The 41,276-nt window shown below is 52.6% G+C and carries 41 protein-coding genes, 2 tRNA genes, 1 pseudogene and 1 CRISPR repeat array; of the genes and pseudogenes, 14 read left to right on the top strand and 30 right to left on the bottom strand.

The annotated features are described in order from the left end of the window. Positions 1-97: 97 nt before the first annotated feature. The 11 genes from truD to MVO87_RS02910 form a co-directional block, all read right to left on the bottom strand. A complete protein-coding gene (truD, locus tag MVO87_RS02960) occupies positions 98-1,345 on the bottom strand; it encodes a tRNA pseudouridine(13) synthase TruD (RefSeq protein ID WP_297552111.1) in 1,248 nt (415 codons plus the stop codon). Between the two features lies 1 nt (position 1,346). Then, positions 1,347-1,862, bottom strand: coding sequence for a hypothetical protein (locus tag MVO87_RS02955; RefSeq protein ID WP_297552103.1), 516 nt, complete (start codon positions 1,860-1,862; stop codon positions 1,347-1,349). After that, on the bottom strand, positions 1,862-3,241 hold the full coding sequence (locus MVO87_RS02950) for an AAA family ATPase (RefSeq protein ID WP_297552101.1): 1,380 nt from the start codon (positions 3,239-3,241) through the stop codon (positions 1,862-1,864). The genes MVO87_RS02955 and MVO87_RS02950 overlap by 1 nt, the downstream gene beginning before the upstream one ends. 47 nt (positions 3,242-3,288) lie before the next feature. Then, the gene (pth2, locus tag MVO87_RS02945; RefSeq protein WP_297512027.1) at positions 3,289-3,651 is read right to left on the bottom strand and encodes a peptidyl-tRNA hydrolase Pth2; all 363 of its coding nucleotides are present in this window, start codon (positions 3,649-3,651) and stop codon (positions 3,289-3,291) included. Positions 3,652-3,692: 41 nt separating this feature from the next. Next, positions 3,693-5,744 (bottom strand): BatD family protein, encoded by a 2,052-nt coding sequence (locus MVO87_RS02940; RefSeq protein WP_297512023.1) that lies wholly within the window; start codon positions 5,742-5,744, stop codon positions 3,693-3,695. Between the two features lie 70 nt (positions 5,745-5,814). Further along, positions 5,815-7,131: an aspartate--tRNA(Asn) ligase gene (gene aspS / locus MVO87_RS02935; RefSeq protein WP_297552109.1), complete on the bottom strand. Its 1,317-nt coding sequence runs from the start codon at positions 7,129-7,131 to the stop codon at positions 5,815-5,817. Positions 7,132-7,210: 79 nt separating this feature from the next. Continuing rightward, positions 7,211-7,723, bottom strand: a complete 513-nt coding sequence (locus MVO87_RS02930) for a KH domain-containing protein (RefSeq protein WP_042689068.1) — start codon at positions 7,721-7,723, stop codon at positions 7,211-7,213. 92 nt (positions 7,724-7,815) lie between these two features. After that, entirely contained in the window at positions 7,816-8,436 is a 621-nt protein-coding gene (locus MVO87_RS02925) for an HD domain-containing protein (protein ID WP_297512653.1), read from the bottom strand. Between the two features lie 30 nt (positions 8,437-8,466). Continuing rightward, positions 8,467-9,135, bottom strand: coding sequence for a DUF2226 domain-containing protein (locus tag MVO87_RS02920; RefSeq protein ID WP_297552107.1), 669 nt, complete (start codon positions 9,133-9,135; stop codon positions 8,467-8,469). A 35-nt stretch (positions 9,136-9,170) separates the two neighbouring features. After that, positions 9,171-9,524, bottom strand: coding sequence for a roadblock/LC7 domain-containing protein (locus MVO87_RS02915; RefSeq protein ID WP_297513740.1), 354 nt, complete (start codon positions 9,522-9,524; stop codon positions 9,171-9,173). A gap of 5 nt (positions 9,525-9,529) precedes the next feature. Beyond that, a complete protein-coding gene (locus MVO87_RS02910) occupies positions 9,530-10,012 on the bottom strand; it encodes a hypothetical protein (protein WP_297513743.1) in 483 nt (160 codons plus the stop codon). A 155-nt stretch (positions 10,013-10,167) separates the two neighbouring features. On the opposite strand from MVO87_RS02910, the gene MVO87_RS02905 reads away from it, so the two are divergent. Beyond that, positions 10,168-10,971, top strand: coding sequence for a hypothetical protein (locus tag MVO87_RS02905; protein WP_297513746.1), 804 nt, complete (start codon positions 10,168-10,170; stop codon positions 10,969-10,971). Positions 10,972-11,026: 55 nt separating this feature from the next. After that, positions 11,027-11,320, top strand: a complete 294-nt coding sequence (locus MVO87_RS02900; protein WP_297513749.1) for a hypothetical protein — start codon at positions 11,027-11,029, stop codon at positions 11,318-11,320. Here MVO87_RS02900 and MVO87_RS02895 read toward each other — a convergent pair. The 5 genes from MVO87_RS02895 to hxlAB are packed head-to-tail and all read right to left on the bottom strand — an operon-like array spanning position 11,317 to position 14,923. Next, the gene (locus MVO87_RS02895; protein ID WP_297513752.1) at positions 11,317-12,135 is read right to left on the bottom strand and encodes a DUF4392 domain-containing protein; all 819 of its coding nucleotides are present in this window, start codon (positions 12,133-12,135) and stop codon (positions 11,317-11,319) included. The two genes, MVO87_RS02900 and MVO87_RS02895, sit on opposite strands and share 4 nt — an antisense overlap. Further along, positions 12,132-12,314 (bottom strand): hypothetical protein, encoded by a 183-nt coding sequence (locus tag MVO87_RS02890; RefSeq protein ID WP_297513755.1) that lies wholly within the window; start codon positions 12,312-12,314, stop codon positions 12,132-12,134. Before MVO87_RS02890 ends, MVO87_RS02895 begins: the two co-directional genes overlap by 4 nt. Further along, on the bottom strand, positions 12,314-12,949 hold the full coding sequence (locus MVO87_RS02885; RefSeq protein WP_297513758.1) for an HAD family hydrolase: 636 nt from the start codon (positions 12,947-12,949) through the stop codon (positions 12,314-12,316). Before MVO87_RS02885 ends, MVO87_RS02890 begins: the two co-directional genes overlap by 1 nt. Continuing rightward, positions 12,930-13,694: a hypothetical protein gene (locus MVO87_RS02880; RefSeq protein ID WP_297513780.1), complete on the bottom strand. Its 765-nt coding sequence runs from the start codon at positions 13,692-13,694 to the stop codon at positions 12,930-12,932. The genes MVO87_RS02885 and MVO87_RS02880 overlap by 20 nt, the downstream gene beginning before the upstream one ends. Positions 13,695-13,702: 8 nt before the next feature. After that, entirely contained in the window at positions 13,703-14,923 is a 1,221-nt protein-coding gene (hxlAB, locus tag MVO87_RS02875; protein ID WP_297513761.1) for a bifunctional 3-hexulose-6-phosphate synthase/6-phospho-3-hexuloisomerase, read from the bottom strand. A gap of 138 nt (positions 14,924-15,061) precedes the next feature. Here hxlAB and MVO87_RS02870 point away from each other — a divergent pair, with 138 nt between their 5' ends. The 5 genes from MVO87_RS02870 to MVO87_RS02850 all read left to right on the top strand — a co-directional run bounded on the left by MVO87_RS02870 (position 15,062) and on the right by MVO87_RS02850 (position 18,158). Further along, a complete protein-coding gene (locus tag MVO87_RS02870) occupies positions 15,062-15,787 on the top strand; it encodes an arginase family protein (RefSeq protein ID WP_297513763.1) in 726 nt (241 codons plus the stop codon). A 4-nt stretch (positions 15,788-15,791) separates the two neighbouring features. Continuing rightward, positions 15,792-16,112, top strand: a complete 321-nt coding sequence (locus MVO87_RS02865) for an Sjogren's syndrome/scleroderma autoantigen 1 family protein (RefSeq protein WP_297513766.1) — start codon at positions 15,792-15,794, stop codon at positions 16,110-16,112. Further along, positions 16,109-16,321 carry an ArsR family transcriptional regulator gene (locus MVO87_RS02860; protein ID WP_297513768.1) on the top strand — a complete coding sequence of 71 codons (213 nt, stop codon included), beginning with the start codon at positions 16,109-16,111 and terminating at the stop codon, positions 16,319-16,321. Before MVO87_RS02865 ends, MVO87_RS02860 begins: the two co-directional genes overlap by 4 nt. 130 nt (positions 16,322-16,451) lie before the next feature. After that, positions 16,452-17,396: a DUF4855 domain-containing protein gene (locus tag MVO87_RS02855; protein WP_297513771.1), complete on the top strand. Its 945-nt coding sequence runs from the start codon at positions 16,452-16,454 to the stop codon at positions 17,394-17,396. Beyond that, positions 17,397-18,158, top strand: coding sequence for a CGP-CTERM sorting domain-containing protein (locus MVO87_RS02850; protein ID WP_297552099.1), 762 nt, complete (start codon positions 17,397-17,399; stop codon positions 18,156-18,158). A 46-nt stretch (positions 18,159-18,204) separates the two neighbouring features. Here the strand turns inward: MVO87_RS02850 and trmBL2 are convergent, their stop codons facing one another. The 3 genes from trmBL2 to MVO87_RS02835 form a co-directional block, all read right to left on the bottom strand. Continuing rightward, positions 18,205-18,999: an HTH-type transcriptional regulator TrmBL2 gene (gene trmBL2 / locus MVO87_RS02845; RefSeq protein WP_297552105.1), complete on the bottom strand. Its 795-nt coding sequence runs from the start codon at positions 18,997-18,999 to the stop codon at positions 18,205-18,207. A gap of 294 nt (positions 19,000-19,293) precedes the next feature. After that, positions 19,294-24,432, bottom strand: a complete 5,139-nt coding sequence (gene rgy / locus MVO87_RS02840; protein WP_297552097.1) for a reverse gyrase — start codon at positions 24,430-24,432, stop codon at positions 19,294-19,296. 39 nt (positions 24,433-24,471) lie between these two features. Beyond that, entirely contained in the window at positions 24,472-24,972 is a 501-nt protein-coding gene (locus MVO87_RS02835; protein ID WP_297516670.1) for an SWIM zinc finger family protein, read from the bottom strand. A gap of 91 nt (positions 24,973-25,063) precedes the next feature. Here MVO87_RS02835 and MVO87_RS02830 point away from each other — a divergent pair, with 91 nt between their 5' ends. Continuing rightward, a complete protein-coding gene (locus tag MVO87_RS02830; RefSeq protein ID WP_297516669.1) occupies positions 25,064-25,300 on the top strand; it encodes a hypothetical protein in 237 nt (78 codons plus the stop codon). Here MVO87_RS02830 and MVO87_RS02825 read toward each other — a convergent pair. Further along, positions 25,297-26,565 carry a DUF4139 domain-containing protein gene (locus MVO87_RS02825; RefSeq protein WP_297516668.1) on the bottom strand — a complete coding sequence of 423 codons (1,269 nt, stop codon included), beginning with the start codon at positions 26,563-26,565 and terminating at the stop codon, positions 25,297-25,299. The two genes, MVO87_RS02830 and MVO87_RS02825, sit on opposite strands and share 4 nt — an antisense overlap. A 143-nt stretch (positions 26,566-26,708) precedes the next feature. Between MVO87_RS02825 and MVO87_RS02820 the strand changes: the two genes are divergently transcribed. Both MVO87_RS02820 and cas2 read left to right on the top strand, forming a co-directional pair. After that, positions 26,709-27,407 (top strand): acetate--CoA ligase family protein, encoded by a 699-nt coding sequence (locus MVO87_RS02820; protein WP_297516666.1) that lies wholly within the window; start codon positions 26,709-26,711, stop codon positions 27,405-27,407. Between the two features lie 57 nt (positions 27,408-27,464). Next, positions 27,465-29,234: direct repeats of the CRISPR family, unit length 30 nt; unit sequence CTTTCAATTCTCCTAGAGTCTTATTGCAAC. A gap of 513 nt (positions 29,235-29,747) precedes the next feature. Then, on the top strand, positions 29,748-30,005 hold the full coding sequence (cas2, locus tag MVO87_RS02815) for a CRISPR-associated endonuclease Cas2 (RefSeq protein ID WP_297512418.1): 258 nt from the start codon (positions 29,748-29,750) through the stop codon (positions 30,003-30,005). Here cas2 and cas1b read toward each other — a convergent pair. The 9 genes from cas1b to MVO87_RS02770 form a co-directional block, all read right to left on the bottom strand. Then, on the bottom strand, positions 30,002-30,982 hold the full coding sequence (cas1b, locus tag MVO87_RS02810; RefSeq protein WP_297512415.1) for a type I-B CRISPR-associated endonuclease Cas1b: 981 nt from the start codon (positions 30,980-30,982) through the stop codon (positions 30,002-30,004). The two genes, cas2 and cas1b, sit on opposite strands and share 4 nt — an antisense overlap. A gap of 9 nt (positions 30,983-30,991) precedes the next feature. Continuing rightward, positions 30,992-31,507, bottom strand: coding sequence for a CRISPR-associated protein Cas4 (cas4, locus tag MVO87_RS02805; protein ID WP_297512413.1), 516 nt, complete (start codon positions 31,505-31,507; stop codon positions 30,992-30,994). Next, positions 31,504-33,681, bottom strand: a complete 2,178-nt coding sequence (gene cas3 / locus MVO87_RS02800) for a CRISPR-associated helicase Cas3' (RefSeq protein ID WP_297552094.1) — start codon at positions 33,679-33,681, stop codon at positions 31,504-31,506. Before cas3 ends, cas4 begins: the two co-directional genes overlap by 4 nt. Further along, positions 33,678-34,295 (bottom strand): type I-B CRISPR-associated protein Cas5b, encoded by a 618-nt coding sequence (cas5b, locus tag MVO87_RS02795; RefSeq protein ID WP_297512407.1) that lies wholly within the window; start codon positions 34,293-34,295, stop codon positions 33,678-33,680. Before cas5b ends, cas3 begins: the two co-directional genes overlap by 4 nt. Positions 34,296-34,299: 4 nt before the next feature. Continuing rightward, a complete protein-coding gene (gene cas7i / locus MVO87_RS02790; protein WP_297512404.1) occupies positions 34,300-35,388 on the bottom strand; it encodes a type I-B CRISPR-associated protein Cas7/Cst2/DevR in 1,089 nt (362 codons plus the stop codon). Then, complete coding sequence (cas8a1, locus tag MVO87_RS02785) at positions 35,385-36,743, bottom strand: type I-B CRISPR-associated protein Cas8b1/Cst1 (protein WP_297512401.1); 1,359 nt, start codon at positions 36,741-36,743, stop codon at positions 35,385-35,387. Before cas8a1 ends, cas7i begins: the two co-directional genes overlap by 4 nt. A gap of 55 nt (positions 36,744-36,798) precedes the next feature. Further along, the gene (gene cas6, locus MVO87_RS02780; RefSeq protein WP_297512398.1) at positions 36,799-37,632 is read right to left on the bottom strand and encodes a CRISPR-associated endoribonuclease Cas6; all 834 of its coding nucleotides are present in this window, start codon (positions 37,630-37,632) and stop codon (positions 36,799-36,801) included. Positions 37,633-37,739: 107 nt separating this feature from the next. Then, a tRNA-Cys gene (locus MVO87_RS02775) sits at positions 37,740-37,814 on the bottom strand. Positions 37,815-37,833: 19 nt separating this feature from the next. Then, positions 37,834-37,919 (bottom strand) — tRNA-Ser (locus MVO87_RS02770). Between the two features lie 87 nt (positions 37,920-38,006). Here MVO87_RS02770 and MVO87_RS02765 point away from each other — a divergent pair. The 4 genes from MVO87_RS02765 to MVO87_RS02750 all read left to right on the top strand — a co-directional run bounded on the left by MVO87_RS02765 (position 38,007) and on the right by MVO87_RS02750 (position 40,982). Beyond that, positions 38,007-39,257 carry an Nre family DNA repair protein gene (locus MVO87_RS02765; RefSeq protein ID WP_297512395.1) on the top strand — a complete coding sequence of 417 codons (1,251 nt, stop codon included), beginning with the start codon at positions 38,007-38,009 and terminating at the stop codon, positions 39,255-39,257. Positions 39,258-39,337: 80 nt separating this feature from the next. Continuing rightward, on the top strand, positions 39,338-39,535 hold the full coding sequence (locus tag MVO87_RS02760) for a hypothetical protein (RefSeq protein WP_297512392.1): 198 nt from the start codon (positions 39,338-39,340) through the stop codon (positions 39,533-39,535). After that, positions 39,532-39,867 carry a type II toxin-antitoxin system PemK/MazF family toxin gene (locus MVO87_RS02755; RefSeq protein WP_297512389.1) on the top strand — a complete coding sequence of 112 codons (336 nt, stop codon included), beginning with the start codon at positions 39,532-39,534 and terminating at the stop codon, positions 39,865-39,867. The genes MVO87_RS02760 and MVO87_RS02755 overlap by 4 nt, the downstream gene beginning before the upstream one ends. After that, a complete protein-coding gene (locus MVO87_RS02750) occupies positions 39,864-40,982 on the top strand; it encodes an alkaline phosphatase family protein (RefSeq protein ID WP_297512386.1) in 1,119 nt (372 codons plus the stop codon). Before MVO87_RS02755 ends, MVO87_RS02750 begins: the two co-directional genes overlap by 4 nt. Before the next feature lie 118 nt (positions 40,983-41,100). Here MVO87_RS02750 and MVO87_RS02745 read toward each other — a convergent pair. After that, a pseudogene (locus tag MVO87_RS02745) lies at positions 41,101-41,276 on the bottom strand (30S ribosomal protein S7); the annotation flags it as partial.

Below are 41,276 nucleotides of genomic sequence, written 5' to 3'. Positions count from 1 at the left end.
ACGTTATCGTGCCGTCTATGTCAAGGGATATAGCCTTAATCCTCATTCTCTCACCCGAAGACGGGAAAGATGGGACCGATATAAGCCTTTCTACCCATCAATGGTCCTTCATAATCTCCCTCAAAACGCTGGTCGCGTAGATCCCTTTCGGGAGGAAGAAGCGGAAGCACATTCCAGTCCCGGGAACGTAGCCGTAGGTCATGCCTATTGGGCGGATTAAGAGCTCTCTCCTGCCCCCGGGCTCGGCCATCGGCTTCGGGAGCTTTTTGAAGGCGTCGAGGGCTATTCCCTCTCCCTCAAGGATTTCCTCTTCAAGTTCGCCTGGAAGTCCCCTGGCTCTCCTCATCGCAAAGCCGAAGAGCGGGCCCGAAACCATAGCCTCGCCCCTTTTCACCTTCTCGCGGACGAAGCTGATGTTCGTCTCGGTGACGCGGTATGTTCTGTCGCGGTACGGGATTCCCCCCTTCAGCTGGACGACGATATCGCCGACGAGCGGTTCGCCGAGCGGCAGCTCCTCGATTCTCCTCGACAGGTAGAGGTTGAAGAGGTAGCTCTGATAGGCGTGGATAAAGATGCGCATTATCGGGAGCGGAAGCGAGAGGAAGGCCTTTTTCCAGCTTCCGGTCTTCTTGTATGTGTAGAGCAGGGTTCTCTCGTAGCGGAGAAAGCGCGGGAACTCCTCCAAAGCCCTATCCACGTCTTCAGTCTCCCAGAAGTTCTTCCTTGCCTCATCGCCCTCCATGCTCCCGTCGGCGTAGCCGAGGAAGAGCCTCGCCGCCTCATCAAACTCCCCCTGGAGGAGGAGCTTTCCAATCAGGTGGTTCACGACCCTCCTCTCGCCGAAGCGCTGGTAACCGAAGTAGTTGGGAAAGCCACCCTTCTCGCGGAGCTCCCGAATTATTTCTTTAGTCCTATCAAAGGCACACCCATCAACGTCCCGAATGATTATCCTAAAGCGGTTGCCAAGCAGATGGCCGAGCTTTATGAACCGGCCGTAGGAGACGAACCTCAGCTCGACGTCCCGGATTTGAAGGGATTCGACCTTCTCCTTAGCCCCGGCCGGCACGCTTATGTACTGGTAAGTTACGGCGTGCCTGTCCTTTGTCCCCGCGAAGCCTATATCACGGTGGCTTATCCCGGCGCGCTTGGCAATCTCCTTTATCACTGCCATAGTGTCCCAGTTGCGCTTTTTGAGGAGAAAAATCGCGTGCTTCCTCCCCTCGAAGATTTGAGGAATGGGATCCTCAATCACCACGAAGTCCTCGGGAAAGGCCTTGATTTTACCCCCTATCCCGGGCTTCTCGCTCAGGTGCCGAAACTGGGAGAAGAACTCGCGGTAGTCCATCTCACTCACCTATAAACCTCAAGAGCTCTTGGAAGGATTTACAGTTTCTCTTGAGCCTTTCAAAGTTGAGCCTGTGTACATAGTCGGGCAGTTTGTGCTTGGCATACCCTTCCCGCTTTTTTAGCTCATCAGAGGGTTTAATGCTCCAATTGTAGCCCAAACTCCTGCAAATCCACTCCTCGATTTCATACTCAAAGAGGAGGATTTTGACGGGTGTTTTTACTCCTTTTGGAATGTGTTTTTTCACATCGTTTTTTCGGGTGGCGTAATTAGCAGGCCCGTCTCCATCGTAAACCACGAGAATAAAATCGGGTCTGGCGAGTTCTGCAACTTTAATAATCTTGGTGAGCTTGGGATTGCAGAGAAACGGGGCATGAATAGGATTTTTTCTTCCCGTTATTCTCTTGAGTTTAATATTGGCAAGTCCTTCCTGGTTCAATCTGTTTAAAAGACGCTTAAAGAACTCCCCACCGTAGGCATCCTCTGTTATTATCACTATTTCTCTCGCCATGGGCATCACTGCTCATCGTTTTCAAACAGTGAGCCGTAGAGCCAGCCTTCGCTCAAAGTAATACCCTTCTCGTTGAGGAACTTCTTGATTTTCTCAGGATTTCTTATCCTTTTGAAAACTGTCTCACCTTCCTCTTTATCAACGAGCACAAGGTTAGAGGGCTCTACTATATCCACTACAACTGGCGAGTGGGTCGTAATGATAACTTGGCTCTCGCTCTCTCTGAGGGTGTCTATTATCAGCTCAAGGGTCTCAGGATGGAGCGAGTTCTCAATTTCGTCGATTATCAAAAGTGGAGGCTTTAGGTAGACGGCCGTTAGCAGTGCGAGAACTTTATAAAAGCCGTCCGAGATGCATGGGGGGGCGAGTTCGAGGTCGTTTTCAAAGACCTTCATCATAACCCTGCCGTCTTCCGTCAGCTGGAAGAATACCCTCATGTTTGGAAACGCCATTGATAGGGGCTTGGCTATCTCATCTGGAAGCCTTCCTTCGCGGAGCCAGATGTTGTAGAGGAGGGGAACAAGGTTGGAGGCATCTTCTTTGAGGGTTGTCTCTTTGCGTGGATAGGGAGGAACCCGTAAGTGTGCCATATAAACTTGACGTAAGGAAGAGTTCCTCCTAAAAAACTGGAGTATTAATGAGCTTAATCTCCTTCCTTCTAGTTGATAATCTTTTGTGTCGGGAAAAATTATGGGGAGGGGATTGTTTCTTTGGCCTAGCCCTAAATAATATATTTTGTGGAATGAAGTAAATTTCACTGTCGTTACACTCGATTCTGATTCTATAATGATCAGTAACGGAGCTTCAGTAAGGAATTTCCACAAATCTAAAAGAGTCCTATTAGGGGAAAAATTAAATTCAAATTTTTTCTCTTTTAAAACATATCGTATTCTAGAAAGTAGCTTTTTTGACGTCTGACTTAAATCTTCAGTGGGTTTGAGGCGTATTAGACTTTCAAGTTTAGACAACTCTTTGAAGATACTTTCTGACCAATTCTCGCTATACTCAACCTGCACAATATCTCCGCTCTTTGTTATTTTTATGTAACCAACTACCTCAAGAGTCTCCTTCAGAATTCTGAAACTTCCCCCTGTCCCCGTAAAGGTCGTCTCAAAGTAGACGTCGTAACCCTCAACGTCAAAGAGCATCCCTATGGTTATTGGAAGCTCCTCTTTTCCAGCCCAGACGACGTTATTGTAGCCCCACCACTCCAGAAAGGGGTTTTCGTCCCTCTCAACGTAGATTTTTCTGAGAAGCTTGAAGACCTCAACGAGGTTCGTTTTACCCGAGGCATTGGGACCGATTAGAACGTTGAACTTATCAAGCTCTATCTCACAATCCTTGAGGCTTTTGAAGTTCTTAACAACGAGCTTCTTTAACTTCACGCTCTCACCGAAGACTAAAAACGATTAAATGATTAAAAGGGTTCCGCTCACACCAGCTTTAAATGGCCAGTAACCTTGTCCACCAGCTCCTCGGGGCCGGGCCCGATGGCGAGAACGGTAATCGTCCCGGGAGGGATTTCCGTTAGTCCGGCGTCCCTTATCAGTGCCGTAGGGAGACCGAGCTTCTCAGCCTGGGCTTTCAGCTGGAACAGCTCCTCAAGGTTTTCCGCTTTAACAACTACCTTCTTCTGTCCTTCGTTGAACCAGGCTTTGAACCACTCGGGCTTCTCCTTCTGGGCCTTTAGGGTGGCGGTTACTGCGCCGTGAGCCACCTGAACCGCGAACTTGCCCTTGCTGAGCTTTAAGTCCTTCCGCGAGACGATAACCTGCTTGTACTTGAACGCGCTCATGGAAGAAAAGGGATGGAAGGGATTTAAAAAATTGACTAAGGTCAAAGCAGCTCTATCTCATCCTCTTCCTCATCCTTCTTTGGCAGTCCTCCTGGGCGCCTCTGCTTCTTCCTCAAGACCTTCTCTTTGAGGGCCTCAAGCTCGCGCCAGTAGTTGTAGGTGACTCCCGCAAGGACGAGGGTCACCAGAATGAAGATTATCGCCAAGGGCTTCCAGGGGTTGCTCTCCTTCTTTGGTGGAACGTAAGCTGAGGCGACGCTGAGTATCTGCTCGGCGAGCGGGGTGGCGTTGTCCATCTTCGCGAGGGTCTGATTGATGTACGCTGGAAGCTCCTCGGGCTTGGGCCAGACCTTGACTTCCTTGACAATGACCTCCGGCGGAATGCTGTTCACGGTGACAACGGTTCCGAAGTTAACCTCGTGGGTGTTTCCAAGGGGGTCGAGGTACTTGAGTGTGGCCTTTACAAGGGAAAGGTTCTCCCTAAGAACCTGCAGGGGAACCTTGACGGTCTTAACGTCGCCGGCCTTTATCGTGCCGAGGTTCAGCACGGTCTGGCCCTTCAGCGACTTCGGATAGGTAAGCACCAGTGTCGCGTTCTTGATGAACTCGTAGGTCGGGTTGCCCTTCGAGGCCTGAACGGTCAGGGAAAGCGTTACCGTGTTGTTCACCTTGGCGGTGACGTAGTTGCTCCAGGTGCCGTTGTAGGCGAGGGCGTTAAGGGAAAGCTTGGGTATGGCGTAGACTTCGATGTCGGTGAGCGGGGCCGAGTAGATGGTCTTCATCTTGCCGGTCTCAAGGCTCTGGTCGTCGTAGTACGTCACGAGAACCTTGCCGATGTCGAACTTGCCGACCTTCGTGGGCCTGAGGACGTAGACGAGCATTGGGAGCTTGGTAAATGCGGGAAGGTTCTTTATCTGCCAGCTCTTGGTCATGCTGACGAGCTGGAAGCCGTTTGGAATCGGAGCCGCGACGTTGAGCTGATATGCATCGCCCCTGCCAAGGTTCTCAACGCCTATCGAGAGCACTATGTCCTGCCCGAGGAGAACTTTCTTCGGGACGGCGGTTATGTTGGCAACGACCTGAGCCGAGCGGAGTATTGGATTAACTTCGGCTTCAATCGGGCCATAGACCTTGAGTATAGCCCTCTTGTAGTCGGGCTGGGTCTTGGAGATGGCCACGAGGAATGGGGTTCCCGGTATGGCCTTGGGAACGTCGCCTGCTTCTAGGGTGTAGGTTGCGTAGGTTTTATTGGCAGTGTAAACTTCTACCCTCGCCAAATCGGGAATCACTGAGAGGAGCTTGAAGTAGTAGGTGGTGCCGTTGTACTTAACCGGAAGCCTCTCTCCAACGTAAACGATGTCATTATAGAGGATTGTTGTCTCAACAACGGGAGTCGTTGGAGTTTCTTGGCCTTCCTGTCCGGGGACAGTCACTTTGAGTGTTGTGGACGCAACCCTCGGAACGTATAGATTTATGACAGCACCGCTGTTCTTAGTGGTGTTAACCACCTCTATCGAGAGGTAGCTAACGTACGTATGTATGTCATCCAGCTTGTATGAAACGGACCTTGACTGACCCTTTGGGATTTCAAGGGTGTACGAGGCTCCGTAGGGCATTCTAACCGTGAAAGTGGCCTCGGTATCGGAAACGGAGAGGAGCTTTATTTGTATCTGGGGGAATCCGGAGGGAAGGCTGAACTCAGTACCAACGGGTATGGCCTTGCCCGAGTAGAGCTTGGTGAGCGGGGAGCTTATCGTCAGGAGCACGGATTTGGAGTCGCTCTTAATCCAGAGCACCGAGACGTTGAGGAGCATCTTATCGGGGTCACTGGAGGGATACGCCAAAGACTTGCCCACCTTAAGAACGGCGCTCATCCTGCCATCGGGGCCTTCAACAGTTAGATAAACGCTGTCCCAGCCAAGGCTCGCATCGGTAAACTTAACAGTGTACGGGCCCAGCTGGGCACTGCCTCCGAGGGGCAGACTGATACCTGTGACACTGGCGTACTTAATTTCTGACGCACCGACACTCCCGATGTGAAGTGCGGATAAAGAGACGAGTACCGCCAAGATTAAAGCCACGAGTTTTCTCATTATGCATACCTCCGTACACCAATATGTACACAATTGCCTACACAATGAAAGGGAGGAAGGTATAAAGGCCTTACGGTGTGAGCCTCTTCCTGTCCCTCGGGAACAGGATAACCTCCCTGATGTTCGGCAAATCGAGCATCTGCTTTATCAGCCTCTCAGCTCCAAGGCCGAAGCCACCGTGCGGGGGCATTCCGTAGCGGAAGGCCTTGAGGTAGAACTCGAAGCTCTCTGGGTTGAGTCCCTTCTCCTTAATCTGTTCGACGAGAACATCAACGCGGTGTTCCCTCTGCCCACCGGAGGTTATCTCGACGCCCCTGTATTCCAAATCAAAGGCCCTGCAGATTTCTGGCTTTTCATCGTACTTCATTATGTAGAAGGGCTTGGCCTCGCTCGGGTACTTGTAGAGGAAGTAGAGCGGAGCGTTTTCGTTCTCCATCATGTACTTCCCGAGGAGTCTCTCGCCCTCGGTGTCTATGTCCTCGCCCCAAGGGATTTCCTTGCCGAGGTCGGCGAGAATCTCAAGGGCCTTATCGTAGCTCAGCCTCGGGAACGGAAGCTTCGGCTCCTCCAGCTCGAAGTTGAGGGTCTCAAGCTCCCTCGCGTTGTGCTCGCGGACGTAGTTGATGGTGTGAGCGACGAGCCTTTCAAGGAGCTCCATTACCTCCTCCTCGCTCTCGATGAAGGCCATCTCCGCGTCAATGCTCCACGCCTCGTTGAGGTGCCTCGTTGTGTTGTGCTCCTCCGCCCTGAAAATCGGTGCTATCTCGTAAACCCTGTCAAGGCCCGAAGCCATCATAATCTGCTTGTAGAGCTGTGGGCTCTGGGCGAGGAAGGCGTCCTTCTCGAAGTACTTCATCGGGAAGAGCTCTGTTCCGCCTTCGGTTGCAGTCGCTATAATCTTGGGCGTGTGAATCTCGATGAAGCCGTTCTCGTGGAAGAAATCCCTGACCGCCTTGAAGACACTCGAGCGTATCTTGAAAATCGCCATTACTTCGGGCCTTCTGACGTCCATGAATCGGTTGTCTAAGCGAGTGTCGAGCTCGGCCTTAACTTTACCGGTCGGGTCGAGGGGCAGAGGTGTCTCCGCCCTGCTGAGGACCTCAAGCTTCTCCGGGAGAATCTCAAAGCCGAGCTTCGCCTTGGGCGTGAAGTTTACAATTCCCTCGACGGCTATGACGTCCTCGGCGTTGAGCTTCGGAATGAGCTTGAATATCTCGGGGTCAACCTTCTTCTTTGGAGCCGTAATCTGTACTATCCCCTCCCTGTCCCTGAGCCAGAGGAACTTGATTCCGCCTAAATCCTTGACTTCCCACACCCAGCCGGCCACCTTAACGCGCTGGCCGTTGAGTTCCTCGGTTATCTCGCTAGAGTAGTGCGTCCTGTACATGGCCATCCCCAGAAGGAGTAGGGGCGAGCTTTTAAAGGTATTCGATACACGGGGAAGAAACGAAGAAGCCGGAGGAGGGTCAGACAAACGAAATCTTGACTTCCTTCCCGACTATCTGGCTCAGGACGCTCTCGAGTATCTCAGGCTTCTCCGGGAGCTTCTTCCTGTCCCTGCCGAAGACGAGAACCTTGTAGTAGGTCTCTCCGCCGGGCCTGTAAACGACGTTGACGCCGAAGACGCCGGCAGGGTAGAGCAGGTCGGAGGCGAGCTTCTTGAGCTCATCGGTTGATTCCGCCTTCATGCCCTCGATAACCCTAACGCGCTTTCCGAGCTCCCTTATGAGGGTCTTTATGTTCTTCCCGCCCTTGCCAATGGTTATCGGGACGTCTCCCTCCCCGACAACGATAACGATAAGGTCTCCAGCCTCGACGGCCTTCTTGAACTCAATGTCAACGTCGCCGAGGAGCTTGTAGAGTAAGCGTGCAACCTTAACGTCCAGCTCGGAGATTATACCCTCCTGGAGCTTTTTCTCGTCAGCGGGGCAGAGAATGTCGTCGGTCTTGAGACAAACCTCACAGATTGGCGCCTTCACGTTCTCACCTCCTTAGAATGACCTTGATGGGCTAACCCTTAATTCAGGAAGCCCTTTAAAAAGGTTATTATGTGGCCCAAAAGGGGAAGAACTCAAAGCTCGCCCTCGATTTCCCGCCGAATTCTCTCGATGAACTGGACCGTGAAGCGGTGCCTGTCCTCGGCGATGCGCTTTGCCGTTTCGGTGTACATTAAGTCTTTGAGCTTGAGTATTTTCTCCTCGAAGTGCCTCAGGGAAGCCTCAACGTCCCTTCCGTGTTCGCCAGAGTACATGAAGACTCTCGCTATACCTATCGCGCCTATTGCGTCGAGCTTGTCCGCGTCGCTGAGTATCTTGGCTTCAAGCGTTCTTGGTTCAGGGCTCCTTGAAAAGCGGTGGGCCTCGATTGCATGGGCAACCGCTTCGGCCTTTTCCTCGGGATAACCAAGGCTCAGAAGGAAGCGCTTAGCTATCTTCGCGCCCTCTACCGCGTGGTCTTCAACTTTGCCAGCGTCCTCAAGAGGCCTCGCTATGTCGTGAAGGAGCGCGGCCAGAGCGAGAATTTCGAGGTCCGCCCCTTCCTCCCTCCCGATATGCATACAGAGGTTGAAGACCCTCTCCACGTGGCTGAATCCGTGCGTTCCCTCCCTCTCAAAGAAGCCCCTCGCGAACTCACGCGTCCTCTCTATGAGCGCCCGCGTCCTGGCGTCGGGTATGAACTCCTCAAGCTTCATGGCACATCGGTTGGAGAAAAAGGAAGGGGTTTAAAAGCCTTTGGCGTTGTCAACGCGCCGTTTCTCCCTCAAAAGTTCAACTCCTTCTTTGAAGACGCCCCCATTATTGACTTCATCTTCAGCAGTGAATTCCCAGAAACCACCTGTTTCAAACCTACCATCTTTCATGACCTTCCCAATTTCCCAGAGAAGGTTTTTCAGAGCTTTATTGCCCTTCAAACTCGGGCCACGAATCGTCTGTGCTGCCTTTACGACACCCCTGTCAAGATAAAGGCGCCAGGAGGTGCCTCCGTTGTGAACCCTGAGTTCCCCTTTGTAGGTGGTGAGCAAGAGGAGGAGTGAATCAAGGTCCCATCCGGGAATTTCCTCACTTATGACACCGTTCTCCACCCTGATTGAGGGGTTCTCGCGGAGGATTTCGGTGACGTCAGCTTCATAGAGCTCAACGGCACGTACCCTCTTGGAACGGGCTATTTCTGATATCTTCTGAAGGGCAGTGTTACCTTCGATTCTCTCACCGCTGAGGACATCCTCTACGAGAGCCCCCAGAATAGCCCCATCGGAAACGAGAACGTAGCCCGTTTTTAGGCTATCACCATCTCGCCAAGAGGCCTTTAAATAGCCCCTCTTAATCTTAGTGAGGAGTTCTCTTGTGCTCTCAAAATCAACCACAACCCCAAGAAACTTCCCAGGCAACATCTCAACCACCCTGCAAAATTAAGTAAAAGAAATGCTCACAGCATCGAGGCAACCTTCTGGGCGTTCCTCTTGAGGTAAATCCTGACGAGGCCGAGGTTGACCTTTGGGTCCGTGAGGACAGTCAGGACTGCGTTTTCACCCGCCTCGACGGTGATGATCTTGCCCTTCGGCGATTCGAGCGTGACTATGTCAACGGCTTCCTCGTGGAAGACCTCATTGGACACGTTGAGTGCAGTACCGTAGATGGTCGCGACCATCGCGGCGACGCTCTCAACGTCTATCGTCCTGTCGCTTGCCTGACCCTCGATGAGGAGACCGTCCTTGCTCACTATAGCAACTCCCTTGACGCCATCAACCCTGAGAAGGTCTGCAATAACGTTCTCAAACATTCACATCACCCCAGAATCAGCATATCAACTTCAACATGCTTGTCCGAAACGCGGATTTCCTTAATCAGGACGTTCTTTCCGCTGAATTTCTTGATGGCAACGGCTATGGCGTTGGCCATCGGGTAGAGCATGGGCTTCATGCCCTTCTTCTCAAGCAACTGGAGCGCATAGAGGTCCATGGGATTGTCGAGCTTCAAGGTGACGCTGTTTCCGTTCACGATGATTTCACCCTTCTCGGCAAACCCGAGGGTGTTTATCATAACCTCCGTGAAGCGGTTGAGGAGCTCCTGGGGGTCATCGCTTCCCTCAAAGTTCAGTCCGTACTCCTCTATCATTGTATTGAGGAGTTCTTCACCTATAGAGTTCCCGAGACCCCTAGCCCCGGCTCCTAACACTTTATAAATCCCGTAAAGGATTAGGTTGTTTATTTTAGTTGCCATTTCCTCAGACCTCTCATTAACCCTCTCCACGACCTTCGCCTCCGTCATGGGTGACACCCCACAAGGGGGAAGAGTGGGGTTAAATGAAATATTATCGAGGAATTTTATCATGAAATACTAGATATAATATTTGCCATCTACTATTCGGAAAAGATTTCGCGTTAGATATATAAACCTGCCAAATTAGTAGCACACAACGACCTATGAAGCTCAAACCAGAGGACGTTGAAAAGATACTGAAGCTCCGAGAGAGTGGAATGAAGCTCGATGAAATCGCGGCGGTGCTGGGTGTGTCGCGAAGGCGCGTACTCCAGGTTCTTAAAACGAAACAGATTAAAACTCCAGGCAGGAAAAAGAAAAAACTTTCATTGGAAACTATAAACACTATTGTTAGCCTGAACAAGATGGGGCATACTATAGATGAAATCCACAACCACCTCTTGAAGATGGGAGTTAAAATATCCCGGTACAAGGTTTGGAGCGTCATCAGGGAGCACAGAACAAAACAAATCTCAGGGGAAATCCTTCAAACGCTTCTTGACTGGGATGCAGTCGTTGGGGTTCTAGTTCTTCACATCACGCTGAAGGAACAGCGCAACAAACTCCTCCTCATAGTGGATGTCAAAAACTGCAAAATACTTCTATGGAAGCTTGCAGAGTCACTTAGGCTTAAATCCATCATAGACACAATCGATGACATTTTAGAATACTTGAAGGGAAAGCGAACCCTAATTCTTCTCTCAAGAACGCCTCCTCTCGTTCCCACCAGAGGCAAAGACAACAAATTGACGAGGCACCTGAAGAACCTTGGAGTCGAATACCAGTGGATAACCTCAGAGGAGCTAATTCGAATTCAAAAACGACTTTCGAGGAGGGTTTCGAAAGAAATCTCTCACGAGAATCCACATGAATGGTTCAAAACAAGGGGAGTTAAGCTTGTTGAGGCGTTTTATTTATCCTGTTTACGACAAATGATAAAGGGAGTTGATAAAAATGAGTCTGTTTGATAGACTTAGGAAACTCCTGAGACCAGAGAGCCAAGAGTTTTTGGACTTTAAAGATATGCTCCTCAGAAAGTTCGAAATAAGCGGCTTCCTTCTCGCAACTACCGAGGGCCTGCCCATAAGCGGGACGCTTGAATCCCCCGAGGAGCTCTCCGCAAAGCTGCCCGAGCTCAAGAAGGGGCTGGCGGAGATAGAGCCCTCTAACGACTACCTTGTGATAACCCCCAGTGCGATTTACTGCATCCTGCAGGTCACGAGCGACGTGATGATGCTGACAAAGGGCACAAGAGTCCTCACCTGGGAGGAAATTGAAGAACTGAAACAGGCCACAAGGGAGGAGCTCAAAATTTAGAGATTGAACTCGACAATCCCCCTCAGAAACTCAACAAAGGCGACGTGAACATCGATTGGAATCCCATCGACGCTCACTTCCCTTTTCTTGCTGACGCCGTCAATGAGGCCACCCTCAACGAGGAGCCTGACAACGAAGGCCTCCTCCCAGCCGGAGAGAAGGTTCTTCCCGAGCTCCAGCGAGGTCTGGGCTATCAGACCATAGGCCCCCCAGTTCGAGACGGCGGAGAGGATAAGCTCATCGGTCTCGATTGTAGAAGCTATCTTCTCCCCGTGCGGGACGTGGCGAACCACCAAATCCCGAACCTTTCCCATGCCAATCTCGTTGCCCCCGTCACCGATTCCAATCGTCGGGATTCCATGTTCTTTAGCCTTCTCCGCGACCCAGTCGAAGGTCTCTCCAACGATTGGAAGGCCGGACATGGAGTAGTGGTTGCCGTCCCGAGCCTTTCCAGGCGTTTCGACGAAGATTACGAGGTCGTAGCCCGAGACGTCTGGTTCTTGGGCAAAGCGCAGGGAAAGGGCCTTCTGGAAGGGAATCATCGCGTTGATGACCTCTTCCTGAGCGAGAATTTCGGCTTCCCCGCCGAGCTCCCTGACGGCACGATATAATGCCAGCGCCCCCGGTGGACCGTCGGTTTCCGGAACGTTCATAGGGGGAATTGGGAACCCCGTAACGATTAGCACTTTTCCATAATTATCTAAAAACAGCTTTGCAGAATTATGTAAAAAATTAAAGTTCCTCCTCCTGTAATCGAGGTATAACCTTCCGACGCCCCTGCCCCCGACGTCGGTGTTTATCAGGTGGGCAATCATTCTTCCACCTCGTAGACAACAACCCTAACCTTCCTGCCCTTGACGGCCTCCTTGAGCTTCCACCAGAGCTCTGTTGGTTCTTCGCTCCTGTGGACGAGCTTATCTTCGGGCCTTATCTCTACCTCCTTCTCCGAGTAGCGGACGAAAACGCCCTCCGCCTCGAACATCTTCATGCCCATCACCCCAGTATCTTCCTAAGCTCGTGGAGGGTTCTAATCTCGTAATCGGCCATGTGATAGCCGTCCAAGCCGTCGCGGTTAATCCAGACGGCGGTCATGCCAACGTGCTTGGCCCCATAAACGTCCTGGCTGAGGGAGTCGCCAACGTAGAGGGCATCTCCAGGCTCAACGCCGAGTTTTTCAAGGGCGTGGAGAAAAATCTTAGGCTCAGGCTTTATCGCCTTCACGTCCTCCCGCGTCACGATTACGTCGAAGTATTTATCGAGCCCGGTAAGTTCGAGCTTGAGCCTCTGGTACTCGGGCCCGCTCGTGACGACACCGAGGCGGTAGCCATTGCCCTTCAGCCACTCAAGGGTGGGCACAACGTCCGGGTAAACGTGGAGCTTGTGGGGGTACTTTCTTAAGAGCTCCTCGTAGTTGAGGTCAACGTTGAAGAGCCTGAAGAAGAAGTTCCAGTCGTGCCAGTCGTAGGTGTCCCTCCTTGCCATAATCTCGTTGAGGAATCGCTCCCTCGCTTCCTCTTTAGTGACCCCGAGCTTCTTCGCGAGCTCATCGTAGACCCAGGGAAGGAAGAGCTGAATAAGTGGCATTTCCGTGAGCAGGGTTCCATCGACATCAAAGAGAACCGCCTTCATCCTCCCACCCCTTCACGAGCAACGCGAGTATCTCGACGCCCCTGACGTTCTCATCGGTCACAACGCCCCATATTATGTCCTTCTCGGCGAGGATTTCCTGGAAACGCGACAGTATCTCGTGGGCTCCCCTCAGTGGGAAGTCGTTCCCGACGAGGATTCCAATAAGGCCCCGCTCCCATATTCCCCAGTGCCAGCTGAAGTCAACCCTACCGAGGAGGCGCATTATGCCGACGTTGCCCCCGCGAATCATGTTGAACAGGTCGGCGTAGTCTATGTTGACCAGCATCTGGTTTTCGAGGTAGTAGTAGAGCCTCGAAAAGAGCTCGGCTATCGAGACGGAAGCCCTCTCGAAGGCAACCCCCAAGGGCACGTCCTCGCTCAGAAAGTCCCACAGGGAGTCGTAGAAGACTGTCTCGAAGTTATCGGCCCAAACAGGTTTCTCGTGGATGAGCTCCCTTCTCGGCGTGAGGACGTAGGCGAGCTTTATCGCGTCATGGGGGCTGTGTTCGAGGATTAGGTCAACCAGTTCGAGGTTTATTTCCTTGTCCTCAAAGAGAAGCCACAGAAAGGTGTCCTCGGGCAGGTGCGAGAAGAAGTCCCTGATTCTCTCCGCGTAGCGCCCCGGGCGCAGAAGGTAATGGCCGGGGTTGATTGTCACCCTAACCACGCCGTCGGCGCTTATCCTGTCAACTATCCTGGCTCCAGCGTTGCCGATTCCAACAAAAAGGTGAGTGAAAGAGCGCATCGCAACCCTCACTCGAGGGTCGCGTGCTTCTTCTTCATATCCTTTTCGGTCTTCTGGAAGGTCGCCATGAGGAGGGCTATGATACCGTCAAGGAACACCATCGTCGAGTCCTCGAAGAGCGTTCCCATAGGGGCAATCCACTTGTACTTGGTGAGCATCTGGCGAGCTATGTAGTCGGTCGGGATGTCGGTCTTCGCCCTTCCCGGAATCTCAACGACGACATCGGCCAGCTTTCCGAGGGTCGAGTTGGCGTAGGAGGTTATGGCAACGACCTTTCCGCCCTCCTTCTTGGCTATCTTTGCGGCATCAACTATGCTCGTAGTCTCACCGGAACCGCTGATGGCTATGAGCAGGTCGCCCTGCTCGAAGGCGGGCGTTATGGTCTCACCGACGACGTAGACGTTGAAGTCGAGGTGCATTAGTCTCATAGCGAAGGCCTTTCCGACGAGCCCGCTCCTTCCTGCCCCGTAGATGAATATCTTGTTAGCTCCAATCATGGCATCGACGAAGCCACGAACCTGCTCAAGCTTGAGGCTGTCGGCGACGTTCCCAACGTGCTCAACGATGTCCTTCATGGCCTTTCTGATGGTCTGCATGTACTCGCCCCAGAAGAGGTCGATTATCTGCCTCGTGACCTTCTCCGGGTCCTTGGCCTTGGTTATGGCGCTCCCGACGATGATTATCGTCGCGCCGAGCTCTATGACCTTTGGAATCGTGTCGAGGTTGAGGCCCCCCGCAACGGCAACCGGCACGTTAACGGCCTTAACGACCTCCTCAAGGTCCTGCAGGGGGCTCTTGCCCTGGGCCTGCTCGTCTATACCCGTGTGGACGAGTATATAGTGAACGCCCATCTTTTCGAGCTCTTTGGCGCGCTTGACCTTGTCCTTGACGCCGATTAGGTCGACCATAACCCTGATTCCATACCTTCTCGCGACGTCAACGGCGTCCTTTATGGTCTTGTCGTCCGCGACACCGAGAATAGAAACGACGTCCGCTCCGTGCCTCGCGGCCATCTCGACTTCCAGGGCACCGGTGTCCATTGTCTTGAGGTCGGCGACAATCTTCCTGTCTGGGAAGCGTCTCTTGAGAAGCTCAACGGCACGCATGCCTTCCTTCTTGATGAGTGGCGTCCCGACTTCAAGCCAGTGAGCACCACCGCGAGCGGCCTTCTCCGCTATCGAGATGGCCTGCTCGATGTCGGTCAAATCAAGGGCGACCTGGAGTATCATGGCGAGACCTCCGAAAGGTTTTCGATTTATGGTTTCGGGGCGACTTTTTAAAGTTTGGCTTTGAAAATTTACAAAAAAATGCCGAAAATTTTCGTCAAGGTTTAAAAAAGAAGTCCCTAATCCTTTTCGGTGGGTTGAATGGTCACCTTCATTCCCTTCGGCGAGAGGCCCAACAGGGAAGGCGTGCTCTACGCGCTCCAGCTTTTGAAGAGAAACAAACTGATTGACGACTACGTCATCGTCGAGGCCAGCAGGGTCGAACTGCTCGCGGACAGGGTTCCCCAGGACAGGGCTTACATAATCGGTGAGCACCTCGCCACCTACGGTATAATAGAGAAGCTCCGGCCCAAATCTTTAATCAGCGTTGACGCCCACACGGATTTAATGCACGACTACCTCGACCACGGCTCGTGGCTGGCTTACGCCCTCGAGCGAAGGCTAATCGAGAGAGCAGTTGTGATGGGAGCGGTCCTGATGATTCCGACGACCGAGCGAACCCAGCTCTGGACGAGGCGCATCAAAGTCTTCCCGGCAACGCTAAGGAGCAGGAAAGTTCGCGGGAAGTGGAGGGCCTACAAGAACTTCCAGACCAACTCAGTCGATGAGATAATGGGCGAAGCGAAGAAGTACCTCGGCGAGGAAATCTACCTGACCGTTGATATGGACGTTCTAAGGCCCGAGTACAGGATAGCCCGCTTCCAGCACGGGGAGCTAACGCTCGAGGAACTCCTCGAAATCCTTGAGGCAATAAAGGAGAACTTCAAAATAATCGCTTTCGACATAGCCGAGATTTCCGACAGGCTCAGACGCTCGAGGCTCGGAAAGAAGGCCTTCTTCGAGGTCTTCCAGCTCCTGATGGGGTGATGCCATGCCGATTAGCGACGAGGAGATACGGAAGATAATCATGCCCCTGATGCTATCCGGAGCAAAGATGCTCGACAGACACTGCCCCAAGTGTGGCTCCCCGCTCTTCGAGAAGGACGGAAAGGTCTTCTGTCCGGTCTGCGAGCACAGGAAGAAGCAGAGGGCGAGCGAGATGAAAGGGGTTGAGGAGAGGCTCATGGAGAAACTCACCGAGCTGGCAAACTCAATGCCCGACGACATCGAGGAGCTTGAGAAACACTTAAGGGTTATGGAGCTGATAATCAACCTGTTGGAAAGGTACAAGGCTCTGGAGGGAGGGGAATGAAGAACGTGAAGGTCCTTAAGGCCCTCGAAAACGGCCCGAAGACCGTTGAGGAGATAGCCGAAGAAACCGGCATCAGGCCGATGGAGGTAAGGCGCTACTTACTCCGCTTCGCCGAGAGCGGGAAGGTCGAGAGCTACCAGAAGGACGGCAAGCTTTACTGGAAGCTGAAGGAGAGAGACGAGCTCGAAGAAGAGTTCAAGTACGTTTGAGCCCGTCCACTTTGGATTGAAGGCTGAGTAATCGGCTTTTACTCTCCATCTTTGATTCTTTGTGTTGCGATTTTAACAGGTAGAAATCCAAATAGTTTTTTATACGACCAAATACTACTTAGTGATAGTGATGTCTGTGGCGAAGTTCGCACTGTGGTGGGTTAGGTGGAACGGCTCCGACTACGAGTCAAGGATGACCGTTGGAGGCAGGAAAGCTACTATAGGAGAGATCATTGGTAGAGGATTTGATAAAGTAATATTTCTCGGTGGAGAAGGGGGAGCTCTACACCACAGTGGTCATAGGTATGAAAGTGGTTATCGTGATGGAAGAGAGTTTGCACGCTGGATCTTTTCACTTGGGAGTGTGAAATACTACGTTGCCATCCCCTTCAAATCGCCCGATAGTCAGGTTAGAGGTGACCTCGAGAAGCCATTTGGGGAAACATATTGGAAAGGATGGATTGATGGTGTTTTGAGCGTCGAAGATCCAAACAGAGAGGGATTTTATTGGGCATTAGAAAACGCGTGGATGTTTCACGAAAAACAAATAAAGATGGGTGGGGGTCTGCCCATTGAGTTATTTGAGGAAATTAGCGAATACATACATGATTTTAATTATAAGCTAGTGTGGATACCAAAGCTAGGTACTTTATACTGGGAAAGCAGTGACATACAAAAGGCCAAACCTCTCGTTGATTATATCTTTGTGCAACCCCACTATTATCAATCATCTACAATACCCTATATTGAAGGTGGAGTAACGAAGAAAAAACCCTACACGTTTGATGTTCTTAAAAATGAGTATCTTCCAATAACTATCGAGAAGCTGGGTGTATATTGGGAAATGGAAGCTGATGAATCCGTTCTGGGACACTGTGGAAATTGTAGAAAATGTCCAGGTTCAGGGGAAAGGATTTCTTCTGAATGTACGGTTTATGCCTCAGATTATATGCGTGCTCAGATAGAAAGTGGAAGGGTTTTCAAACATTTGGCATATTATTTCGGAACTAACTTTGAGGTTTTGGATAAGCTCAATACCTATTGCATGGAGAGATATGGCCGGAGATATGTGTAATTGGAGGGGGAGGTTTCATTGAGGATTTCAGTGCTGACGTTGTTGATTTTGTTTCTTTTCTTTCCCTACGTTTCAGCTCTCACAATTCACGGTGTCCAAGTATCTGATGTTTATCCTGGGGATAATGGTGTTATCCTAGTAATTACCAATGAAATCCTGAGCCCCGGCATGTGCCTAGGAGACACCTTCAACTGCACGCTCGTGCCTGATATGGTCTCGACAGACATCTTTTACGTTTCTAAGGACGGTTACTACTTCCTTGGAGAATACCCCGAGGACCCCAACATTACCTTCGAAGGGGGTCTTTGGAAACTCTTTCTTCATACTTGGAACGGGAGCGTTGAGAACGTAACCTTCGACCCCGCCTGCCTAAAACCCTCCAGCAGGGCTCCCTTGAACCTCTCAGACATCTCTGTTCATTGGAAAAAGATCGTTTTGGGTTCTCTTATCATCGAGTATCCTCAGGACTTCCTAGGTTTCTATCACAATTCAAGTGGTGATTATACGGTGGTTATCGAGAACATGAAGGTCAAAAAGATTCTCTCCTACTTCCCTTTTTTAATCAGTGTAAATGGTAAGCTTTACCCCCTCTACACATTCACAGAGGAGGGACTCATACAGGTACCGCCGAAAGTTAGTCCAAACCTCACCTGTACATCTTCAATGAGCACAACCAGGAAAAACACCACGACGAGAAGTATCTGCGGACCCGGACTGATTGGCCTACTCGCGTTGGTTCCGTTGGCCTTCAGAAAGCGTTAACTCCTTCCTTTTCTTTACCAAACAGAAAAGCAAGAGAAAAAGGAAGTCAGACCTTCTTGGCCTTCTCCCAGTACTCGTTGAACTTGGCCTCGAAGAGGTCCCTAATCCTGAAGTCCTTAATCCAGACCTGGGTCTCGTAGTTGAAGTAGCGCGCGGCCATGTCCTCGAGGGCAAAGAAAACCTCGTCGTCGCAGATGAGCATCGGAAGGTCGAACTTGTCGAGGACCCTGAGCTCGAGCTTGCCCTTCTTGGCGTAGTCGAGAATCTTTGAACCCTCAATCCTCTTGAGGACGGGCTCAGTGACGATTATCTTGGCCTTGGCGCCGTTGTCGATGGCCTTGAGGAGGTCGCTCTCGAGGTTGATGGCTATGTAGCCGTCGTCGGCGAGGAGAATCTGCTCCTTGACATCCTCAAACATCTCCCTGGTCTTGAGGGTCGCGTTCCTGATTCCCCTGACGACCCAGACGCGCTCGACACCGTACTTCGGAATCTCGGTCTCGATGAGGGGCTTCATGAGCTGGAGAAGCTCCTCCTTCGCCTGCTTCTTGGCCTCAAGCTCTTCCTTAACGCGCTCCTGCCACTCCTCGATGAACTTCTCGAGGATGTTCTCCGGGTGAACGGGCCTGTACTTGTTGACCTTGCCCGGCTGGCTAATGGCAAAGCCCTTCTTCTCAAGGCTCCTGAGAACATCGTAGGTTCTCGGCGCGGGAACCTCCGAGACGCTGGCGAGCTCGGCAGGGGTGAGAACGCCGAAGCCGACGAGGGCGACGTACGCCCTAGCCTCGTAGAGGTTCAACTCGAAGTGCTCCTGAAGGAGTTCCACCATTCTGTCCTTAACCATCTTTACCACCACCACATTTTCTACTCATATTTTCGAAGGAATCCATTATAAACTTTTTCCAAACACTGGGAGTGTTGCATACAAACACACTCAGATTGCAACTAGTGACTCCCCGAGATAAAACCCGGGTTGCATAGACATGCAAAGGCATTACTCAAAGATAGATTTTAAGGTTTTTGGTTTTACCCTCAAATAAAACAACAACCGTAAACCAAAGTTTCACTACCTCTTTATACAATGAGGAGAATATGGGGAAAATAGTTACCTAAAGTACGGAGGGATAAACATCCCCGTTTACCCCTCCCCGTAAACGTAGCGCCTAATCTCAGCGTAAAGGTCGTTCAGCACCTTCATGTAATCAGCCTTTCCTTCCTCAATTAGGTCCATGAGCTTTTCAAGCTCCCTCGTGCGCTCCTCGCTCACCAGCTCGCGGTACTTGCTGACGAGGTAGTGGTACACCTTTATGCCCTTCTCAGTCGGAACGAGCTTCTTCCTGCCCCTCGTCTCGACAACGTAGCCACGCCGTATGAGAGTCTCAACGATTTTCGCGTACGTTGAAGGCCTTCCGATACCGCGCTCCTTCATCAGGGCTATTATGTCGCCCTGCGTGTAGAGTGAAACCTTCGGCGCCTTCCACTTCTTGGACTCGACGACCTTGAGCTTTGCTCCCTGCTCAAGCTTCGGCAGCTGCCTCATCGGCGGTGAGCGAAGCCTTGTCCAGCCGTCCTTGAGGATTTCGACGTAGCCCTCGAGCTCGACCTTCCCGACACCCGCGTTTATAACGGCCCTTTCGTAGAGAACCTTCGCTGGAACCATCTGGCTCGTCATGAAGCGCCTGAATATCATGTCGTAGAGCCTGTAGTGGTTGCGCGTGAGGTTCCTCGGAAGCTGGATTACGCCGTCGCGGATGAGCTGCATCAACCTGCCCGTGTCGATGGGTCTCGTTGGCCTTATAGCCTCATGTGTGCCCTCTTCACCCCAGGGCCTCGGCTTGAAGTACTCCTCGCCGAGCTCGCTCGTTATGTACTCCCTGGCGATTTCTATACCAGTACTGCTGACATGGGTTGAGTCAGTTCTGTGGTAGGTACAGTTGTGAGAAACCGCACCGTTTGCGATGAAGTTTTCTGTTGTAGTCGTGAAGTCGTAGAGTTTACCAGTGTAGTGCTCTTCATCGACATCGGTGACTTTGACCCATGTCACGTTGGCCTCAACAAGCGAGAGAAGGTAGTTTTTAACCTCACTTTTCTCAGCATATTTTAAAACCTTGGCGAGCTTATCCCTCGGCACGCTTCCTGGTTTTTTGAGCCAGTTCCAAACGTCTATGCCCTCCTCCCGAAGGATTCTTGCTTTGACGCCATCTGGGAAGACAAGCTCTTTGATTAAAGCACCAACTGGTATCAGGTCAGATTCATGGGGTTTTCTCGTTCCCCTGTACTCTGAATAAGCTTCGTCAAACTGTTTTTTCCGAATCCTAAGGTAGGGATAAATTTTGTCCCTGAAAACTCCCAGACTGCGATTGCTAACTATAAGCTCTCCTACCCTCGTTCTCTTGTCCACTTTGATGTAGTTGAGAATCCCCACCTGATAGAGGTACACGCTGAGTCTCTGGAGAACATCCAAGCGCTTTGAGCTAAGGACAGCCCTGAAATTGGTTCCTTTCTTATCGTGGAGCAATGAGAATGTTCCGTCTGTGTCAAAGTAGCCCGCAATCATTGCGTTGAGCATCTTTTCAGGTATCGTGAAGATTATGGGATTGAGTTCGCCAGAGCGGGCACCGAGGCGCCTGAAGAGCTCCGCAAGGATAGAATTTGAGAAGCCAACCTGGTTGGTAGTCTCGAACACGTGGAGGAACGGAAACGTTCTCTCAAGGATTTCCTTGACCTGCTTGAGGGGAGTTTGTGATATTAAGACTTTGCTGTCCTTAAGCGTTCCGTCTCCCAAGACCAAGCCGAAAACGTACCAGAAGTTCTCATCAAGCTTGAAGTTGGGAATCCTCTTACTTCCCGCTCTCTGGCGGTAAATTGAGACGACGTGGGGCTCGTAGTCGTCCACCCCCCACTCCACGAGTTTCGCCAGCGGGACAACATGATTGCGGAGGTACTTGTACTTCGTGCTGGTCTCGATTCTCTCCCGGACGAGGGGTGCAATTTTCGAGTCAAAGTACTCCCTCTCAAGCTCAACCATCACATCGGTTATTCCAAGTTCAACGAGCATCTCAAGGAGGGTATACTCTCTCGTCCCCCTGTGTCCCGTGTTGTAAGCGAAGGCCACGTAGTCCCCAGGCTTGATGTTCTTTGTAGAAACCCAGCCGAGCTTTCCATCACGGAGCACCAAGAGACCATGGTCTGGAGTCGCCTTTATCTCGTGACCGTTCTGGAGCTTCACGACCTTTAGAGGCCCATTCCAGTCAATCTCCCAGAACTTTGTGGCCTTTGCGGTCTTGGCTTTCAGACCGTTCACGGCAAGGAGGTTTCCTTCTCCCTTTCTCACTGCATCTTCAATCTTCACAAGCCTCCCATCGGCCAGGGTGACCACAGTATCGGGAGTAACACATAGACCCGCCTCGAAGAGGTCCTGCGCCAAGCGCATCGTCTCAGGCGCGGAAAGCTTGAGGAAGGTGGAAGCGTCGCGGAGCATCGCGTCGGTCGTGTACGGGGGAGCGGGGTTGAGCTCCCTCTCCTCAAGCTGGACCTCCTCCACCGTAACGTACTCGGGTGGCTCGACGTCCTTGCCGTCCTTTCCGAGCTCGACCGTTACCTGAAGGCCGTTCTCAAGCGTTAAGCCGAGGAAGTAGACCTCGCTCTCGCTGAACTCCTTATACCTCTCGATAATCCAGCCGAGAACGGGCGTCTGAACCCTGCCAGCGGAGAGGTTCCTATTCTCGAAGACCCTCTGGAGCTCACCGCTCAGCTCGAAGCCTATCCACCTGTCCTCTATGCGCCTGACAATCTGGGCCTCGACGCGGTTCTCGTTCACGTCTCTCGCCTCTTCGATGGCCTTCAGTATGGCCGGCCTCGTGACCTCGTGGAACTCGGTTCTCTTGATGTTCGGCGTGTAGGGGCTCAGAATGTTCCTTATGTCCCAGGCTATCTTCTCACCCTCAGTATCAGGGTCGGTCGCGATGAGTATCTCGTCGACCTCCTGAGCAATCTCGCGCATCGCGATGACGTTCTCAAGGGCGTCGCGGACGTTAGTGGAGCCACAGCGCGGGCAGACTCCTTTCTTCTCCCAGTCAACGAACTGATAGCCACAGTCACGGCACCGCTTTATGGTGTCGTAGACCGGAATAAACCGGAGCATGTCCTCCTCGCGCTCGATTAGGACGCCGTGGTAGCCCTCGTCGGTGACGAGGTCGAACATGTGCCCTCCGCTCGCGAGAATCGTCAGCTGTCTGTTGCCTATGCTCACCTCGTAGGCGACCAAATCACCGATGCGCCTCTTGCTCGGCCTGCCAAAGAAGTTGGCTATCGTCCTGGCCTTGTTGGGGCTCTCCACAATCATGAGGGCCGATTTGACGAGGTCCTTGACCTTCGAGCTTATCTTGCCCTCCATCACGAGGCGGACTTTCTCCCTGTCCTCATCTATCTCCCTCAGGAGTTCCTCAAGGTCGAGCTCCTCAAAGGGCACCATCTTGAACTCCGTGAAGCGCCAGCGCATCTGCCTGACGAGGCCGTTGAAGACCTTCTCGTTGTCCACTATTAGGACGCTGAGTCCCTTCGTTATTCCACCCGCGAAGAGCCTGCTCGTCCTCCCGGTCGCCTGGATGTACGTTCTAACGTCAGGAATCTCGATGAACCACTTGCCCTCTTCCTTCACGAGGCTGACGAAGGGGTCTTCCGCAAGCCTCTTGAGGACGTCCTCCTTCTTCAGGACCTTGCGCAGGAACTCGACGAGCTCGCGGAATACGTTGAGAACCGTCTTGTGGAAGTCGTTCTCGATGGGAAGGCCCTCCGCCAAGGCCTCCTCAATCTTGAGGAGCTCGAACTGCGGGATGTTTCTAATCAGCCTCCTGAGCCTCGCGTGGAGCTTCTCTGCAGTTTTCCTGTCCTCATCGTCAAGGAAGTCCATGACCTCGCCCAGCAGACCGAGGGCGCGGTATATGGTGGGCCTCTCAAGGTCTATGCTAAAGCGGAACTTGGGAACACCCGTGAAGACCGCGTAGCGGATGAGGTGGGGCAAATCCAGGCCCCTGACTATCGAGCCGTAGTAGGTGGCGACGCCGACGAGGTAATCAGCTTCACCGTTCTCAAACCTCTCAACGGCCTTCTTGTTCTTCGAGCTCGCGAGCTCAACGGCGAAGCCTTTCTCGCGGAGGTAGTTCACGAGCTCCTCGGCGTAGCTCAGCCCCTGGTCGATGGGGACGAATATCAGGCCACCCTTGCCGAGTTTCCTGAGGAGCTCCTCCACGTGCTCCTTGACGTCCCTGCTCGGCTTCATGTAGCTGTCCACGACGTTCCTCAGCGCGCTCCTTCCCGAGCCAACTTCAAAGCCGAGCAGTTCGCGGTAGAGCTTTATCCTGTCGCCCCTCGCCGAGCCAGTCGCCGATGCGATAATCATGATTCCGATGTCGTTCTTCCTCTTGAACTCCTCAATCTCGCGCTGGAGCTTCTCTATCGCCTCGTTGAGCTCCTTAAGCCTGTCGTTTTTGTCCTCGCTGTTTCCGTTGAGGTATCTCGCCATCTGCTTCTTGAGCCTGATGATTTCCCACGCCTTGCCGATGATTTCTTCGGTGAAGCCGAGGAGCAAAAGCGAGCGGTCTATGTTCTTGCTCGCCTTGAGGAAGGCATCGACATCGTCAACGAAGATGAAGTCGAAGTGCCTCCCCTTCAGCTTCTCGTCGAAGTTCCTCGCTAACCACTGGGCGCTCGTTATGAGTATGTCGTAGTCCCCGCCCTCAATTTTGGCGAGCATCTCCTCCTTTTCCTTCTTCCTAAGGTTGCCGTGGTAGTAGGCGAGCTTAACGTCCAGCCCCGTTCTCTCGATTATCGCCTGAACCTTTCTTATGGTCTGGATTACCAGGGGCGTCGTGGGGACGACTATGTAGCTCTTCTTGCCCTTCGTGGCGTAGTAGACGGACATGAACGCTCCAAAGGTGCTCTTGCCCATTCCCGTTGGAGCTATGATTGAGAAACTCCTGCCCTTGAGGAGCCTCTTAACCCAGGTTCTCTGGGCGCTCCAGAAGGTGAAGCCAGTGGCCCTCTTGAAGAACTTCTCAACGTCCCTGAGCCCCTTTTCGAGGGAGTAGATTTCCTCCCAGGCCTTGAGCTTATTCCTCTCCTCCAGCGCCTCTCTCACGGCCTTCACGAGCTCAAAGTAGTCCTCAGCGGTGACGGGATTATCGAGACACTCATCACAGGGGTTCTTCATCACGAGCCTTTCGTCGGAGATTCTACCCGAGCAGTTTGGGCAGGCCCCTCTATAAATCGCCTTCATATTCCCACCCTCTAAGTTGGTGTTTCGGCTGGTAAGCCCTTATAAGGGTTCCTTTTGGAGGGCGTTTTTGACTTCCTCATAGGCTTCCGCCAGCCTGCTCACGAGGGGATAATCGTGGAAAACAGCCGACAGCTCATCGAGGGCCTCGCCGAGCGGGTGGAGGTACTCCTCGGCTTTCGTCTCGCGGAGAAGTCTCAACGCGCGCAGGAAGAGCATTGCCGTTTCGCTCCCGCTCTCGTCTCTTCTGAGGGAGTTAAAGAGCTCCGCAAGGGTTACCTCAAGCGCCAGCCGGGGGACCTCTGAGAGGTAGGCCCACGCGAGCGATTCGGGATTCAGGAGGCTATCGGTTCCAGCGTCGAAGTACAGGCCCTTTTCGTAGGTCTCAACAACCGCGGAGACGTGGGGGCAGTTTCCGCCGAGCGGGCAGGTGCAGAGGTTTTCACCGGTGGAAAGGTCAACCTCGACGTAGTACGGATACTCCCCTAAGACCTTGGAGTAGAGCCTACCGCCGGCCTTGACGACCCAGAGAACCTTTGTCATCTTTACCACTCTCTGGGGTTAGCCCGGATGAATTTAAGCCTTTCGGCGAAAGGGTTTTTAATGCCAAGGAATACTATCATAGGTGGTCATCATGAGCGACGTTTTTGAGCTGGCGAGGAGGTATCATGACGAGCTTGGGATAAAGGAGCCGAGCTTCGCGACGATGGCGGCCGAGTTCTTCGACGATTTGGGACTTAAAATGGCCGACTTCCTAAGAAAGGAGGGCTACAACATCGTGGGCACGAAGTTCATAGACTACGACAAGAGCCTCGTCATGGACGTAACAAAAGGGGATAAGAGCTTTGAGATAACCCTGCGGAAGAGCTAACTCCCGTACTCGAAGGTTATCTCCCTCTTTTCTCCGGGCTTCAGGGTCACCGAGAACTCGACGTAGTCGGCCGTCTCGTCGAGGGGCTGAAGGCTGGCGTAGGTCACCCTACCCCACTTGTGGTGCCGGACGATAACGGTTTTCGTCTCATTCCCAAAGTTCTGAAGGGTTATCCTGATTTTGTATTGTTTTCCATCGTTGCTCTGCTCGAGGACTGTCGTGGTGCCTCTGAGCTCGTAGTCCCTGCCGATGCCTATTCTAACGGTATCGCCCTTCGGTGTGTGCCCGATTCTCGACTCGCCTATGAAGAGCTCCCCGTCTTGGGTTTCCCTGAAAATCTCCACGACCCCAGCTGGAAGAACTTTGTCCGTCTTGAAGGAAATTGACTCGTAGACTGGTCTCTCACCGCTGTAGGCCCAGCTCTCGTAAAGGTACTCCCTCTCAAAAGGAGCCCTCAGCTCGACGTAGGGGTAGACCATCGTGCTCCCCGCTTTGATGTCCGCAACGCCGAGGCGGTAGAGATAGAAGGCCTCGACCTTTTCGGGGGAGCCAACCGTTACCTCGCTCGTTTCCCCGGCCTTGGCGTAGAGGGTCCTCGGTTGTGGGTAGGTGGAGTAGAAGCTGACGTCTCCAGCGACGAGGAGAACTTTGGCATCGCTGAACTCCCTGTCTGTAGGGTTCTTTATAACGACGTAACCTTTGAGCTCGGCCTGGTCGCCGATGTACAGCCTGTACCTGCTCTCCCAGCTTATTCCTGAAACGCGGTAGATGACGCTCACCCTGAACTTCCCGGCCTTCTCCGACCTGAGGACGGCGTAAACGCTTGACCCTCCGAGGTCCTTCGTTTTGAAGTAGGCGACCTCGTTCGGGTTTATCAGGTAGTAACCTTCTCCCTCGACCGCTATTTTTCCATCCCGGGTTCCGAGGTATTTCCCTGCTATGACCTTCCCGTTCTTCAGGCCGACCTCAACATCGCTTCCGACCCTGCTCTCACCGCTACCGAAGAGTCCCATGACCGAGACGGCGTCGTCGAGGGGTCTGACGCTGACCTCTGCCAGATTCAGACCGGAAAGCTCCTTCAGCGGAACCTCGTTTATCCCAGCCTTCAGCTCCACCTCAAGGGTTCGCTCGACGACCCCAATGCTCGCCGAGCTGTAGAGTGCAACCGTAACGTCGCTCGTGGAGGCCTTCTCCCCCTGGGAGGAGAGGGCAACGAGAACAATAAAAACGAGCGAAATGACCAATGGAAAGAGCCTTTTCCTCATATTGCTCACCAAATTAACCTTGTCTTTTGCCCTATTTATAGCCTCCCACAGCTTCAACGTGGCTTGAACCAAAACTTTGCAAATGGAAACCCTTTTAACCTTCCCCTCTGAGTGATAAACGTCAGGCTTACGAGGTGATTGAGATGAGCCGTGTCGAAGAGGCAAGGAAGATAATCGAGAAGGCCAAGGCCGAGAACAGGCCCCTTGTTGAGCCCGAGGCGAAGGAGATACTCCGCCTTTACGGCGTCCCGGTTCCGGACTTCAAGGTCGCGACCAACGAGGAAGAGGCTGTAAAGTTCGCCCGTGAAATCGGCTACCCCGTCGTTATGAAAATCGTTTCTCCGCAGATTATCCACAAGAGCGACGCCGGTGGTGTTAAGGTCAACATCAAGAACGACGAAGAGGCAAGAGAGGCCTTCAGAACCATCATGGAGAACGCCAGGAAGTACAAGCCCGACGCCGACCTCTGGGGCGTCATAATCTACAAGATGCTCCCGCTCGGCAAGGAAGTTATAGTGGGTATGATACGCGACCCGCAGTTTGGCCCGGCCATCATGTTCGGTCTCGGTGGAATCTTCGTCGAGATTCTCAAGGACGTTTCCTTCCGCGTCGCCCCGATTACCAAGGAGGAAGCCCTTGAGATGATTAAGGAAATCAAGGCCTACCCGATTCTCGCCGGAGCGCGCGGTGAGAAGCCGGTGGACATTGAGGCTTTGGCTGACATCATCGTCAAGGTCGGCGAGCTCGCCCTTGAGCTTCCAGAGATTAAGGAGCTCGACATCAACCCGATTTTTGCCTACGAGGACGGCGCCGTTGCCGTTGACGCGAGGATGCTTCTCTAAGGGCTTTTGCCCTTTTTCTCTGCCCAAATTTTAGAACTTAGCTCAAAGGGCATGGAGCTTTTGATTCTCTTCAAGTCTTATTGCAACACACTGCAAAGGCATAGACCTTATAGGTTACAGCGTCCTTTCAATTCTCCTCGAGTCTTATTGCAACGCAAGAGCCCGATTTTTCTCATACCAGCATATTTTTACTTTCAATTCTCTTCGAGTCTTATTGCAACTTGTTGAAGAAGTCTTTCAGCATTCCTTCTAAATCGCTTTCAATTCTCCTAGAGTCTTATTGCAACTCGCCCGCTTTATAACCCGGTTATAATTTCCCACAACCTTTCAATTCTCCTAGAGTCTTATTGCAACACCCAGCTTGGTAATACTTGTTGCGCTATTACCTTTCTTTCAATTCTCCTAGAGTCTTATTGCAACCGACTGGGGCGCCCTCTGGGTGGGGAGGGACGTATGGCTTTCAATTCTCCTAGAGTCTTATTGCAACCGTGAGCCTCCTCTTCGCGGCGAACCTGAGCAAAATGCTTTCAATTCTCCTAGAGTCTTATTGCAACGAGCCTCCGTAAGCCTAATAATAGCTTCCATCGCCCTCTTTCAATTCTCCTAGAGTCTTATTGCAACCGAGAAAACAGTTCATCATATACAACACTCCAGCATTTCTTTCAATTCTCCTAGAGTCTTATTGCAACCAGAGACATTCACGCCCCGTCACCTCCCCTCGAGCATCTCTTTCAATTCTCCTAGAGTCTTATTGCAACTTGAGAGGGACGGAGAGACTCTCGGGGTTTTTTACGCTTTCAATTCTCCTAGAGTCTTATTGCAACATTGCCCCCGAAAATGAACAGAAACGCACATCCCAAACTTTCAATTCTCCTAGAGTCTTATTGCAACGCTGGAAGAAGGTTATTCTTCTCCAGCTGAGTACATTCTTTCAATTCTCCTAGAGTCTTATTGCAACGAGCGGAGACTCTCAGACGTTCTCCTACACCTTCGACCCTTTCAATTCTCCTAGAGTCTTATTGCAACTGGTAGCCTCTCCGGAGGCTATGGTAACGTTGCTCCCTTTCAATTCTCCTAGAGTCTTATTGCAACGGTGGCATTCCGCGAGTAACCTTCTCGAACCCGCTCCTTTCAATTCTCCTAGAGTCTTATTGCAACAAGAACCTCGCTCAGCAGACCGGCCTCGTCGGAATCATCTTTCAATTCTCCTAGAGTCTTATTGCAACCTTGAACTCGTCGTACTTATAGTCAGACATGAACTCCTTTCAATTCTCCTAGAGTCTTATTGCAACTCTCTTTCAGCATTTCTTTAGTCTCGTCGGCCTTGTCTTTCAATTCTCCTAGAGTCTTATTGCAACGTTGCGGCTGAGAGATGAAGCCCACAGCCCCAGCCTCCCTTTCAATTCTCCTAGAGTCTTATTGCAACGGTGAGGATACTAAGAAGAGGCTCATGGCCCAGCTTCTTTCAATTCTCCTAGAGTCTTATTGCAACCTTTAAGGCTGGGAGCTCCCTCGGGGATAGGAGCTTTCTTTCAATTCTCCTAGAGTCTTATTGCAACAACTCGACCTTAGGTTCAAATACCACCAATTCCTCAGCTTTCAATTCTCCTAGAGTCTTATTGCAACCGGTGGCATCAGCAGGGCGAAAGGAATGAGGTAAACGACTTTCAATTCTCCTAGAGTCTTATTGCAACACAGCCTCATCGACGAACCACCAGAAGACATCGACGCTTTCAATTCTCCTAGAGTCTTATTGCAACTGCAGTAGCCGATAAGCTCTCAGGAGTTCCGCTCATGCTTTCAATTCTCCTAGAGTCTTATTGCAACAGGGCACGAAATTCATTCTTTCGCCCAACAAAGAGAGAAGACCTCTCGATATTTAAGCCTTTCCGGGGAGTGGTGCTAATTTCGAAGGTTTTGTTAGTCGTGGTTGAGGGAATAAACCCACTTACAAGGGAGGCGATGCCGTCTTTTACCCGATTTGTATCAATCCCGGAATAAGTATTGTCAAATGCAGAGGGGTTGGCACCAGCGATTTCTTGGAAGCTGATATAATATCTCCTTTTATGAAAAACGGTCAGATTTAAACAGAGATTGGGAAAATCTGGACCAGGCACGCCTTTATCTCAGTACTTGGAAGGAAATTCGGAATAGACTGCAACAAAAATATAACAATATGTTCCAGTTTTTTAGCGCATGAAAATCGATTTCCTGATGATTATTTGGGGAGATTTTTGCGCTTTCTCCACTATGGTGGCCCTTATCCAAAATCGGAGCGTTCTGAGTGTGATGCATCGGAAAAGTTAAAATTCCTCGACCTCAAACTTTGATGGTGGTCCTATGTACATTATCGTGGTCTACGACGTTAACGTGAAGCGCGTTAATCACGTGAAGAAGTTTCTCCGCCAGCACCTTCACTGGGTTCAGAACAGCGTCTTCGAGGGCGAGGTCACGAGGGCGGAATATGAGCGCATCAAGGCCGGCCTGAGGGAAATAATAGACGAAAGCGAGGATTCGGTGGTAGTTTACCGCCTCCGCTCAGAGCCTCTCCGTGACGTCCTCGGAACGGAGAAGAACCCGATGGAGGATATTATTTAAAACCAAGCCACCAGCGGTTCGTACTCCTTCACCCCAACGAGATGCTTGATGAGCTTGTAGGCCTCAAGACGAATTAACCGTTTCTTCGTGACGTTTCTCTTCAGCTCTGGATGTTTAACGCTCTTCGTGAGCTCCTTCTCGTACTCGGAAAGGACCTTCTTCATTCCCTCCTTCGTCAGGAGGACACCTTTGAGCTCCTCTCTGAAGTGCCCCTTTGAGAGCATTCTCTTGGTTACGAGCCTCGTCGCGAGCCTGTCCGCTACAATCGGCTTGAAAATCTCGCTCAGGTCGAGGGCAAGGGAGAATCTCCTTTCCCCGGGCTCGTGAAGGTAGCTGACGGTAGGAACAAGCTGGGTGTTGTAGAGCTCGCTCACAATGGTTGCGTAGAGCCTTGAGTTGAGGAAGCTTATTAGCGCGTTCATTTCATTCTCCGGCGGTCTGCGAGTGCGCTTAACTATCTTGAAGCCTTCAGGAAGATGGTCGTCCCACCTTGAGTAATAGGCCTCTCTAATCCTTGCCTCGACATTCATGACCTCGGTTATCTTCCGCGCCCCCTCAAGTTCCTCTAGGAGTCCCCTCAGCTCCTCAGAGAAGCCATCATTAACTTTCCAGCGCTTTAAGTTACGCTCCATGTTGAGCGCGCTCCCCCTGACGAAGAGCCTCGCTAGCATAAGGCGCTTTTCCCCGTCAAGGTAGTGCTCTGCCTGCCTGATGACCAAATCTCCCGAATTAAGGCTCTCCCTCGGGTAAAAACTGCCGTCGTAGTGGCCGTAGTGGTTGAAGAAGTGAACCGCTATACCCTTCTGGGCCAGATAATGGAGGGCCTGAGAGGTTATCGTCACGTGGCCATAGATATAGAGGTCGTAGATGCCTTCGACCGCGAGGGGCTTTTTGCCCCGCTCGTTCTCAAAGTAGAGGGTGTTCTCCCATCTGAAAAGAGTCCCGTCTGAAAGCAGGGTCAGGGAGCGCTTCCTCATGCGACCACCTCAAACCCAGCAGAGTTCGTAGTAGGCGCATTTGAGGCACTTCTTTGATTTGACCGGCTTTGGAGGGGCTGGGAGGGATTTAATCCGCTCAACCTCTTTTATCGCCTTCTCGATTTCATCCTCCCTGCCGTCCAGGGTTACCTCTTTCGTCTCGTTGAGCTTCGGGTAGTGGAGGACGGCCTTTGCCTTTATGCCGAGCTTTTTGAGGTAATAGAGGTAGTAAAGCGCCTGCATTTCGTGGGCCTTCTCCATGCTCCTGCTTAGCTTGACCTCGTGGACCTCTATGGTATCACCCCGCCGAATGAAGTCAATCTTTATGCTCCCGACGAGGACTTCCTTCTCCTCGCTGGCGTAGCGTTGCTCGTGAAGGAACCTGCCGAGGTCAACCCACTCGCTCTCCTGCTCCATCGTGATTCCCTTCGCAAAGTACCAGAGCTTTGTCGGGCAGATAAAGAGGTAGTTTATCTCCGTGCCGGTGATGAGGAGGTCGGTTAGGGGATATTCCTCGGAGCTCACATTATGTCCCCTCCTTCCCGCGGTTCCTGCTGGAGGCCCAGCTCCGGGCTGTACTCGAGTTCCGCAACCAGTACGTACTTTCCAGGCCCTCTGTCGGAGAGTCGGTGGAAGGCGTCGCTTTCACTCAGGTACAGCCACATTGGAACGGGCACGAGGTAGCGATGAACCTCGATTGACCTCCCGCGGTTAATCAGCTCCAAAACCCTGTCCTGATAAACTCCAGGAACAGCTTCGAGACCGTGGAACATCTCGTAGAACTTCTGCTCACTTTCACCGCTCTTCAGGGGCTTTAAGCTCCTGAACAGTTCGAGGGCCTGCTCTCTGTACGTCAACACTTCCTCCGTGAGCTTCTCTGCCAGCGGTTCATAAGCACGGGTAACGAGTTCGGGAACCATGGATTCAAGGAGGGGCTTTCCGTTGAATTCCTCAAGGAGTTTGAGGCTCTCCCTCACGACTTCCATAGGGTACACCCTTTTGTCTCCCTCCCCACCTTTCGTCAGGATATGAACGTCCTGCGGTTCTCCAAATCCCCTCCTGTTCACCCTGCCGAAGCGCTGAATGAGCGCATCGAGGGGAGCAGGCTCGGTGATTATCGTCGAGAAGCTTATGTCAAGCGAGACCTCGACCACCTGCGTGGCAACGACGACGTCGTAGTCGTTCAGATTTGCAAGGAGCTTTCTCTCCTTCTCCTCCCTGTCCCCATAGGTGAACCGGCTGTGGAGGAGCATCGCGTCGTACCCATCGCGCAGGCGCGAGTATACCTCCATCGCCCTCGATACGGTGTTGCAGGCAACAAGAACTGGACCATCTGCCTGAACTTCAGCGAGCAGGTCCTCAACCTCGTCCATCGAGCCGTCTATGACGTTAACACGGTGCCTCGTGAAGCGGTCGGCCTCTTCCGGAGGAGCGGTTAACAGTTTAGGATTGAGAGCTTCGCGTAAGAGCTCCTCAAGGAACTCGGGAAGGGTTGCGCTCATCACAAGGGTTCTGGTCTTTCTCTTCCTCAGCAGTTCGAGTATCGCGAGAATTATCCCGAGGACGTTCGGTTCGTAGGCGTGAATTTCGTCGAAGATGAAAAGTGAGCCGGTTAGCTCCGTCAGGCCCATCTCCGGAAATCCGACGCCGAAGAAGGGCTTCATGAGCTGGAAAGGTGTCGTGACCTTGAGGGGCGTGTAAATCTTCCGGTAGAGGGAGGAGAGGCGCCTGTATTCAAGCTCTGAGGAGTACAGGTAGAAACCTGACGAACTATGCAAAACACCAACGAGTTCGGGCTCACGGAAGAGCGCCAGAAGGCGAGAGTGCATGGCGTTTATGCTAGCCTTGTAGGGGAGGACGTAGAAGATTCTGCTTGCTATTCCCTTCTTGGTGCGAAAAGCGTTCCTGTCGGCCCAGAGGAGGGAGGCCTCGGTCTTGCCGTAGCCCGTAGGTGCGCGGAGGATTAGGTTGCCCTCAGTTTCGCCCGTCCGCCTCTGGAGAGGTCTCCAGCACTCGGGCGGGACCCTTGCCTCGACGGCAGTTCTTATGTCAGAAAGCAAGCGAACGGCAAGCTCACCAGCTGAGGCGAGGTGGTCGGAAGCGTTAAGGATTCCGCGGAGGAAGATGAGCTCGTTCCAGTACTTTTGGGAGTTCCGCTCGTACCAAGTTAGCAGGGAGTCGAAGTCGTAGTTCCTGATTCGCTCAGCCCAGTCTTTTGGAGGGTTAAAAATCTTCCTTCGCCTTCCAAAGAAGTATAGCTCCCAGTAAAGGATTCGCTCGAAGAAAATCTCCTCAATGTAATCCCTGTTCTGAAGGAGTTCCTCAACCTTCTCCCTGAACTCTCCCCTGTGTTCCCTGCTCGGAAGAATTTCCTCAATTTCGTCGAGGGTCCTGTGGTGGGTGAGGATTGCGAGTGCAATGAGATTTCTCTCGTCCTCAGGAAGGTCAAGGAATGCCGTGAAAGGTGTCGAGAGTACCTCATGGCGGTAGCCCCACTTTCTCGGGTCTCTCTGGAACCCACTCGCACACTTGCCGAGGTCGTGGAAAAGAACGGAGTAAAAGGAAAGCTCCCAGACGCGGGGGAAGAACTCCTCAAGCCACTTGAACGCCCCTTTCATGCTCCTCAGCACGTTTATCGCGTCGTTGGTATGGCACTCAAGGAAATCGTGCGGAAGGAACTTGGCGTAGCAGACCTTCATTCCCGCCACCTGTGGAGGTAAACGCCGACCCCGAGTTCCTCGTCGTAGGGGAGCTTCAGCCTCGGCGCTTTGCCCCTTGGAAACGGCAGGATGACGAAGGGCCTGACGAGCCTTGCTTTCCTTGGCGTTACCGAATAGTCGTACTCGACAACGAGAGCGTGAACGACGCCAGGAACTCCGAGACTCACTGGAAGGACGGTTCCGCCGACCGGGGCTTCCCTTTCCTCGAGGTGGACCTCTTTTATCTCCTCAACCGTCGCCACGTCGCTCGAACGACCGAGGAGAAGCTGATACTTTGGCCTTCTGAAGTGCTTTGTCCACTCATCTGGGAGGTAGAGGTAAAGCTCGGCATTGTAGAGGAACTCGCGCCTCATTATGTCCGTCTCGACCTTTCCGAGGGCGTAGATTTTTTCAAGGTCGAGGCCCTTGCCCTCGCTTCTGAAGACGTAGCCAATGTAGGGAAGCTCGGTCAAATAGACCGGCTCACCTTTCGCCGCGGAGAGTATTCCCTGAATCGTTGAGGGCGGTGGAACCGGTAGCGTCGGCTGGTGGCCCGACTGAAAAGTGGGATAGCGGAATGAAGCAGTCCACGCCCTCAGTTTGACCCGTATCATGGGCTCACCCGTAGTAGGCCTCAATTTCCTTGGCGAACTCCTCTATTGCCTCCCCAACGGTTCCCGTGAAGACCTCGATGTCCGCTTTCTTCACCCTCTCGGCGATTTCATTGACGTCCCAGCCGAGAGAGCGAACGAAACCTTCGTCGTAGCCGATGTAAAGCTTCGTACCCTTGGAGATTACCTCTTTGAGGTCTTTGAGCCTCTTCGCAAGGGCCTCGGCGTCGAAGCGGATTTCGCCCCTCTCCTCGAAGACGAGGTCGCTTATGAAGGGGTTTACACCGGCATCTACGTTGAGGAGCAGGACGAACTTTGGGGTTACGTCTGTGTGGTACTGGCTCTGCTTGGCCCCTCCAGTGAGGAGGCGGAGGGCCTTAATCGCCTCTGTGGCGCGTTTCTTCCGGATTTCAGGAGGCATAACCCACTCTTTGTCGCTTCTCTTGACGCCGAGTTCTTCAGCTATGCGCTCCATCTCCTTGATTTCATTGACAACCTCCTCGGTGCCCTTCTTTGGATTACCCTTCTTGTCCTTTGGAACGTCGTCCCACGTGAGGAGGTTCTTGAAGCCCGCCTTGCTGATTATTGTGAACCTCCCAACGAAGTCGAGATCGAGCGAAAAGGCCCCCTTGAAAACCGTCGAGTAGAACTCCTGGCTGTAGGGAACGGGGTCTCCTTCGTGCCTTGAGGCATAACCCTCGTCAACCGTCACGGAGCTTCTATCCGGCAGTATCGAAATCAGGGGCGTGTTTTTGAGGGGCGAGACCCTTGTGACGGTAACGTTAACCCCACCCTTCTTGAAGGCCCTCATGTATCCGAAGACGTCGTCGTCCGGGTACTTGAGCGGATTCGCCGCGGTGAAGACCTGCTTCTGCTCGCGGTAGAGCGGAGAGAGCTCCCAGTTAAAGTACTCTTTGAGTGTAAAGCGCCACCAGTAGCGCCAGGCCTGTGGCGAGACGTAGGGGTAGCGCTTTCCTCCCCTTCTGAAGGTCTTAACCCTCGTGACGTTCCTGTCGGCGAGGCTCTCATCGATTCCGAGCATGTTCAAGGCAGAGTGTGGCGCGTCAATCAGCACCATTCCGGTCGCAAACCTCATTCTTCCACCCCCATTCCAAAGATTCCAACTTCTTCGTTTTCCTCAGCTTCTTCCCCAGCTTCCTCAACCTCTTGAGAGGCCCTCATCAAGCGGTCGTGGAGCTTCTCATATATCCTGAAGAGGAGCAGGTGCTTGACGGTCCTCCACGAGACGTTAAGGTCCTCGCCGTAGGAGGTGAGAACCGTCGCGAACTCGTCGAAGGTCATCAGGGGCTTCTCTATCCCGAGTCTCTGGCGGAGCTTTTCGAGGTTCACGAAGAAGGCCTCGAACTGGTAGAGCCTCTCCGCCTTCTCCAGCTCCCTGACGCGCCTCGAAAGCTGGTTGTCGGGGAGCTTCTCCAGCGTTTCGACAATCCTGTCGCCAACGTCTTTAATAAACTCCAGAGCTTCCTTATCCAAACCCAACACCTCCGAGCAGTAGAAAGACAAAAGCGACCATTTCGCGTTCGCACGGCGGTTTTTCACGTCGATGAAGTAGGGCAAAATGCTCTCCTCGGCCAAGAGCCTGCCATAAACCTCGTTGGCGTAGCTCCTCTCGTATTTCTCAAACTCCTCCTCGGCCGGCCGTTTGCGCCAGCCCATAGCCACAATCCTCTTCCAGCCTTTGGGGTCTGTACTGTTAGCACGGGCGATGAAACGAAGAACAGGCGTTGGAACGTGGATTATCGTAATGTCTGGGCTTTTGTTATTGACAACGAAATAGTAGAGCGTTATTGATGCATTGACCCAGAGGTCGTCGCGCTCCGTCTTCCTCGTCAGCTCTCCAAGGAGGTGGAACAGAAAGTTCTCCGGCCTCTTGAAGTCCCTCGCGTTCGAGGCGAGGAAGTTCTTCCTGACGTCGTTTAACGCCTCGCCGTGAAGTTCGAGCATCAGCTCGTAGGGGTAGGTGTGCATCACGAGGACCCTTCTCCCCACCTTGTAGGCGACCAGCGGAAGGAACTGGACGAGGAAGAGACAGTGGGAGCAGACGTTGAGACCGTCCTTGGCGGAAGGGAAGTAGTTGGGAACCCCACCGGTGCCGACCAGGGGAAAGTCGGAGCGGTAGACGGGCTTTGGGCGGGAGTGTCTCCTACCGCAGATTTCGCAGATTGGCGTGTTGGGGTCTTCAGACTCCTTGAGGAGACCTCTGAGGTTTTGAGCTATAGCCTCAGGGGTTCTCTTCTTCGCCATGCTTGGGTTGGCCATGAGGATTCCGCTGTTAGGAAGCATCATCGCGTGAATGTAGCCAGAGCTCCACTCCTTGCGCGCGTAGAGCTTCGAGGCGAAATTTATCGCCTTCTCGATGTCTTCTTCAGTGAGTTCTTCCGGAGAGTTCTTTCTGTTTATGAGGAGCAGTGCAACGAGACCGGCATCCACAAAGGGGTGTCCAGTCCAAGTGAAGAGGGCTCTGGATTTTCTGGTTTTCCCATCACTATGTGGAGATTTTGTTTGAGTGGGGTTGTTCAAGAATCGGGCGAGTGAAGTTTCCCTTTCGATTATTCACACCTCCCTTCCAGCGCTTTTTCTTCGGCTCGTTTCGCCCATCAACCTTCACCATCCCGAACCCAATCGAGTTCTTCTCCCCAAAGCCAACGAGGTAGCCAACGCGGAGGAGCTCTTCACTGCCCCCTGCCCTGAAAACGAGGTGCCATGCCCTCTGGTACACCCCGGGTTTCACCTGGAGGCGCTTGGGCTTGGCAAGGAGAACTTTGAATTCAACGTCCTTCTCTTCCGGAACCTTTCCATAGAGGGTCGCGTACTTGTCAATCAGGTTCTCTCGAATGTTCTCATAGAATTCCGGCTCGGTTGGATTGAGGTCGTAGCGCTTGAGCCTGCCGAACTGGGGCTTTAGGGTAGTCACGGCAATAGGAGACAGAGTTATCATCTTTCTGCCAGCAAGTTTGTTCGGTTCAGATATTGCTTTTACTTCCTCGACGGTAAAGTTTTCACCCCACAGTTCAACCTCTGGGTCTTGGAGGAGCCCTCCGATAAACGCCTCTGCGATTTCTGGGATGGCAGTTGAAAAATAGAAATAACCCCTGCGGTAGCCGTGAAAATAGGGTTTGTCCTCAAGAAAATCCCGCTTCTCAGCCATAAACAGGGAGAAAGTAAAGAACTTGGGAACCTTGGGATTGTGGAGCTTAAGACTAAGGTCGGGGCTGGTGCGCTGAATTCGCCGGTAGACCAACCCCTGAAGGTAGTGAAGATGATTAAAGGGCACTTTAAACGGCTCACTCTGGGGCGTTAACCTTATTACAAACCGCAAGATACCACCCCACGTACGATAGGAAATAGGAATCAGAGAAAAGTCAGGGTCGAAGCTTATAAATTTTTCCATGTTTATGAGTAGAAACCTCAAAAACGTTAAGGAGTTGGAGCCGGGACCGGGATTTGAACCCGGGTGGAAGGGATCTGCAGTCCCTCGCCTCGCCTCTAGGCTATCCCGGCATTGACCCAGAGAAGTTAATGGCGCCGCGGCGGGGATTTGAACCCCGGTGGGCACCGCCCACCGGCTTAGCAGGCCGGCGCCCTACCAGGCTAGGCTACCGCGGCACAGCACCCAGGTTATATGAGCTGGGGAGGGTTTTTAAGTTTTTTGGCAGGGCAAAGCTTTTACATCATAGGGACAAGTTACCTCCAATGGTGGAGCTCTTCAACTCCCAGCTCTGCGCAGTCTGTAAGGGCCGGAAACTCCTCTGCGGAAGGCCAACCTGCCCGATTCTCGAGCGCTTTAGAGTAGCCCGTACTGTGGAGCAGAAGCTCAACAAGCGCCACCTCTTCGGCTCCTCCCCGCCGAGCGTATTCGTTGGGGAGTATGGGTATCCAAAGGTTAGAATCGGCCCGCTCGTCCCCCCAATCGAAGGGAACACCAGCCATCTCGACAGTCCCCTCAAGTGGGAGAACAAAACGATTCGCGATATTCTCTACTACCGCTCCCTCCTCGTCATGGGCGAGACAAAGGCCGATGTGGACGTAAGAAAGAGCGGGAGGATTCTGAGCGAGGTCCAGGAATTGGCGATGTCAATAAAACCCGTGGACAGCGAGGTAATTCTCAAGAGGAAGCCCGTCCTAAAGGTTCTCCCGAGCGAGTTCGCCCCACCCATCGGACCTAAAGCAGAGCTCCTCGACTTCGAGCTGACCGAGAACCCGAAAATCCCAAGGAGAACTGACTACGTCGTTAGTGACGAGCTGAAGGCCGAGCAAGCTATAATGCGTCTCTACAGCTGGGGCTTCGACGAATACTACATCATAAGGCTCCTCTCTGCGGGTCTTCTTGGAATTGAGAGGAAGCTTGTCCCGACGCGATGGAGCATCACAGCGGTTCAGGACACGATTGGCAGGAACCTCAGGAGAGAAATTCTTCACTACCCTGAGATAAACGACTACGAGGTCTACTTCTACCGCTTTCTCGGCAACCGCTACGCCGTTCTGCTCATGCCCGAGAGCTACGCCTTCGAGCTTTTGGAGGTCTGGCTCAAGGGCTCGCTCTTTGGAAGCGAGAAGCCGAGTGTGATTCATGACTACGAGGACTTCCGCGGAAGGAAGGAGTACGTCAAAGAAACGGCCGGTGCATACCACGCCGCCCGCTTAAGTGTCCTCGAGGCCCTCAGGGCGAGAAGGAGGCAGGCGCGGGCTGTCGTCTTTAGAGAGGTTACGCCCGAGTACTACGCCCCGGTCGGCGTCTGGCAGATTCGCCTCGGCGTGAAGAAGGCAATGGGCAATCTCGTTGGAAGGTTTGAGACGCTCAGCGAGGCCCTTGAGGCAATACGGAGAAGGCTTGAGCACCCCTTCGAGGAGTATCTCAAGAGGAGCTACGTTCTCGGAAGCCTCGCGAGGCAGAAGACGCTCGACGAATGGCTCGGAAGGAATTTATACCGAATTGACCAATAAAACCCGGTGAATGATGACCACTCCATCCCACTGAGCGGTGATGAGTGCACGTCAGGCTGACACCGGTAGGGGGTGATTGTGTGGAGGGAGTTGACGTTGTTAGGGAACTCATAAGGATTGAAAGGAAACTTGAACATATAGAGAGGCTCCTCAATGAGCTACTTGAAGTTGAAGAGAGCTACGCCCTGATGAGGCTCTCAGAAGAATCCCTAAAGGAGTTCCTTGAGGACGAGCCCGACTTATACTCTGAGAAGGACCTCAAGGTGAGATATCGATGAAAGGAAAAATCGTCCTAGTGCCGTTTCCTTTTACAAGCCTAAGAGGAACTAAACTCCGCCCGGCCCTTGTGTTGTTCGAAGACAAAAATGACGTCACATTAGCATTTATTTCCTCACGGATTGAAAGGTATAGCCCTTATACGGACGTTCTGATTGAGAGGTCACACCCGGAGTTTCAGTTGACTGGCCTGAAAGTCCCATCATTCATCAGGCTAACAAAAATAGCCACCGTTAGGAAGGATATTCTCATCGGGGAACTTGGAGAGATAGGACCAACTCTCAAAAAAGAAATAAGCAAGAAGATATGCTCTCTCCTGGGGTTTGAACAATGAGAAAGAAGCTCGCCCTCATAAGCCTCGACGGAAACGGCGTTTACAACCTCAAGCATATGCCGTTCCTGAGCGAGTTAGCTGAGACTGGAAGCTTCGCGGTGGTGGATTCCATCTTCCCAACGCTGACGGATTTAGTCCACACGAGTGTGATGACCGGGGTGTGGCCGAGAGACCACGGCGTCGTTGAGAACGGCTACTACGACCGCTTAACCGACAGGAAGGTGAACTTCTACGACTACGAAGTCGCTTTCAACCCTCACAAGGTCATCAAGGCCCCGACAATAGTTGACCTGCTTCGCCAAAGAGGAGTTAAAACGGCGAGCGTTTCTGGCTACACGATGCCCCCCTTCAGCGGAACCGACGTGAGGATTTTTCCTCCCTTCTTCGCGAGCGACAAGATGTACAGAAGGCACGGGCGCGACTGGCGGAAAGACGTGTGGGTTCTTAATTCCGCTCTATATCTCTACGAGGAATGCAAGCCAGACTTGCTCCTCGTCCACTTCGCCTCGATTGACGGGATGAGTCACGATTACGGCCCGCTTAGCGAGGGGGCTCTAAAGGCCGTTGAGACAGTTGACACCGCTGTCAGAACCCTCTGGGAACGCCTTAAAGACGAGTATGCATTCATAATCTTCGCCGATCATGGGCAGGAAGAAGTTCACACGTGGGTGAACCTGAAAACCTACCTCAGAAAGCACGGAATTGAAACGCTCCGTGTTTCATCGGGTGGGGGTGCTCACGTCTATCTGAGGAATCCAAACGAGGCCGAGGAGGCCTTTGAAGTTCTCAGACGGGCGCCGGGCGTTGGGGCGGTCTTCTTCCGTGAGGAGCTGGAGCACCTCAACAGCCCGAACAGCGGAGAGCTGATTGTCTCGGCAAAGCCCGGTTACTGGTTCTGCTCCCACAGAATGTGCAAGGGAATAAAGGGGGTAAGCCACTGGGTTAGGGGAATGCACGGCTCGATGAACGAGCCGGTAATGAAGATTCCACTTATTCTCTGGGGCTTCGAAAAGGTGAACCTTGACGGGCCAAGCCTCATGGACATTGCCCCGACTGTGCTGGAGTTCTTTGGAGTCGAGAGGCCGGGGAACATGGTGGGGAAGAGTTTGGTTTAGGGAAGCACGGGCACGCTCCTAAAGGCTTTGAGAAGTCGAACCTAAGTAACCCCTTCCCACACAAAACCTCCAACAACGAGACGAGAAAGGCAGAAGAGTAAAAAGAAGCCTCCAGCCCTCAGCGGGAGGACTGGGCAATCCTCTCGATTTCTTCCTTCTTGCTGTAAGCGAAGCTCTTCGGGTCCTTGTTGGCGGCGGCAATGATTTCCTCGGCGAGGGCCTGGGCGTAGGTGGTCTTGTTGCGGTAGCACTTTATGCTCGCACCGAGGGCGATGTTCTTCAAAGCGATGTCGA

Origin of the sequence: Thermococcus sp. (assembly GCF_027063845.1) — an archaeon.
In the GTDB taxonomy this organism is placed as follows: domain Archaea; phylum Methanobacteriota_B; class Thermococci; order Thermococcales; family Thermococcaceae; genus Thermococcus.
Note: the sequence above shows the minus strand (reverse complement) of the source record. Positions and strands in the feature narration are given on the sequence as shown.

Excerpts from the sequence above, each read along its gene's own strand:
- MVO87_RS02910 (WP_297513743.1), bottom strand. The coding sequence starts at position 10,012 with ATGACGGAGGCGAAGGTCGTGGAGAGGGTTAATGAGAGGTCTGAGGAA.
- MVO87_RS02920 (WP_297552107.1), bottom strand. The coding sequence starts at position 9,135 with ATGTTGCCTGGGAAGTTTCTTGGGGTTGTGGTTGATTTTGAGAGCACA.
- MVO87_RS02750 (WP_297512386.1), top strand. The coding sequence starts at position 39,864 with ATGAGAAAGAAGCTCGCCCTCATAAGCCTCGACGGAAACGGCGTTTAC.
- cas2 (WP_297512418.1), top strand. The coding sequence starts at position 29,748 with ATGTACATTATCGTGGTCTACGACGTTAACGTGAAGCGCGTTAATCAC.
- trmBL2 (WP_297552105.1), bottom strand. The coding sequence starts at position 18,999 with ATGGTTAAGGACAGAATGGTGGAACTCCTTCAGGAGCACTTCGAGTTG.
- MVO87_RS02900 (WP_297513749.1), top strand. The coding sequence starts at position 11,027 with ATGCTCCTCAGAAAGTTCGAAATAAGCGGCTTCCTTCTCGCAACTACC.
- MVO87_RS02885 (WP_297513758.1), bottom strand. The coding sequence starts at position 12,949 with ATGAAGGCGGTTCTCTTTGATGTCGATGGAACCCTGCTCACGGAAATG.
- truD (WP_297552111.1), bottom strand. The coding sequence starts at position 1,345 with ATGGACTACCGCGAGTTCTTCTCCCAGTTTCGGCACCTGAGCGAGAAG.
- MVO87_RS02830 (WP_297516669.1), top strand. The coding sequence starts at position 25,064 with ATGAGCGACGTTTTTGAGCTGGCGAGGAGGTATCATGACGAGCTTGGG.
- MVO87_RS02895 (WP_297513752.1), bottom strand. The coding sequence starts at position 12,135 with ATGATTGCCCACCTGATAAACACCGACGTCGGGGGCAGGGGCGTCGGA.
- MVO87_RS02870 (WP_297513763.1), top strand. The coding sequence starts at position 15,062 with ATGGTCACCTTCATTCCCTTCGGCGAGAGGCCCAACAGGGAAGGCGTG.
- MVO87_RS02905 (WP_297513746.1), top strand. The coding sequence starts at position 10,168 with ATGAAGCTCAAACCAGAGGACGTTGAAAAGATACTGAAGCTCCGAGAG.
- hxlAB (WP_297513761.1), bottom strand. The coding sequence starts at position 14,923 with ATGATACTCCAGGTCGCCCTTGATTTGACCGACATCGAGCAGGCCATC.
- rgy (WP_297552097.1), bottom strand. The coding sequence starts at position 24,432 with ATGAAGGCGATTTATAGAGGGGCCTGCCCAAACTGCTCGGGTAGAATC.
- aspS (WP_297552109.1), bottom strand. The coding sequence starts at position 7,131 with ATGTACAGGACGCACTACTCTAGCGAGATAACCGAGGAACTCAACGGC.
- MVO87_RS02825 (WP_297516668.1), bottom strand. The coding sequence starts at position 26,565 with ATGAGGAAAAGGCTCTTTCCATTGGTCATTTCGCTCGTTTTTATTGTT.
- MVO87_RS02890 (WP_297513755.1), bottom strand. The coding sequence starts at position 12,314 with ATGGGCATGAAGATGTTCGAGGCGGAGGGCGTTTTCGTCCGCTACTCG.
- MVO87_RS02765 (WP_297512395.1), top strand. The coding sequence starts at position 38,007 with ATGGTGGAGCTCTTCAACTCCCAGCTCTGCGCAGTCTGTAAGGGCCGG.
- MVO87_RS02855 (WP_297513771.1), top strand. The coding sequence starts at position 16,452 with ATGTCTGTGGCGAAGTTCGCACTGTGGTGGGTTAGGTGGAACGGCTCC.
- MVO87_RS02915 (WP_297513740.1), bottom strand. The coding sequence starts at position 9,524 with ATGTTTGAGAACGTTATTGCAGACCTTCTCAGGGTTGATGGCGTCAAG.
- cas7i (WP_297512404.1), bottom strand. The coding sequence starts at position 35,388 with ATGAGGTTTGCGACCGGAATGGTGCTGATTGACGCGCCACACTCTGCC.
- MVO87_RS02865 (WP_297513766.1), top strand. The coding sequence starts at position 15,792 with ATGCCGATTAGCGACGAGGAGATACGGAAGATAATCATGCCCCTGATG.
- MVO87_RS02835 (WP_297516670.1), bottom strand. The coding sequence starts at position 24,972 with ATGACAAAGGTTCTCTGGGTCGTCAAGGCCGGCGGTAGGCTCTACTCC.
- MVO87_RS02755 (WP_297512389.1), top strand. The coding sequence starts at position 39,532 with ATGAAAGGAAAAATCGTCCTAGTGCCGTTTCCTTTTACAAGCCTAAGA.
- MVO87_RS02860 (WP_297513768.1), top strand. The coding sequence starts at position 16,109 with ATGAAGAACGTGAAGGTCCTTAAGGCCCTCGAAAACGGCCCGAAGACC.
- MVO87_RS02955 (WP_297552103.1), bottom strand. The coding sequence starts at position 1,862 with ATGCCCATGGCGAGAGAAATAGTGATAATAACAGAGGATGCCTACGGT.
- pth2 (WP_297512027.1), bottom strand. The coding sequence starts at position 3,651 with ATGAGCGCGTTCAAGTACAAGCAGGTTATCGTCTCGCGGAAGGACTTA.
- MVO87_RS02925 (WP_297512653.1), bottom strand. The coding sequence starts at position 8,436 with ATGAAGCTTGAGGAGTTCATACCCGACGCCAGGACGCGGGCGCTCATA.
- MVO87_RS02940 (WP_297512023.1), bottom strand. The coding sequence starts at position 5,744 with ATGAGAAAACTCGTGGCTTTAATCTTGGCGGTACTCGTCTCTTTATCC.
- MVO87_RS02820 (WP_297516666.1), top strand. The coding sequence starts at position 26,709 with ATGAGCCGTGTCGAAGAGGCAAGGAAGATAATCGAGAAGGCCAAGGCC.
- cas1b (WP_297512415.1), bottom strand. The coding sequence starts at position 30,982 with ATGAGGAAGCGCTCCCTGACCCTGCTTTCAGACGGGACTCTTTTCAGA.
- MVO87_RS02880 (WP_297513780.1), bottom strand. The coding sequence starts at position 13,694 with ATGCGCTCTTTCACTCACCTTTTTGTTGGAATCGGCAACGCTGGAGCC.
- cas5b (WP_297512407.1), bottom strand. The coding sequence starts at position 34,295 with ATGATACGGGTCAAACTGAGGGCGTGGACTGCTTCATTCCGCTATCCC.
- cas3 (WP_297552094.1), bottom strand. The coding sequence starts at position 33,681 with ATGAAGGTCTGCTACGCCAAGTTCCTTCCGCACGATTTCCTTGAGTGC.